Here is a 56556-nt window from a genome sequence, read left to right on the forward strand (position 1 = left end):
GGGCCGAGGGACTCCACCAGCGCCTTGGTCCTCGCGGTGAGGTCGATCAGCGGGACGTGTTCGGCGGCGGCGACGGAGCGCACCACCGCCGGGAGGTCGACGCCGAGGCCGTTGACCAGCAGGGCGGTGTTGTTGTCCAGAGTGCCGTCGGCGTTGAACCAGCGGCGGACGACCGGGGGGACGAGCACCGGCTCGCCGCCCTTGTCCCGGATACCCGCGACCAGGGTCTCCAGGTTGGCCCGGTAGGTGGCCTCGTCGGTGGTCTTGTCGTTGTGGGCGAGCTGGACCAGCACGAGGTCCCCGGGGTGGATCAGCGGCCGCACGGCGGCCCACAGCCGCGGATCCGCCAGGTAGGTCACCGTACTCTCGCCGGCGTCCGCGCAGTTGGCGACGGACAGGCCTCTGCGCAGGTACTGCGGCAGCTGCTGGCCCCACCCGGAGTAGGGGTGGGCGGGCTGGTCGCACACGGTGGAGTCGCCGATCAGGATGATCTGGCGGGCGTGCCCGGCCGGGGTGATCCGGATGCCGGCGAGGGCGGGGGCGGAGCCGCCGAGCGTCAGGTCCAGGCCGGGGCTTCCCTCGGGGCCGGTCGGCTCGCCCTCGGGCGTGCGGACGTTCACGGTGAAGCTGCGGGTGAGGTGTTCGCCGGCCGGGACGGCGGTCTCCGGGAGCAGCGAGCGTCGGGGCTCCCCCGAGACGCCGGCGCTGGACGCCGTCTCGCCGCCGAGCCGGACCGTCACGTCGTAGGTGCCCGGAGGGACGTCGAAGTGGCAGGCGGTCGCGGTGCAGTTCTCGATGCCGGGGGGCCGGGCGCCGTGGGCCTGGGCGGGGGTCGCGGTCAGCGTGGCGCCGAGGGCCGCCGCCACCAGCACGGCGGTTCCGACAGGTCTCATGGGCGGCTCCTCCGTCGATCGACATCGGCCGACCCGAGACCGCACCTGTTCGAGCAGGCGCTTTCTAGACCTAGGCCTGAATTCGCTGGACTGCCAAGTACCCACATACACAAGCCCTTTCGCGAATTCCCTTCAACTGTCACCCTGCCAACACCCGCACCCCCACACTTGCGAAGGAGCCCCCATGTACGGGTCCGGAAGCAGAACGGTCCGCCGCCGCGCCTTCGTCCTCGGCTCCGCCGCCGCCACCGCCTCGGCGGCCCTCGCCGGCCCGCTCGCCGGCTCCGCGGCGGCGGCCGGGTTCGGCTGGAGCGACGACGGCTCGAACTACGTCGTCGACACCGGCGCCGACCTCGTCTTCAAGGTCAGCAAGACCGACGGCGACCTGACCTCGCTGGTGTACAAGGGCACCGAGTACCAGGGCTACGGCGGCAAGAACTCGCACGTCGAATCCGGCCTCGGCACCTCCACGGTGACCCTGGAGCAGTCCGGGTCGACCATCCTGGTATCCGTCGCGTACGGCACCCTGCGGCACTACTACGCGGCCCGCAGCGGCGAGAACAACATCTACCTGTGGACGAACAAGGCGGACTCCTCGGTCACCGCCACCCGGTACATCGTGCGCGTGAAGGCGGGCCTGTTCCTCAACGACGAACCGGACTCCTACGCGTACACCACCAGCACCGTCGAGGCCTCGGACGTGTTCGCCAAGTCCGACGGCCAGACCCGCTCCAAGCACTACGCGAAGCACCGGGTCATCGACTACGACTACATCGGCTGGACCACCGGCAGCGTCGGACTGTGGATCGTCCGCAGCAACCACGAGAAGGCCTCCGGCGGCCCCTTCTACCGCTCCCTGCTGCGCCACCAGAGCGCCGACGGCGGCGGCCTGTACGAGATCCTCTACTACGGCGAGAACCAGACCGAGCCCGAGCGGTACGGCCTGCAGGGGCCGTACGTCATCGCCTTCACCGACGGTGGCGCGCCCTCGTCCGCGCTGCACCACGGGACCCTCACCACGTCGTGGGCGGACTCACTGGGCATCACGGGGTACGTCCCCGACAGCGGCCGGGGCCGGGTCGCCGGGGTCGGCGTCGCGGGGCGGGACACGGCGTACGCGTACACGGTCGGGCTGGCGAACTCGGCGGCGCAGTACTGGGGCGCGGCCCGGTCCTCGGACGGCTACTTCTCGGTCTCCCGCGTGCTGCCGGGTGCCTACACGCTGACGGTCTACAAGGGCGAGTTGGCTGTATACAGTACGCAGCTGACCGTGACCGCGGGCACCACGACCACGCTCGACACGATCACCGTCCCGTCCTCCAACGACCCGGCCAAGGCGAGCGCGATCTGGCGGATCGGCGCCTGGGACGGCACGCCGAGCGGCTTCAAGAACGCCGAGCTGATGACGTACGCGCATCCCTCGGACGTGCGCGCCGCCTCCTGGACCGGCAACGTGGTGATCGGCAGCGGTTCCGAGACCTCCGCCTTCCCCTGCTACCTGTGGAAGGACGTCAACAGCGGCCTGCTCGTCCACTTCAGGCTCACCGCCGCGCAGGCCGCCGCCGCGCACACCCTGAGGATCGGCGTGACGACCGCGTACGCGAACGGCCGGCCGCAGATCACCGTCAACGACACCTGGACCTCGGCGATCCCCTCCCCGCCCACCCAGCCGAGCACCCGGTCCCTCACGGTGGGCTCCTACCGGGGCAACAACTACACGTTCAGCTACAGCGTCCCGGCCAGTGCCTGGCTCACCGACACCAGCAAGTACAACGTGCTGAAGATCGACATAGTGAGCGGTTCGGGGACGACGGGCTATCTCAGCGCGGGCACCGCGATCGACGCCGTCGACCTGCTCGCCTGAGGTCGGTTCATGTTCCGCGTGTCCACCGCTGGTTCGTCCCTCCGTTGCAGGCGTACGTGATGTGAACAATGCTTCAGGTCAACACGCCTGGCGCGCCACGCGGTAGCGGAGGTGGACGACCTTCGAGCTGAAGGTGCGGGTCTCGACGAGTTCGAGATCCACCCGGCGCTCGTGCCGGGGGAAGAACGGAATGCCGCCGCCGACCAGCACCGGGTGGACCCTGGCCCGGTACTCGTCGATCAGGTCCGACGCGGCCGCCTCGGCGGCGAGGGTCGCTCCGCCGATCGCGATGTCGCCCTCCCCCGGCTCGGCGCGCAACCGCTCGATCTCCTCCGCCAGGCCGCCGGAGGCCAGGCGGGCATGGCCCTGCACCGCCGACAGCGTGGTGGAGAACACCACCTTCGGAAGCGGCTTCCAGAGCGCGGCCCACTCGAGCATGGAGGCGTCGAGCGACGGATCCTGGTCGGCGGTCTCCCAGTACAGCATCGTCTCGTACAGCCGTCGTCCCAACAGGTGGACGCCGACCTGCCGGATCTCGTCGATCCAGGAGCGAAAGACCTCCTCGTCGGGCGCCGTCCAGTCGAAGTTGCCGTCCGGTCCGACGATGTAGCCGTCCAGTGAGACGTTCATCGAATAGGTCACGCTGCGCATGAGAAGTCCTCCTCAGTGACGGAATCGACCGTACGACCTACGACCGTCGGACGCCCGAGGACTCATCGCGGGGCGCCGTCCGCGTCGACTAGCGTCGTGGCATGACCAGCAACACCTCCCCCAGCCTCGCCGACGCCCTCGCCGCCGGGACGGTCGTGCTCGACGGCGGCATGTCCAACCAGCTGGAGTCGGACGGGCACGACCTCGGCGACGAGCTGTGGTCGGCGCGGCTGCTCGCCGAGCGGCCGGAAGCGGTGACACAGGCGCATCTCTCCTACTTCCGGGCGGGCGCGGACGTGGCCATCACCGCCAGCTACCAGGCCACCTTCGAGGGTTTCGCACGGCGCGGCATCGGCCACGACGACGCCGCGCGGCTGCTCGCGCTGAGCGTGGACCTCGCCCGTGAGGCCGCCCGGCAGGCCGAGGGCGCGGGCGTCGAGCGGCCGTTGTGGGTAGCGGCCTCGGTCGGGCCGTACGGCGCGATGCTCGCGGACGGCTCCGAGTACCGGGGCCGGTACGGGCTGAGCGTGGACGAGCTGGAGCGCTTCCACCGGCCGCGGACGGAGGTGCTGGCCGCCGCCGCGCCGGACGTCCTCGCACTGGAGACGGTGCCGGACGCCGACGAGGGCGCCGCGCTGCTCAGGGCGGTGCGCGGGCTGGGGGTGCCGGCGTGGCTGTCGTACACGGTCGACGGTCGGCACACGCGGGCCGGACAGCCGCTGGAGGAAGCCTTCGCCCTGGCCGCCGACATGGACGAGGTGATCGCCGTCGGGGTGAACTGCTGTGCTCCGCAGGACGTGGAACCCGCGGTGGAGATCGCGGCGCGGGTCACCGGCAAGCCGGTCGTGGTCTATCCCAACAGCGGCGAGTCCTGGGACGCCGAGGCGCGCGCCTGGAGGGGGCGGACGAGCTTCGGCGCCGCCCAGGTGAAGACGTGGCGGGACGCGGGGGCGAAGCTGATCGGGGGGTGCTGCCGGGTGGGGCCCGAGGCGATCGCGTCGATCAGGCAGGCGTTGGGCACGGACTGAGCGGCCCCCCTGTCGCCCCCGAGCCCGCCGCGGCGCGGCCGGCCCATGTCCGGGCACGCGAGGCACGCACGGCATGCGGGGCATGCGCGGGAGCCGTGCATCGGCACTGGTCGTGCCGGGGGACGTGTCGCTGGCCGGGTACGACGACATACCGTTCGCCCGTGACCTGCGTCCGGCGCTGACGACGGTGCACGTCCCCTACGAGGAGCTGGGCCGGCTCGCGGTGCGCACCGCCCTGGGCCACTCCGCGGACTCCCCCGGCGAGCATCTGCTGCTGGGCACGCATGTGGTGGTGCGGGATTCGGTGGCGGCCGTCAGGGGGTGAGGCGGGGCGGACCGGCGACCGGCGACCGGCGACCGGCGACCGGCGACGGTATGCAATTACCGGAGCCGGGCTTCCACCGAGCGCCGCAAGCGCCGTACCGCCGCCGCCCACTCCGCTCCCGGCGCCCGGATGTCCGAGGCGGGGGCGGGTTCGGGGACGGTGGTGGCGGCCGACCAGAGAGCGATTTCCGCATCCCGTGGGCCGTATGCGACATGCGGTTCGCCTTCGCCGAAGATGCGCACCGGATGGGACGCGTCCCAGCCCTGCCAGCCGGGATCCCCCGTCGTCGCGAAGCGCACCCAGGCCGTGTGCATCGCGTCGGCCAGCTCCTGCGGGGCGCCCTCACCCGCCAGCTTCTTCGACTCGGGCAGGTCACCGGAGTCGAAGACGAACCCGAGTTCCAGGGCGTGGCAGGCGCCGAGGTCCGGAAGGCGGGACGGCCAGGCGAACTCGTACAGGTAGGACGTGCCGGGGCGGGCGTCGGCGAGGCGGTGCAGCGGGAGGCGCAGCAGGTGGTCGGTGACCATCTGGCCGACGATCTCGGCGGTGCCGGCGCCGGGGTGCAGGGCGCGGTAGCCGCGGGGCACCTCGTGGCCGGCGCGGCAGCGGGCCATGGCTCCGGCGAGGGCGACGGGGCCGAGCCGGTCGACGCGTTCCAGCAGTCCGCCGGGTACCAGCCACAGCCGGTACTCGTCGCGGGTCCAGCCCATCAGGAGGTCGACGCCCGGGGCGGCATCGCCGTCGATCAGGGCCTGGAGCGGGTCGCGGGGGACGAGGTCGCCGTCCACGACGACGCCGAACGCGGGTCCGCCCAGGACCGGGCTGCTGAGCCGGCCGACCTCGGCCTGGGTGCGCAGCAGCAGGTCGCGGTCGACGGCGGCGAAGGCCTCGGCGGTGGCGGGGATCTTCAGCCGGGTGGCCATGCGGCGCACCATCCGCCGTACCTTGTCCCGTTCGGACGCCTCCGGTGGGCCGCTCTGCAGCACCGCGCGCCGGATCAGGCCCCGGGCCGCGGGTGCGGCGAGCAGGGCGCCGGCGCTGATGGCGCCGGCCGACTGGCCGCACAGGGTGACCTGGTCCGGGTCGCCGCCGAAGGCGCCGATCGCCTCGTGCACCCAGCGCAGGGCGGCGAGCTGGTCGCGCAGGCCGGGGTTGGGGACCGCGTCGGGGAACAGCCCGTAGCCCTCGACGCCCAGCCGGTAGTTGACGGAGACGAAGACGACGCCGTCCCGGGCGAAGGCGGCGCCGTCGTACACGGGCACGGCGGAGGATCCTCTGGTCAGGGCGCCGCCGTGGAGCCAGACGAGGACCGGGAGGCGGGTGCCCGGGCCCGGCTCGGGGGTCCATACGTTGAGGTTGAGGCAGTCGTCTCCGGGGATCTCCGGGTCGGACAGGTACTGGGCGAACGCCTCGGAGTACGGCGGTTTCGGCGCGGTGGGCCCGAAGGCACCTGCGTCGCGCACCCCGTCCCAGGGCTCGGGCGGCTCGGGCGGACGGAACCGCCGGGGGCCGAAGGGCGGGGCGGCGTAGGGGATGCCCCGGAACACCGCGACGCCCTGCTCGTACCGGCCGCGTACGGCCCCGTACGGCGTCCTGACCTCGGGTCTGACCTCGGGGTTCGCCTGGTCTGCCGTCATCGCCCACCAGCCCTTCGCCGCGCACTCGTGCACCGTGCAACATCAGAGCACCACAAGAGCGTCCGGTATTCCGGCGCACGGGCGCGCGGGAGGGCCGTTCGGGCTACTCCGGTACGGACGGTGACGAACCCGCCACCTTGCGTAAGGCGGCCACTTGGCGTACATCAGGGTGCCGAAGCCGAGCTGGTCGTAGCCGCCGCTGGTGGAGCCGTAGTCACCGCCGCCGCCCTCGGGGGCGACGAGGTTGTAGTACATGGCCGAGATGTACTTGTCGTCCAGGTACAGACGGCGGTTGTAGTGGAAGTGGAGCATCGCCCACACGGGGCGGACCTGTCCGCGGGAGCCGGAGCCGATCACCATCTGCGACTGCTGGGTGCAGGTCTGGCCGCTGCCCCAGGTGTAGGTGATGTAGGGGACGTCCTGGCCGATGTTGTACTTCGCGACGTGAAGTACGTGACGGCCTGGTCGTACTTGGCGGTGTCGTCGGTGAGGATCCCGATGGCCATGGCCGAGGCCATGTTGCACAGGTCCCAGCTGGCCCAGTAGTTGGTGATGCAGGCGTCGTTGTGGTTGGTCAGGAAGCTGTTGCGGCTCATCCGGTGCATCTCCGATCGTGGAGTGTCTACATGGGGGTGATGCTCACCTCGTCGAACTCGGTGGTGCTGCGGGCCAGGGGGTCGCGGGAACAGACCACAGCCTGTCCGTCCACCGGTCCGCCGACCCGACGAACTGGGCGCGGGAGCCGGACCAGTTGCCGGCCGAGGAGCCCGGGGGGCACCACGCATGGCCCTCGAGCAGGGCGCGTCGGAAGCGGTGCCGTGGTACCTCACGGCGGACGGGGACGATCCGTCCGGCCACGGTCGGTCGTCCGCGCGGCGCGCCTGGAGGTGCGCGACGGCCGGCCGACCTGCGGACCGGACGCAGCCGTCGCACCGCCGGCCGCCGGACGGACCCCCGGCCTGCGCGGCGGAACGGCCGGCTGAGCCGTATCGCGGGCGCACAGGCCCCGCGCCTCGACCCCGCCCCCCCGAGCCGACCGGTCCACCGTCCCGAAAACGCAGAAACCGATTTCGGCACTGGGGGCGGAGCCGAGTCGACAACCCCGCCTGAGCGGGAACCACTCCTCCGCGATCCACGATCCCGTCCTCCGTCACCACGTCGGCGTACACGCCGGAAGCGCGAGAGGGACGCCGTGACTCCCGCTTCCCGCCCGTACCGATTGACCTCCACTTCCCGGCAGACATACGGTAGAAGGCGCTTTCTGAAACGGTTTCCGCCCCAGCATTCAGGTACCAGCTCCACCCCCTTGCCTCCTCTTCCCTCCCAGGAGAGCCATGCCCAGCCCTCAACCGCCGCGGGCCGTGTTCGCGATGGATCCGGTACACCTGCCGCTGCTCCTCCCCCCGCCGCTCATGGCCCGGCTGCGGCGGACGGCCGACATCGACACGGAGCTCGTCGTACGGGACTTCGCCGATCCCGCGGTGGCCGGCGCCCTGGCCACGGCCGAGGTGCTGATCACCGGCTGGGGCTGTCCGCACCTGGACGCCGGCGTCCTGACCACCGTGCCGAAGCTGCGTGCCGTCCTGCACGCCGCGGGCTCGGTCCGCTCCCTGGTCGGCGAGGCCCTGTGGAAACACGGGGTCACCGTGTCCAGCGCGGTCACCGGCAACGCCGTGCCGGTGGCGGAGTACACGCTCGCGATGATCCTGCTGGTCGGCAAGGACGCCTTCGACCACCGCGAGCGCTACCGCCGCACCCATGCCCAGCCGAACCCCGCCGAGACCGCGGGCACCGGAAACCTCGGCCGCCGCGTCGGGGTCGTCGGCGCCTCCCGCGTGGGCCGCCGGCTCATGGAGCTGCTGCGACCGTTCGACCTGACGGTCCTGCTGCACGACCCCTACGTGAGCCCCGCCGACGCCGCCGCGCTGGGTGCCGAACTACTGTCGCTGGAGGAGCTGTTGCGGCGCAGCGACATCGTCAGCCTGCACGCCCCCGACATCCCCGAGACCCATCACATGCTCGACAGGTCCCGGCTCGCCCTCCTCCGCGACGGGGGTGTGCTGATCAACACCGCGCGCGGTGCACTGGTCGACCACGAGGCGCTGACCGAGGAACTGGTCTCGGGACGTCTGCGCGCCGTCCTCGACGTCACCGAGCCCGAGCCGCTGCCCGCCGGTTCCCCCCTGTACCGGCTGCCCAACGTCTTCCTCACCCCGCACATCGCGGGCTCGCTCGGCAACGAGCTGGAACGCCTCGGCACGATCGTCGTGGCGGAGCTGGAGCGGCTGGCCGCGGGCCTTGCTCCGCTGCACGAGGTGCGGCACGCGGATCTGACCCGGGTCGCCTGATGCCCCCGGCAGGACGGCTGTCCACAGGCCCGCCGACCCGGAGCGAGGACGGTTGTCCACAGGCCGGCCGGCCCGGAGTAACCCTGGGATACGGTTTCCGCGCCGGCACGGGCGGGACCCGGGCAGGTGGGAGACGCACCCCGACGTCGAAGGAGCCGCAACGGTGAGTCAGCGCAAGGCGCCCAGCGAGGCCGGCCGGGCGACCATCCGCGACGTGGCGGAGCGCGCCGGTGTCTCCGTGGCGAGCGTCTCGCGGGTGCTGTCGGGCAACTACCCGGTCTCGGACGAGCTGCGCCGACGGGTGATGAGGGTCGTCCGGGACCTGGACTACGTCACCAACGCCCACGCCCGTTCGCTGGCGGGCGGCGGCACCCCGACGGTGGCTATCCTCATCAACAACATCACCGGCGCCGCGTTCGCCCACGTCGCCAGGGGAGTTGAGGGCGCCGCCGCGCTGCGCGGCTGGCTGTCACTGGTCGGCACGACCGGCGACGACCCGGAGCGGGAGCTCGCGCTGGTCAACCTCATGCGGCAGCAGGGCGTGGCCGCCGTGGTGCTGCTCGGCGGCGCGTACGACTACGACGAGTACCAGCTGCGCATGGCCCGCTTCGCCCGTTCCCTGGACGCGGCCGGATCCCATCTCGTCCTGGTGGGCAGGCCGCCCCTGGAGGGCGACGTCCCGGCCACGACGGTCGACTACGACAACGAGGGCGGCGCCTACGCCATGGCCAGCCATCTGCTGTCGGCCGGCCACCGGCGCGTCCTCATGCTGCCCGGACCGGCCGGACTCACCACAGCCCAGGGCCGGTTGAGGGGGGCGCAGCGGGCGTTCGAGGCGTACGGCGTGCCGTTCGACCCGGGTCTGGTGCGGCACGGCCCGTACGACGACGCGCACGGCTACGACGCGGTCGAGGCCGCCCTGCACGAGACGCCGGACTTCACCGCGGTGCTCGCCGGGACCGATGTGGTGGCCGCCGGTGCCATGCAGGCCCTGCGCGCGGCCGGTCTGCGGGTGCCGGAGGACGTCTCGATCGTGGGCTACGACGACATCCCCCTCGCCTCGCAGCTGACTCCCCAACTGACCACCGTGCACGTGCCGTACGAGGAGATGGGCCGCGTGGCGCTGCGCGCGGTGGCGGACCGGCGCGAGGGCGGCGCGGGCCGCCGGAAGGGCGCCGACGGCGAGCACCTGGTGCTGGGCACCCATGTCGTCGTACGCAACTCGGTGCGGCCGCCGAGGGTGCGGGGCTAGCCGACCCCGCCGACGCCGGCCGAGCGTTACGTAAACGGTTTCCCGTGCTTCACCGCGCACGGGCCCCGCTGCCCGCTCGGCCGGAAGACCGCGATCCAGGCGGTGACCTGGGACGAGGAGGGCCGACCCCGGCTCCGCCACGGAGACCACCGGCCGGCGCTCAGGGTGGCCGTACCGCAGCGGGACGACGGTGAGCAGGAGCCGACCGGGACGGGTCCGTGGCGCGCGGTGTCCGACCACCCGGAGCCCCCGGCGCACACCCACGAACCGAACTGTACGAAACGGGCGCCGAGGAGCTCGCCGTGGTACAGCCGGCCGTACCCGCTGCAGGCCGCCGCGTGCGCCTCGGCGAAGCCCGTCGCCCGACCCGACGTACCGTGCGAGCCGCTCCCCGCCGGCGGCCGTTCGAGGTTCGCGGGGTCCTCGGTGTGCTCGACGGCGAACCGGCCGAGCGAGCGCACGGCGGCGGCTGCGTCCGGGATGGAGTCGTGGCGGTAGCCCGTGGTGCGGGTGCAGAGCGGCATGCGCACGGCCATGCGACCGGCCCTGGGCCGCAGCCGCCCCCGTCCGCGCCAACTCCCTTGAAGCGCGGGGCCGGTGACCGTAGCCTCGCCGGGCATGAACGCCGTTCCCCCGCTCCTGGACCATCTCGTCCTCGCCACGCCGGATCTGGCGGCGACGGTCGCCGACTTCGCACGGCGGACCGGGGTGACGCCCGTGCCCGGCGGTGCGCATCCCGGCCTGGGCACGCGCAACCATCTGGTGGGGCTGGGCGGCCGCAGCTATCTGGAGATCCTCGGCCCCGACCCCGAGCAGCCCGAGCCCTTCGGTCCGCGGCCGTTCGGGGTCGACCGGCTGACCCGGCCGCGCACGCTGACCTGGGCGATCAGCCCGCCCGACCTGGACGCGGCGATCACGACGGCGCGTGAACGGGGTTACGATCCCGGACCTGCGCAGCCGATGAGCCGGCGGACCCCGGACGGCACCGTGCTGCGGTGGCGGCTGACCGACGGCGGCCATGCGCATCCCTCCGGTCTGGTCCCCTTTCTGATCGACTGGGGCGATTCCCGCCACCCCGCGGCCTCCGGCCTGCCGGTCACCCCGCTGCTGGAGGTCTCCGCCACGGTGCCCGACCCGGAGGAGCTGCGCGGCCCGCTCGCGGCTCTGGACACGGGCCTGGCCCTCACCGCGGGACCGGCCACGCTGTCCTTCACCGTGGACACGCCGAACGGCCCAGTGACCTTCGGCTGAGGGGGAACGCGGGGACGCGGGAGAGCGCGAGGCCCTCTGGACAGGGTGTCCGATTCCTTCAAGACCGGCATGTGACCGCCCGCCTACGGTGACGGCATGACTCCACGATTCGCTCTGATCGGCGTGGTGACGTCCGACATGGCCGCCGCGCTCGCCTTCTACCGTCGCCTCGGACTCGTCTTCCCCGAGGGCTCCGAGGGGCAGCCGCACGTCGATGCCGAGCTGCCCGGCGGGCTGGTCTTCGCTCTGGACACCGAGGAGACCGTCCGCTCCTTCCACTCCGGCTGGCAGCCGCCCGAGGGCGGCGGTGGCCGCGTCGGACTGGCCTTCCGGTGCGAGTCCCCGGCCGAGGTCGACGTCCTGTACGAGGACCTGGTGAACGCCGGCTACCACGGGGAGCTGAAGCCGTGGGACGCGTTCTGGGGCCAGCGGTACGCCACCGTGCACGATCCCGACGGCAACGGCGTCGACCTGTTCGCCCCGCTACCCGCCGCCGAGTAGCCGCCCGAGCGGCATGCCCGTCAACTCCCGTACCTCGCGCGAGAGGTGGGGCTGGTCCGCGTACCCGGAGCGTACGGCCGTCTCCGCGTACGGCGTGCCGGAGCGGGCCAGCGCCAGGGCCCGTTGCAGGCGCAGGATGCGGGCCAGGGTCTTGGGACCGTAGCCGAACGCGTCGAGGCAGCGGCGGTGCAACGTACGGGTGCCGACGCCCAGTTCGGCGGCCGTGGCGGACACCGGGCGGCCCTCGTCCAGCCGCTCCACCAGCCGGTGCAGCAGCGGGTCGGGTGCCGTGGTCCATGCCGCCCGGTCCAGGGCGATGCCCTCCAGTGCCGTCGCCGGGTCGGGCGCCGCCTCGACACTCTCCCGCAGCCGCCTGACCCGGGCCGCGGGCCAGAGGTCGGCCAACTCGACACGCAGATCGCGCAGTTCGTGCGCGGGCACGCCGAGCAGGGCGGGAGCGGTGCCGGGGAAGAAGCGGACGCCGGCCCAGGAGCGCGGCCGGCCCCCGGGGACGTACGGGCGGGTGTCGGGGCCCGCGACCAGCAGCCGGCCCTCGCTCCACAGCAGGTCCATGCAGCCGTCGGGCAGCACCGGTCGCCCGTCCCCGGCCCCGTCCGGGATGTTCGTCCACACGACCGCGCCGGTCAGCCGGGACGCACGCTCCCTGTACACGGGAGCCAGCCTACGTCGCCGACGACGCCGGGCCCCACTCCCCCGATCAGCCCGACCGCGTTCAGCTCCGGCTCCGGCCCGGCCCGTTCCGGGGTGAGGCCGGCGCAGGCTCCGGGGCCGCCGGCGTGCGTATGCGGTCGTTCCTCGTCGGCTGCCGCGCCTGTGTGCGGTCGCCGACACCGGCTCCCCTGTCAGGAGCGCCGAACAGCGGGAGGCCGTGGCGGGTGCGGAAGCGGCGGGCACAGGCGGCGGTGGCCACGCCCGTCAGGACGAGCAGAAGGAGCGAGAGGACCCGGGCGAGCAGCGGCACGACGTCCGTGGGCAGGGTGGCGGCGGCCAGTGTGCCGAGGGCGCCGTCGAGCAGCTGCTCGGCGCCCCAGAGCACGGTCAGGGCTCGCAGTGCCCGGCGGAACTCGGCGGAGTCCCGCCATATGCCGGCCCGTGCCCCGACCGCAGGGCCTCGGTGCAGCCGCTGGCCCAGCTGGAAGGCCAGCGGCCTGCCGGTGAAGCCGGTTCCGAGTATCCAGCCGCCGACCACGAGGGACAGTGCGGCGTCCTTGAACAGCAGAAGGCGGGTGCTGCCGCCGAGCAGCGTGGCGAACGCGGCGGCGGCCAGCAGCACCGTGAAGAACAGGTCCACGCCGTCGATCCGGCGCCGCCGCAACGCACCGGACACCAGTCGCAGGGCGGGTGGCGCGCCGCCGAGCAGCAGCGCCGGGCCCTGGCCGGCGCCGAGTCCGCGGGCGGCGTAGTAGACGAGGAGCGGCAGGAGGACGTCGACGGCGATCGTCAGCAGCGGACCGTAGGCCGTGCCGGCTGTCCTTTTCCGTCCGTCCGCCCTGTGTGCGTCTGCCGTATCCACCATGTCCTCCGCCTCCGCGCCCGGCGTGCTGCCTCCGCGGCCGGACGGCGCCGGCCTACGCGAAAACGCTAGGTCCGAGGCGGTGCCGGGCGGATCGGAGCACGGGTGGAGCGCCGGGTGGAAAGGGGGTGGAAAGCAGCGTCACCCACTGGGTGGAGACCACGCGGCGGACACGTGGCGGCGGGGCGGGAGCGGAGGTACCGGACGGTTTCCGGCCGAGTCCGGTCCAAGCCCACCAGGTCCCTCCTACGGCCGCCCCGTGCCCCCGTCCCCGTTGGCCTCGTGCGGATGGCGCTCGTCGGTCTCGTGCGGCGGCCGGCCGTTGTGCTCGTTCGGGTCCCTGCCGTTGGTCTTGTGGGTGTGGTGGGTGTGGTGGGTGTGCTTGGCGTGGGTGCGCAGGCGGGCCGTGACGTCCTCCGGGGGCAGGAAGCGGGACCAGCGCTCGGGGAACTCGGAGGGCATGTCGGGGTCGTCGGGGTCGGCTTCGCGGGCCACCGCGGCCCGGGCGACGTACTCGGCGACCTGGGCCTCGCGCATCCGTTCGTTCGCGGCGCGGGCGGCGGCCGTGGCCGCGGCGGGCCAGACCCGGTCGATGGCGGCGTTCACGGCCGCCCCGACGAGCACGGCGAAGGCCGACACGCCGATCCACAGGAGCACGGCGACGGAGGCGGCGAGGGAGCCGTAGATCGTGGCGCCCTCGATGGTGTGCACGAGGTAGATGCGCAGCAGGAAGCTGCCGAGGACCCACATGGCCAGGGCGACGAGGGCGCCGGGGACGTCCTCGATCCACGGGGAGCGGACCGGCACGGACACGTGGTAGAGGGTCGTCAGGAAGGCGATGGACAGGACGATGACGACCGGCCAGTACAGGACCTGCACGCCCGTCTCCGACCAGGGCAGCACCCGCACCACCGCGTCGGGGCCCGCGACCATCAGCGGCAGGGCCACCGAGCCGATCAGCAGCGCCACGATGAACAGCAGGAACGACATCATCCGCGTCTTCACGATGCCCCGGACGCCGTCGAGGCCGTACATGACGGTGATGGTGTCGATGAAGACGTTCACCGCGCGCGATCCCGACCAGAGGGCGAAGACGAAGCCGAGCGAGATGACGTCGGGCCGGCCCTTCATCACGTCGTGCAGGATCGGCTCGGTGATCTCCTTCACACCCTTGTCGGACAGAACCGTCCGGGAGGCGTCGAGGATGTTGGTCTCGAGGCTGCTGATGGTGTGGGCGCCGGTCCAGGTGTCGACGTAGGCGAGCAGCCCGATGAGGCAGAGCAGCAGCGGCGGCACCGACAGCAGCGTGAAGAACGCCGCCTCGGCCGCCAGGCCCAGGATGCGGTACTCCATGCAGGAGTTGACGGTGTCCTTGAGCAGCAGCCAGGCCGTCCTGCGCTTGGAGACGTTCCGGTAGAGGGCTCGGGCCCGGTGGAGGCGACCGGCGGGTTGCTCGGGGGGTTCACTTGCTGGCTGCACGGCTCAAAGGTATCCGCAGCACGGGACCGCCCTCACCTTCCGGGGCGGTGGGCGCATCGGGATTCCGGGGCAGGTGGGCGCATCCGGAGCGCCCGGCGGGGCCGCTGTGCCACTCTGGAGGCCATCAGCGCCGCCGTCCCGGGTAGGTTCGCATCATGGCAGGCACCTCCACCCACACCGTGACGAACCAGCCGCCGCCCCTGGTCGGCTACGACGTCTTCGCCGCCGACCGGGCCCTCGTGGCGGCCGTCGAGCGGTACACCGGTCCGGACGTGCTCGACGAGGTGCGGTCGGAGCTGTCCGCGCTGGGCCGCGCCGCGGGCTCGGCGCAGCTGCAGGAGTGGGCGGTGCAGGCGAACGAGCACCCGCCCCGGCTGCGCACCCACGACCGGTACGGCCACCGGATCGACGAGGTCGACTTCCACCCGGCCTGGCACCGGCTGCTCGGCAAGGGTGTCTCGGCGGGTCTGACCGGGGCCTGGACCCGGCCGTCCGGGCATGTCCGCCGGGCCGCCGGCTTCATGGTCTGGACGCAGGTGGAGGCGGGCACCTGCTGCCCGCTGTCGATGACCCACGCGGCGGTGCCGGCGCTGCGGACCGACCCCGCGCTCGCCGCCGAGTGGGAGCCGCGGCTGACGTCCACGGTCTACGACCGTCAGCTGCGGCCCGCCGAACAGAAGCCCGGGGCGCTCTTCGGTATGGGCATGACCGAGAAGCAGGGCGGCAGCGACGTCCGCGCGAACACCACGCAGGCCAGGCCGCTCGCGGAGGCGGGCACGTACGAGCTGACCGGGCACAAGTGGTTCTGCTCGGCGCCGATGTCCGACGCCTTCCTGGTGCTGGCCCAGGCCCCGGAGGGCCTGACCTGTTTCCTGGTGCCGCGTGTGCTGCCCGACGGCTCCCGCAACGTCTTCCTCGTCCAGCGGCTGAAGGACAAGCTCGGCAACCGGTCCAACGCCTCCGCCGAGGTGGAGTTCGCCGGCACCTGGGCGCGCCGGGTCGGCGAGGCGGGGCGCGGGGTGCGGACGATCATCGAGATGGTCGCGGCGACCCGGCTGGACTGCGCGCTGGGCTCGGCGGGCCTGATGCGGCAGGCGGTGGCGCAGGCCGTGCACCACTGCGCCCACCGGGAGGCGTTCGGCGGGAAGCTGATCGACAAGCCGCTGATGCGGAACGTCCTCGCGGACCTCGCGCTCGAGTCGGAGGCGGCGACCGCGCTCACGCTCAGGCTGGCGGCGTCCTGCGACGACGGCGGCGAACAGGAGCGCGCCTTTCTGCGGCTGGCGGTGCCGGCCGCCAAGTTCTGGATCACCAAGCGCTGTGCGCCCGTTGCGGTCGAGGCCGCGGAGTGCCTGGGCGGAAACGGTTACGTCGAGGAGTCGGGCCTGCCCCGGCTGGTCCGGGAGTCGCCGCTGAACTCGATCTGGGAGGGCGCCGGAAACGTTCAGGCACTGGACGTGCTCCGGGCGCTGCAGCGCGAGCCGGGCGCACTCGACGCCTGCCTGACCGAGATCGGCCGGGCCCACGGAGCCGACCACCGCCTCGACCGCGCCGTGAAGGACCTCTTCACCGAACTCGCCGACCTGGACGCCGTCGAGGGCCGCGCACGACGGATCGTGGAGCGCCTCGCACTGGTGCTCCAGGGCTCCCTCCTGGTCCGGCACGCCCCGCCGGAGGTGGCCGACGCCTTCTGCGCGTCCCGCCTGGGCGGCGACCACGGAGCGTCGTTCGGGACCCTGCCGACGGGCCTGAACCTGACGTCGATCGTCGAACGAGCACACCCGGGTTCCTGAAAGCGCATACCACCCCGAGCACACGGCGAACCCGGCCGAACGCCCGGCAGGGGTGGTGCTGCGCCGACACGGCACCACCCCCACCACCTGGGCCAGTTGAAGCCCGCGGACGCGAAAGCCGCGTCAGGGTCAAGTCTCGGCCACCCTCCGGCCGTCCACCAGGGTTGCAAGGGGTTGCAACTTGTTGGCGCATGTGCGCGGAGTGTGTGCCTCCGGCCTGCCCGAGCGGCAGTATGAGAGGTGCAGCCGGGCCGGAAACCGCCGCCCGGACGGCTTGACAAGTCTGTTCGACGCCCTTCCGGGAGGCCCCCGTGGTGAACCCGCCGATCAACGTGGCACGTCTGGCCGCCGTGGACGCGCCGCAGGCGGCGCGGCTGCTGAGCGAGGTGCGCGACGCCACCCTTGCCGGTCAGCGTACGAGGATCGCACCCCGGCCGGTGATCGAGCAGTCCTGGGGACGGATGCTGCGCAGCGGTGTCGACCCCGACCACGACTTCAGATCCGGGCTGCTGTCCTCGGACGAAGTGCGGCGCCGGCGCGAGGAGTCACCGCTCAGGCACGTCCTGCCGGTGCTGCGCCAGGGGCTGCTTTCGGTCGCCGACGTCGCCCAGCACATCATGGTCGTCGCGGACGCCGACGGGCGGGTGCTGTGGCGGGAGGGGGCCGCGCCGGTGCTGCGCAAGGCGGACGGCCTGGGCTTCGAACTCGGCGCGGACTGGCGGGAAGACGTCGTCGGCACCAACGGGGTGGGCACCCCGGCGGTCGTACGGCGGCCCGTACAGGTCTTCGCCGCCGAGCACTTCGTCCGCTCCCACGCCTCCTGGACCTGTACCGGCGCGCCGATCACCGATCCCCGGGACGGCCGGCTGATCGGTGTGGTGGACGTCAGCGGCCCGCTGGAGACCATGCATCCGGCGACACTCGCCTGGGTGGACTCGGTGGCCAAGCTGGCCGAGGCGCGGCTGCGGGAGCTGCACCTGGACTCGCTGGAGCGGCTGCGGTCGGTCGCGGCGCCGGTGCTGGCCCGGATGGCGGGGCGGGCGCTGGTGGTGGACCGGGACGGCTGGTCGGCGGCGGTGTCCGGGATGCCGTACGTGCGGCGCATCGCGCTGCCCAAGTCGCTGGCGCCGGGCCGCCGGTGGCTGCCGTCGCTGGGTTCGTGCGCGGTGGAGCCGCTGGCCGGGGGCTGGCTGCTGCGGGCGGCCGAGGAACCGGTCGGCACGGACACGCGGATCGTGCTGGATCTGGCCAGGCCGGGCCGCAGTACGCTGGCGGTGTCCGGTGCGGCGGGTTCCTGGTCGCGTGAACTGAGTCTGCGGCATGCCGAGTTGCTGTACCTGCTCACCGCGCACCGGGCCGGCCGCGGGGCGGCGGCCCTGGCCGAGGATCTGTTCGGGGATCCCTCACGCACGGTGACGGTGCGGGCGGAGATGTCCCGGATCCGGCGGTACTGTGGGGAACTCCTGCAGCACCGGCCGTATCGTTTTCGCGAGGACGCGCAGATCGAGGCGCTCCTCCCCGACGACCCCCGTGACCTGCTGCCTTCCTCTACGGCGCCGGCGATCGCGCGGAGACGGACGGCCGCGCGGTGCGGCGGAGGCGCGGACCGGTGAGCGTGTCTTCCGCATATTTGCGGGGTCTTCGCCCTGCGCGGGCCGTTGCTGCCGTAGCATCCCCTGAGGGCCTCCCCAGCCGCTTCTCGCGTCAACGTACGGATCATCAGGCACAGTTGGACCGGCACCGGCCGGCGCGCCACGGCGGCGAAGGAGCCCTGGAGAAGGGGACGAGATGAAGCATCGCGGCAGACACCGCCGGCGCAGGCGGGGCGCTGCACTGCGCGCGGTCCTGACCGGGACCGCGCTGGCGCTCACCGCGGCCGCCACCCTGATCAGCGTCTCCCAGGCGGAGGTCACCGACGGTCCCGGTGCGCTCAAGCCGCTCTCCTCCCCCGCGGACACCGGCCGGCTGCGGCTCCAGGAGCAGCTGACGCCCGCCGGCACGCTGGACCGGCTCTCCGCCTCGATGGGCCGCCCGGTCGGCGTGGACGCCGTGCTGGCGAGCGCCGACCGCGCGATGCGCACGTCCGCCGACTGCTCCTCCGCCGACCGCGCGTCCCTGCCCGTCACCCCCGCCGTCACCCGCGCCTACTGCTGGGACCCCGCCGACTCCGCCGGCACCGACTGGCGGCCGGCGTCGCTGACCACCTCCGGGGACGCCGACGACGACGGTGTCTGGGGCACCCACCGGGTGGTGCTCGCCGGCTGGACCCACAGCGCCTCCGGCGGCCGGTCCGACGAGCGGGGGCTGGCCAGGGTCGCCTTCGTGAACGCCGACGACCCCGCGCGCCTCGCCTACCGCTGGGTGCTGCTGGTGGTGCCGGTCGACGGCGGCCGTGACTACCGGGGGCTGGCCTCCGGGATCTCCGGGATGGTCTGGTACCAGGACAAGCTGCTGGTCACCGCCAGGACCGGCGGCGCCGACGCCCTGTATGTGTACGACCTCGACCGGATCCTGCGCGTCGGCGTCGACGGGCCCGCGATCGGCCGGGTGCCCGGCGGCTGGTCCGCCGACGGCTACCGCTATGTGATGCCCGCGATCGGCTCGTACCGCTTCACCGGGGGCCGCTGCGGTCGTTCCGGTCCGCCCTGCCCCGGTGCGCTCGCCCTCGACCGGAGCACCGTGCCGGACAGCCTGGTCGCCGCGGAGTGGACCGCGCCGGACGGTGACCGGAGCGCCCGGCTGTGGCGGTACGCGTTCAGCACGTCTGCGGCGCACGAGGGGCTGCTCGGCACGGACGCCGCGGGGCAGGTGACGGCGGTGGAGGCGTACCGGACCCGGGCGGCCGGGATCCGGGGGGTGCTGTCGTACCGGCAGCCGGGGGCGGACGACGCGTCCTGGTATGTGGGACGCCTGCCCGGCTCACGGGACGGACACGGCGGGCTGTGGCGGCAGGACGCCGAGGGCGCGAAGGCGGCGCACTGCGGCGCGGACGGCTCCCACCGCTGCTGGGCCGAGGCGGCGGGCTCCTTGTCCTACTGGCAGGAGACGGGCGAGGTCTGGTCCCTGTCGGACCGGATGCTCTTCGCCCTGCCCCTGGCACAACTGGACCACTCCCTGGGCTGACGGCACCGCCGAACCGCACCCTGGGACGACCCACGCGCCAAACGTCCCTGGACTGGGCCTGTCACCCCACCGGCCCCCGGGCCGGCCCCACCGCCGAACCGGCCCACGACGTGACCCGCCCGCCGGACCGACGCGTCCCTCCCCCTGGCGAACCACTCCCCGAGCGCCCGTCGCGGCGACCCGCTCGCCGTGCCACTCCCCATACCGGCCCCTGCGATGACCCACCCGTCCCTCAGGTGACCCGGTCGATCGACAGACCCGGTGGTGGGATGGTTCCCTGGCCCGCATGAGCAGCGTTCCTGTCACCACCTGGTCCCTGGAGCAGACCTCGCCGGCCGACCTCCTGCCGTCCGGCGCGCCCGAGGGCGATGTACGGATCGTCCGCGCCGAGGTTCACTCCCCCGAGTTCAGCCGGTTCCTGTACGCCTCGGTCGGCGGCGACATCCGCTGGACCGACCGGCTGGGCTGGACGTACGCGCGGTGGCAGGAGCAGCTGGACCGGCCCGGCGTGGAGACCTGGGTGGCCTACGACCGCGGCACCCCGGCCGGCTATGTGGAGCTGGACCCGCAGGACGAGGGTGTGGTCGAGATCGTCTACTTCGGGCTGCTTCCGGCGTTCCGGGGCCGGCGCATCGGCGGTCATCTGCTGTCGTACGGTACGGCCCGCGCCTGGGACCTCGCCGAGCGGTGGCCGGGGCGGACGCCGACGAAGCGGGTGTGGCTGCACACCTGCAGCCTGGACGGCGAGTTCGCCATGGACAACTACACGCGGCGCGGCTTCAAGCTGTTCGACACGAAGGTCGAGCTGGAGCCCGACGTGGCGGCGCCGGGGCCGTGGCCCGGCGCATACCCGGCCTGACCTGCCGGGACAAGCCTTCCCGCGCGGCATGTGAGCGACAACACCCCTGTCCCACATTCCGGGACAAGGGTGTCCGCATGATGGATAAAGCTGGACTGTGTCCAGATCGCCGTGACACGCTTCCGACATGCCTGGAACTGGAATTGCCTTGGTGAGTCGGCGGCACGTCGACCTCGGCCGCATGTCCAGCGCCATCTGTCCGGCGAGCTGACCGCCCCAGCACCGCCGCGAACCCCCTACCTGTTTTTCCTTGCGCAACGCCGCGCACGCCTGCCCGCGTGCGCGCATCTGTGCAGGTCAGAGCCGATTCCCACCGGTCCCGAAGGACGTAGAACCATGGCCGCCACTCCGCCGAACCCCGCCGCCTCCGCGCCCCGCCGCAAGGTGAGCCGTCACCGTGGTGAGGGTCAGTGGGCGGTGGGTCACTTCACCCCGCTCAACGGCAACGAGCAGGTCAAGAAGGACGACGACGGTCTCAATGTGCGGACACGCATTGAGACGATCTACTCCAAGCGCGGCTTCGACTCGATCGACCCCAGCGACCTGCGGGGCCGGATGCGCTGGTGGGGGCTGTACACCCAGCGCAAGCCCGGGATCGACGGCGGCAAGACCGCGGTGCTGGAGCCGGAGGAGCTGGACGACCGCTACTTCATGATGCGGGTACGCATCGACGGCGGCGCGCTGACCACCCGGCAGCTGCGGGTGATCGGTGAGATCTCCCAGGAGTTCGCGCGCGGCACCGCGGACATCACCGACCGGCAGAACGTGCAGTACCACTGGATCCGGATCGAGGACGTGCCCGAGATCTGGGAACGACTGGAGGGCGTGGGCCTGTCCACCGTCACCGCCTGCGGTGACACCCCGCGTGTGATGATCGGTTCGCCGGTCGCCGGTATCGCCGAGGACGAGATCATCGACGCCACCCCCGCGCTGGAGGAGATGAAGCGCCGCGTCCTGAACAACAAGGCGTACTCGAACCTCCCGCGCAAGTTCAAGACGGCCATCTCGGGCTCGCCGCTGCTGGACGTCGTGCACGAGATCAACGACGTGGCGTTCGTCGGCGTACGGCACCCCGAGCACGGTCCCGGCTTCGACCTGTGGGTCGGCGGCGGTCTGTCCACCAACCCCAAGCTGGGCGTGCGGCTCGGCGCCTGGGTGCCGCTGGAGGAGGTCGCGGACGTCTACGAGGGCGTCATCTCGATCTTCCGTGACTACGGCTACCGCCGGCTGCGCAACCGGGCCCGGCTGAAGTTCCTCGTCGCCGACTGGGGCGCGGAGAAGTTCCGTCAGGTGCTGGAGGACGAGTACCTGAAGCGCAGGCTGACCGACGGGCCCGCCCCGGAGCAGCCCGCGCAGCAGTGGCGCGACCACATCGGTGTGCACCGGCAGAAGGACGGCCGTTACTACGTCGGTTTCGCCCCGCGTGTCGGCCGCGTCGACGGCGCCACGCTGACGAAGATCGCCGACCTCGCGGAGGCGCACGGCTCGGGCCGGGTGCGTACCACCGTCGAGCAGAAGATGATCGTCCTCGACGTCGAGCAGGACAGGGTGGACTCGCTGGTCGAGGGCCTGCAGGCGCTGGACCTCACCGCCCGGCCGTCCTCCTTCCGGCGCGGCACCATGGCCTGCACCGGCATCGAGTTCTGCAAGCTCGCCATCGTCGAGACCAAGCAGCGCGGCTCCACGCTGATCGACGAACTGGAGCGCCGCCTGCCGGACTTCGACGAGCCGATCACGATCAACCTCAACGGCTGCCCGAACGCCTGTGCCCGTATCCAGGTCGCGGACATCGGTCTCAAGGGCCAGCTGGTGCTGAACGACAAGGGCGAACAGGTCGAGGGCTACCAGGTGCACCTCGGCGGCGCGCTCGGCCTGGAGGCGGGCTTCGGCCGCAAGGTGCGCGGTCTGAAGGTCACCGCGGAGGAGCTCCCCGACTACATCGAGCGGGTCCTCAAGCGCTTCCAGGCGGAGCGCGAGGACGGCGAGCGGTTCGCGACCTGGGCTTCCCGCGCTTCTGAGGAGGCCCTGTCGTGAGCGAGCGTGCCGCGCCCTTCTACTGCCCCTACTGCGGCGACGAGGACCTTCGGCCGAGCGAAGCTCTCGAAGGCAGCCATGGCGCCTGGGAATGCGGGGCGTGCAACCGCGCATTCCAGCTGAAGTTCCTCGGGCTGCTGGCCCGGGGCCTTCGGCGAGCCGACAACGGAGGGGACGACGGGATATGACGACGGCTCAGGAACAGCAGCGTACGGCCGAGGAGTTGAAGGCGCTCGCCGAGCAGGCGGGCCGTGACCTGGAGGACGCCTCCGCCCTGGAGATCCTCCAGTGGGCGGTCGACACCTTCGGGGCGAAGTTCTGCGTCACCTCGTCCATGGAGGACGCCGTGGTCGCCCATCTCGCCTCCCGCGTGCTCAAGGGCGTCGACGTGGTCTTCCTCGACACCGGCTACCACTTCCCGGAGACCATCGGCACCCGTGACGCCGTCGAGGCGGTGATGGACGTCAACGTCATCACCCTCACGCCGAAGCAGACGGTCGCCGAGCAGGACGCGGAGTACGGCCCCAGGCTGCACGACCGCGACCCCGACCTGTGCTGCGCACTGCGCAAGGTCGAGCCGCTCGAAGAGGGGCTGAAGGGCTACCAGGCGTGGGCGACCGGCCTGCGCCGCGACGAGTCCCCGACCCGGGCGAACACCCCGGTCGTCGGCTGGGACGAGAAGCGGCAGAAGGTCAAGATCTCCCCGATCGCCCGCTGGACGCAGGACGACGTGGACGCCTACGTCACCGAGCACGGCGTGCTCACCAACCCGTTGCTGATGGACGGCTACGCCTCCATCGGCTGCGCCCCGTGCACCCGCCGGGTCCTCGAGGGCGAGGACGCGCGCGCCGGCCGCTGGGCGGGCCGCGCCAAGACCGAGTGCGGACTGCACGGATGACGACCCATCAGAGTCTTCAGGATCTTCAGGAGAACGACGTGACGACCGGAGCCACCGTCTGGCTCACGGGTCTGCCGAGCGCCGGCAAGACCACCATCGCCCATGAGCTGGCCGGCCGGCTGCGTGCCGAGGGCCACCGGGTCGAGGTGCTCGACGGCGACGAGATCCGCGAGTTCATCTCGGCGGGCCTCGGCTTTTCCCGCGAGGACCGGCACACCAACGTGCAGCGCATCGGTTTCGTCGCTGAGCTGCTCGCCCGCAACGGCGTCAAGGCACTGGTCCCGGTGATCGCGCCGTACGCGGACAGCCGGGACGCGGTACGCAAGCGGCACGCGGAGAACGGGACGTCGTACCTGGAGATCCATGTGGCGACGCCGGTCGACGTGTGCAGCGTGCGCGATGTGAAGGGGCTGTACGCCAAGCAGGCCGCGGGCGAACTGACCGGGCTCACCGGGGTCGACGACCCCTACGAGGAGCCCGAGACCCCGGATCTGCGGATCGAGTCGCAGCACCAGACCGTGCAGGAGTCCGCGGCGTCGGTGTACGCCCTGCTGAGCGAGAGGGGACTGGCATGACGACCGTGGCCAAGGTCGAGGGCGGTACGGACAGCCCGTACGCCCTGTCGCACCTGGACGCCCTGGAGTCCGAGGCGGTGCACATCTTCCGCGAGGTGGCGGGCGAGTTCGAGAACCCGGTGATCCTCTTCTCGGGCGGCAAGGACTCGATCGTCATGCTGCACCTGGCGCTGAAGGCGTTCGCCCCGGCGGCGGTCCCCTTCTCGCTGCTGCATGTGGACACAGGACACAACTTCCCGGAGGTCCTTGAGTACCGGGACCGTGTGGTCGCCGCACATGGGCTGCGCCTCCATGTGGCCTCCGTCCAGGACTACATCGACCGGGGTGTGCTCAAGGAGCGTGCCGACGGCACCCGCAACCCGCTGCAGACGCTTCCGCTGACGGAGAAGATCCAGAGCGAGAAGTTCGACGCGGTCTTCGGCGGCGGCCGCCGGGACGAGGAGAAGGCCCGCGCCAAGGAGCGGGTGTTCTCCCTGCGCGACGAGTTCTCCCAGTGGGACCCGCGCCGCCAGCGCCCCGAGCTGTGGAACCTGTACAACGGCCGGCACGCCCCCGGCGAGCACGTCCGGGTCTTCCCGCTGTCCAACTGGACCGAGCTGGACGTGTGGCAGTACATCGACCGTGAGGGCATCGAGCTGCCGCAGATCTACTTCGCGCACGAGCGTGAGGTGTTCGCCCGCAACGGCATGTGGCTGACGGCCGGCGAGTGGGGCGGCCCGAAGGACGGCGAGACCGTGGAGAAGCGCCAGGTCCGCTACCGCACCGTCGGCGACATGTCCTGCACCGGCGCCGTCGACTCCGACGCCACCACGCTGGACGCCGTGATCGCCGAGATCGCCGCCTCCCGGCTCACCGAGCGGGGCGCGACCCGTGCCGACGACAAGCTGTCCGAGGCCGCGATGGAAGACCGCAAGCGCGAGGGGTACTTCTAGCCATGAGCACGACCACGACCGAGGCGCTCTCGGCCACCACGCTGCTGCGGTTCGCCACCGCCGGCTCCGTCGACGACGGCAAGTCCACGCTCGTCGGACGCCTCCTGCACGACTCCAAGTCGGTCCTCGCCGACCAGCTGGAGGCCGTGGAGCGGGCCTCCGCGAGCCGTGGCCAGGACGGCCCGGACCTCGCTCTGCTCACCGACGGCCTGCGCGCCGAGCGCGAGCAGGGCATCACGATCGACGTGGCCTACCGCTACTTCGCCACGCCCCGGCGCCGGTTCATCCTGGCCGACACGCCGGGCCATGTGCAGTACACCCGCAACATGGTCACCGGTGCCTCCACCGCCGAGCTGACCGTGATCCTGGTCGACGCCCGCAACGGCGTGGTCGAGCAGACCCGCCGGCACGCGGCGATCGCGGCCCTGCTGCGGGTCCCGCACGTCGTCCTCGCGGTCAACAAGATGGATCTCGTCGGCTACGAGGAGTCCGTGTTCGCCGCGATCGCCGAGGAGTTCACGGGGTACGCGACCGAACTGGGCGTACCCGAGGTCACCGCGATCCCGATCTCGGCGCTCGCCGGTGACAACGTGGTGGAGCCGAGCGCGAACATGGACTGGTACGGCGGCCCGACCGTGCTGGAACACCTGGAGACCGTGCCGGTCAGCCACGACCTGGCGCACTGCCACGCCCGGCTGCCCGTGCAGTACGTGATCCGGCCGCAGACCGCCGAGCACCCGGACTACCGGGGCTACGCGGGCCAGATCGCGGCGGGCACCTTCCGGGTCGGCGAGGAGGTCACGGTCCTGCCGTCCGGGCGGACGACGCGGATCTCCGGCATCGACCTGCTGGGCGAGCCGGTGGACGTGGCGTGGACGACGCAGTCGGTGACGATCCTGCTCCAGGACGACATCGACGTCTCGCGCGGTGACCTGATCGTGCCGACGAAGGACGCGCCGGCCACCACGCAGGACGTGGAGGCGACCGTCTGCCACGTGGCCGACGCTCCGCTGACCGTCGGCCACCGGGTGCTGCTCAAGCACGGCACCCGCACGGTCAAGGCGATCGTGAAGGACATCCCCTCCCGGCTCACGCTGGACGACCTGTCCCTGCACCCGCACCCGGGACAGCTCGTCGCCAACGACATCGGCCGGGTGAAGATCCGTACCGCCGAGCCACTGCCGGTGGACTCCTACGCCGACTCGCGGCGCACGGGCTCCTTCATCCTGATCGACCCGAGCGACGGAACCACGCTCACCGCGGGCATGGTCGGCGAGTCGTTCGCCACCCCCGAGCCGGTCAAGGACGAGTCCGAAGACGACGGCTGGGACTTCTGATCATGAGGACGACCGACGTCTACTCGACGTTCGCCAAGGAGGGCGGCCGCGTCGGCAGCGGCGCCCTCGGCAGCGGGCAGGGCGGAGTGGCGCGATGTGTGTGCTGACGTACGCGCACTGCCTGCGCGCCCTCACCCCCCACCCGGCGTCGTCCCGGACACGACGAAGACCCTTTGCCGAACTCCCGGCCACGACCTGAGACCGTGACCGCCGGGCCAACGAGAGGAACCCCTCCCGTGCCTGCCAACCGCTCGAAGCTGTTCCGTCGCGGCATAGCCGCGCTCGCCGCCCTTCCCCTGCTCTCGCTCGCCGCCTGCGGTTACGGCTCCGAGTCCAAGAGCGACGACACCGCGAAGGTCGCCGCCGGCGCCAAGAAGATCGACGGACTCGACTCCGTCAAGATCGGGTACTTCGGCAACCTGACGCACGCCACCGCGCTGGTCGCCAACCAGAAGGGCTTCTTCCAGAAGGAGCTGGGCGCCACCAAGGCGGACTACGCCACCTTCAACGCCGGGCCGTCCGAGATCGAGGCCCTCAACTCCGGTTCCATCGACATCGGCTGGATCGGCCCCTCCCCCGCGATCAACGGCTACACCAAGTCGAAGGGCAAGAGCCTGAAGATCATCGGCGGTTCGGCGTCCGGCGGTGTGAAGCTGGTCGTCAACCCGAAGAAGATCTCGTCCCTCAAGGACGTCAAGGGCAAGAGGATCGCCACCCCCCAGCTGGGCAACACGCAGGACGTGGCGTTCCTCAACTGGGCCGCGGAGCAGGGCTGGAAGGTCGACGCGCAGAGCGGCAAGGGTGACGTCACCGTCGTCCGCAGCGACAACAAGGTGACCCCGGACGCCTTCAAGGCCGGGTCGGTCGACGGCGCCTGGGTGCCGGAGCCGACCGCGTCCAAGCTGGTCGCCGAGGGCGGCAAGGTGCTGCTGGACGAGTCGTCGCTGTGGCCGGACAAGAAGTTCGTGATCACGAACATCATCGTGCGGCAGGCCTTCCTGAAGGAGCACCCGAAGGCGGTCGAGGCGGTGCTGAAAGCCTCGGTCGAGGCCAACAAGTGGATCAACGCCAATCCGGAGGCGGCGAAGGCGGCGGCGAACAAGCAGCTGGAGGCGGACTCCGGCAAGGCGCTGCCGGCGAAGGTCCTCGACCCGGCGTGGAAGTCCATCCAGTTCACCGACGACCCGCTGGCCTCCACCCTCGGCACCGAGGCGGCGCACGCGGTCAAGGCCGGCCTGCTGGACAAGCCGGACCTGAAGGGGATCTACGACCTGACGATCCTCAACAAGGTCCTCAAGGCTTCCGGTGACAAGCCGGTCGACGCGGCCGGTCTCGGCACCAGCTGACGCCCCTTCCCGATGAGTTTCCCAGGAGGTGACGACCATGGCCACGACCCTCGCCAAGGCCGCTGAGTCGGTCGAGTACGCCGCACGCCTCGAGCATGTCTCGAAGTCCTTCGCGACACCCGGCGGGCAGCAGCTCGTCCTGGACGACATCAGCCTCGATGTCGCGCCGGGCGAGTTCGTCACCCTCCTGGGAGCCTCGGGCTGCGGCAAGTCCACCCTGCTGAACCTGGTGGCGGGCCTGGACCGGCCCACCGCCGGGTCCATCACCACGGACGGCCGCCCGGCCCTGATGTTCCAGGAGCACGCCCTGTTCCCGTGGCTGACCGCGGGCAAGAACATCGAACTCGCCCTGAAGCTCAGGGGGGTTCCCAAGTCCGAGCGGCGCGACAAGGCCGAGGAGCTGCTCGAACTCGTCCGGCTGAAGGGCGCGCACGGCAAGCGTGTGCACGAACTGTCGGGCGGCATGCGACAGCGGGTGGCGATGGCCCGCGCGCTGGCGCAGGAGAGCAACCTGCTGCTGATGGACGAGCCGTTCGCGGCGCTGGACGCCATCACCCGGGACGTGCTCCACGACGAGCTGACCCGGATCTGGTCGGAGACGGGGCTGTCCGTGCTGTTCGTGACGCACAACGTGCGCGAGGCGGTGCGGCTCGCGCAGCGTGTCGTGCTGCTGTCCTCCCGTCCGGGCCGGGTGGCCCGCCAGTGGGAGGTCGACATTCCGCAGCCGCGCCGCATCGAGGACGCGCCCGTGGCGGAACTGTCCCTGGAGATCACCGAAGTCCTGCGTGGGGAGATCCGCCGCCATGGCCAGCACTGACACGACGACCGCTCCCGAGACCGGGAGCGTGGAAGCGGGCCTCGACGCGCTGGAGACCGCGCAGCCGGGCCGCCCGCCGCTGCGCAAGACCCTGGTCGACAAGGTCCTGCCGCCGATCACCGCGATCGTCGTGGTGCTGGTGGTCTGGCAGGGTCTGATCACCCTGAAGATCGTCGACGATCCGACCAAGCTGCCCACGCCGGGCGCGGTCTGGCACGCCTTCCGCAACGACTGGCTGCAGGGCAAACTGCTCGGCTACATCTGGACATCCGTCTCGCGCGGTCTGCTCGGCTTCTGCTTCGCGCTGGTGATCGGCACCCCGCTGGGTCTGCTGGTGGCGCGGGTGAGGTTCGTGCGCGCGGCCATCGGCCCGATCCTGTCCGGTCTGCAGTCGCTGCCGTCGGTGGCGTGGGTGCCGCCCGCGGTGATCTGGCTGGGCCTGAACAACTCGATGATGTACGCGGTGATCCTGCTCGGTGCCGTGCCGTCCATCGCCAACGGCCTGGTGTCCGGCGTGGACCAGGTGCCGCCGCTGTTCCTGCGGGCGGGCCGCACGATGGGCGCCACGGGCCTGAAGGGCACCTGGCACGTCACCCTGCCGGCCGCACTGCCGGGGTATGTGGCGGGCATGAAGCAGGGCTGGGCCTTCTCCTGGCGCTCCCTGATGGCCGCGGAGATCATCGCCAACTTCCCCGACCTCGGCACGGGCCTCGGCCAGCTGCTGGAGAACGCCCGCACCGCCAGCGACATGGCCATGGTGTTCGAGGCCATCCTGCTCATCCTGTTCGTCGGCATCGCCATCGACCTGCTGATCTTCAGCCCGCTGGAGCGGTGGGTGCTGCGCAGCCGCGGCCTGCTGGTGAGGGGCTGACATGAGTGGGCCGGTTCTCCTCGTCATCGCCCACGGCAGCCGTGATCCGCGGCACGCCGCGACCGTGCACGCCCTCGTGGAGCGGGTAGGGTCGCTGCGGCCGGGGCTGCGTGTGGAGACCGGCTTCCTGGACTTCAACGTGCCGTCCGTGCACGGGGTGCTGGAGTCCCTGGCGGCGGAGGGGGTGCGGGACGTCGTGGCCCTGCCGCTGCTGCTGACCCGCGCCTTCCACGCCAAGGCCGACATCCCCGCCGTGCTGCGGGAGGCGCCGGCCCGGCTGCGGATCCGGCAGGCGGACGTGCTGGGCCCGTCGCCGCTGCTGCTGTCGGCCCTGGAACGGCGGCTGTACGAGGCGGGGCTGACGCCCGCCGACAAGTCCTCGACCGGGGTCGTGCTGGCCTCGGCGGGATCCACCGACCCGGAGGCGATCGCAGTGATCGCTGACATCGCGCGGGAGTGGTGGCACACCGGTTGGTGCGCCGTGCGGCCTGCGTTCGCCTCCGCATCCCTTCCGCGCACCGAGGACGCCGTGCAGGAGCTGCGCGCCCTCGGCTGCGAGCGGGTCGCCGTCGCGCCGTACGTCCTGGCCCCCGGCTTTCTGCCGGACCGCATCGCGCGGGGCGCGGCCGGGGCGGACGTACTGGCGGACGTGCTGGGTCCGGCGCCGGAGGTGGCGCGGGTGCTGCTGGAACGCTACGACGGGGCGCGCCGGCCGGCCCTGACGGCCCTGGGCGCCTGACCGTTCCCCGGCTCCGCCGGACTCACAGGCCGAGCGCCTGCAGCAGGTGCTGGGTGTAGGTGAGGCTGGCGGTGCCCGCGCCCGCCGTGATGGCGACGTTCTCCAGTGCGGTGCGGATCCGGCCCCGGTTGGGCGGCAGGCCGTCCTCCGCGGACAGCGCCAGTTCCGCCTGGATGACCTCTCCGTTCCCGGCGATCCCCGGGTACTCGGCCCGCAGGGCCCCGGTCAGCCGGTCGGCGACGTCCATGAGGGTTTCGAGGTCGGGTGTGCCGTTCCTGGGGTCGATACGGGCGAAATAGGCGGGTGTGTGCCCGAAGTCATAGGTGCTCATGTCCTGTCCTCGCTTGTCGTCCGAAGGAGCCTTCGGGGGTGGGGGGTGGCTACGGCTTCGGCGCGGGCGACCAGGCTGTGGTTGCCGAAGATGAAGGTGCTGAGGCGGCTGACGTTACCGATGGTGCGGGGAGGAACACCGCGCGTGCGGTGCGGTGGACCAGGGTCCGGCCAGCCGCGATACCGCCGATTGGGCTGAAAATCGCCACCCGTCCGGGTGACCGGGGTCCGTTGACCGGGCTGTGGAGGGCACGGGGGGCGTTCCGCCTCCGGGCCGCCTCCGTCACCGTCGTACCGCGGACGTGCCCGTGCTGGTCCGCCCGTCACGCTCATCCGTCCCCTCGCCCCTTCCGGTCGTCCCTCCGGCCGTCTGCGCGCCCCACCCTAGGGACAACGGGACGGGTTTGTCGCGGCGTTCGGCGAGGGCTGGCCTTCGGGTACGGGCCCGTGGTAAGGGGCAGCCGCCGTGGTCCGGCGCTCCCCTGCGACGTCGGACCACGGCGGCTCCTGGACTTCTGCGTCGGCCACGGTCCGTGTGTCACACGAGCGGGCAAGCCGACGCGATCGAGGGACCGTTATCGGCCAACCCGGTTCCTGGTCAGTCGAAGCGGAGGGCGCCGGTGCGGGTGCGCTTGAGTTCGAAGAGGTCGGGGTGTCGGGCCAGCACCCGGAAGCTGTCGAAGAGTTCGGCGGCCTCCTCGCCGCGTGGAACGGCGCGCAGTACGGGGCCGAACCACACCGTGCCGTCGACGTGCAGGGTCGGCGTGCCGACGTAGCCGCCCGTCTCCGGCTCGACGCCGGCCTCGTGACGGCGGCGCACCGCGTCGTCGTACGACGGATCGTGGGCGGCGGCCGACAGGTCGGCGGGCAGCCCGAGTTCGGCCAGGGACTCGGCGACCACCCGGTCGAAGTCCTCGATCCGGCCTTCGTGGATCCGGGTGCCGAACGCGGTGTACAGGTCGCGCAGCACCTTGTCGCCGTGCCGTTCGGCGGCGGCCACGGCGACCCGCACCGGGCCGATCGAGCGGTCCACCAGGTCCCGGTACCAGTCGGGGAGTTCGTTGCCCGTGTTGTGCAGGTACAGGCTCATCACCCGGAACCGGAGGTCGAGCGGGCGCAGGCGCTCGACCTCCAGCAGCCAGCGGGAGGTGATCCAGGCGAAGGGGCAGGCCGGGTCGAAGAAGAAGTCGACCCGGGTCGGGGCGGGCTCGGTGGCGGTGTCGCGGTAGGTCATGGCAGCGACGCTAGTGCCCCATTGGTTCAGTGTCCCGGCCCAATCCGCTCTCGATTCATTGGTCCAGTTCTTCGATGCCACCCCCGGTGCCGGTCCGCGCCGGGTCCACCACCGCGATCTCGGTGGCGTGCAGGCGTTCCGGTTCCGCCACGACGTCGATCCGGGTGATCCGGGCGTCCGCTCCGAAGGCGAAGGCCAGCACCAGGCGGGGCCGCCCCCGCTCCGCCATGACCAGGCCGAACTCGCCGTCCAGCAGAGCGAGTCCGGTGAGCCGAGCGCGGGCCATCGCGGCCATCGCGCCGTGGGCGACGGGCTCGGCGCCCCGCACGGTGATCGGCTCGGGTGTGGGTACGACCAGCGCGTCGGCGTGCAGCACCACGTCAGGGTGGAGCAGCGCGACCAGGGCCGTGAAGTCTCCGCCGCGGGTGGCGGCCAGGAACGCCTCGACGGCCCGGCGACGGCGTACGGCGTCGGCGGCGGGCGCGGCCGGCCGGCCCTGGACCCGGCGGCGGGCCCTGCTGGCGAGCTGCCGGGTGGCGGCGGGGGTCTTCTCGATCAGCGGGGCGATGTCCTCGAAGGGCACGGCGAACATGTCGTGCAGCACGAAGGCGACCCGCTCGGCCGGGCCGAGGGTGTCGAGGACGACCAGCAGCGCGACCCCGACCTGGTCGGCGAGCAGCGCCTCCCGGGCGGGGTCGCCGGCCACGGCGGAGAGCGCCGGGGTGTCGTGGGCGCCGTCGCGGGCATCGAGGAAGTCCTCACGCCGGTTGCGGCGGGCCCGCAGCAGGTTGAGGCAGACCCGGGTGACCACGGTGGTCAGCCAGCCGGTGAGGTTCTGCACCGCGTCCAGATCGGCCTGCCGGGCCCGCAGCCAGGCCTCCTGCAGCGCGTCATCGGCCTCGGCGGCCGAGCCGAGCAGCCGCTGCGCCACGGCCGTGAGATGCGCCCGGTCCGCCTCGAACCGCTCCGCGAGCCGCCGCCCGGCGTCCCGCGTGATGTCGTCCACCGTTTCCCCGCCCCCTCGATACGTACGGTCCGCGCCCTGCGCAACGCCGAACCGGTCGGAACGTCAACTGCCCCGCGGCCCAAAGACATCGGCCGGCACCGACCGCCCGGCCGCATCGGCCAACCGCACCAGTTCCGCAAGCGGCATCGACCCGGCGCCCCGCCGCTCCCGCGCGAACCGGCCCGCGAGCCACTGGAGGAGTTCGTTGAGCGGGGTCGGTACGCCGTGCAGCCGGCCGAGGAGCGCGATCTCCCCGTTGAGGTAGTCGGCCTCGATGGTGCCGGTGCCCCGGGCGAGGGACTGCCAGGAGGAACCGCCGCCGCGCGTGACCCCGTCCAGCGGCACCAGGGTGACCTTGTCGCCGCGGGCCGCGACCTGCTCGTCCTGGCTCGTGCGAGCGATCCCGGCGGCGTCGAGGACGGCCTCCCCCTCGGCCCGCACCCGCGCGTACAGCGCCAGGGCGGCCTCGGTGTCGCGGGTCCCGGTCAGCGCCTCGATGGCGTTGCTGAGGTTCGCGAGCAGCTTGGCGTACTGCCAGCGGGCCACGTCGGGCACGACCGGCGCCTCGAAGTGCGCGTCCGCCAGGTCGGCGGCGATCCGGTGGGCGGTGTCGTCGGTGCCGTGCGGCAGCCGGCCGAGGTGCAGGATGCCGCTGAGCGGGCGGCCGGGCGCGGATACGACGCCGGGCTCCACGAAGGTCGAGGGCAGCCAGACGCAGACGCCGTACACGTGCCGGAAGCGGCGCAGGGCCAGCCGGCCGCTCTCCACGCCGTTCTGCAGACACACGAGCGGCAGTCGCTCGGCGGCCGTTCCGCCGCCCGCGACGGGCGCCCCGGCCCAGGTCTCCAGGGCGGCCACCACGTCCTGCGTCTTCACGGCGAGCACGAGGACGTCGTCGGCGCGCAGTTCGCCGAGCGGTCCGGGTCCGTCGACGGCGGGCAGCCGGTGTGTCGACTCCCCTTCCGGCACCCGCAGTCGCAGCCCGTGCTCCGCCAGCGCCGCGAGATGCTTCCCCCCGTGCGACGAGGACGACCTCACGCCCGGCCTGGGCCAGCCGCCCGCCCACGGTCCCGCCGACCGCTCCGGCCCCGATGATGATGTAGCGCATGGACAGAGCCTCGCACACGCGTACGTGCCATCCGCCGCCAACGTCCACTAGGCCCTGTCGTCAAACTCCCGTCGTCCGCCCGAAGGGCGGGCCCTGCGGCGTCAGGTGCGTGCTCTGGGGGTCCCCCCGGCCGAAGGCTGGGGGAGTGCCGGGCCCTGGCCCTCGTACTGGACGTACTCGGGCCCGGGCCCGGTGCGGCGAGAGTGCGTGCATGGCGTCGCGGGGCTGGGGGCACCTCCCGGCCGAAGGCTGGGGGAGGGAGTTTGACGACAGGGCCTAGGTGCGCGTGCTTGACCTTGCCCCTGGGGCAGGGCGAAGCGTGCGGGGCATGGACGACTTCTACCTGCGGCAGACGCCGTACAGCGATCCGGGCGACCTGGACGTCGCCGGCCTGCCCCGGGATCCGCGCCGGCTCACCGCGCTGGTGCGCGGGCTGCTCCTGCACCGGCTGGAGGGCGAGCGCTTCGGGTGTGCCATCCCCGAGGAGCGGCTGCACCACGACGCCGAGTCCCGGTACGTCACGGAGATCCTGCACCTCCTGCGCGAGCGCGGCAGCGGCCCGCTCACCGGGGAACGGCCGTACGACCAGCGATTCGTCGGCACCTGCCGGGACTTCGCGCTCCTGCTGTGCTCCCTGCTGCGCGCGACGGGCACCCCGGCCCGCGTCCGGGGCGGGTACGCCACCTACTTCGTCACCGGCTTCCACGACGAGCACTGGGTGACCGAATACCAACTCCCCGACGGATCATGGTTGTTGGCCGATCCGCAGGTCCACGACGACCGCTACGGCGTGCCGTTCGACCCGCTGGACGTACCTCGGGACCGGTTCGTCGTCGCCGGGCAGGCGTGGCGGGCCTGCCGGGCCGGGGAGGCGGACCCGGACACCTTCGGGGTCTGGGTCGAGCCGGGTCTGCGCGGCCTGGAACCGGTGGCCCACAGCATCGTACTGGACCTGGCCGCGCTGACCGGCACCGAGCCGCTGCCCTGGGACGACTGGGGTCCGTGGGACGGGCGCCTCACCGAGGCCGACCTCGCGCTGCTCGACACGGTGGCCGCGGCCGGCACCACCGAGGAGCTGGGCCGCCTGAGCGCCGACCCGCGGCTGGCCGTACCCCGCGAGATCCTGTCGCACGCGCCGTTCCTCGGTCCGCGGTCCGTCACGCTCCCGGAGCCGTCAACTCGACCAGCTTGAGCACGGTGTTCCAGTTCCGGCTCGTGGCGATCAGTCCCTTGGTCAGGCGCGGGCGGGACAGGGCCTCGGCCAGCTTGGAGCGGCCGAGGCCCTCGGGGGCGTACAGGTACAGGCAGCGGTCGCCGAGGCGGAACTCCTCGGGGAGGTACGCGGCGGCGTCGATGCCGGCGTAGCGGTCCGGGGCGGCCGGTGCGGAGAAGTACGTGACGTGCAGCTGCTTGGGCTGCAGCTCGGCGGCCGGGAACGGGCAGGCCTCGGCGACCGCCGCCAGATACGCGTGGTCGCGCACGATCACGTCGACCGCGAAGCCGAACCGCTCCTCGATCGCCCGGCTCAACTCCGCCGCCAGCGACTCCTCGTCGCCCTGGTCGGCGGTGAACACGGCCTGGCCGCTCTGCAGATGGGTCCGTACGCCGGTGTGGCCGAGGCCGCTCAGCAGCGTACGGAGGTCGGCCATCGGCAACTTCCTGCTGCCGCCGACGTTGATTCCGCGCAACAGCGCCGCGTAGGTCGTCATCCGGCCAGCGTAGAGCGGCCGTCGTGCCCCGTGGGGGTGGGCACGACGGCCGGGCCCGCGCAGGGCGGGGCTGCGCGAAACTCTCGCCGATCGGCGGGTGGTGGATCAACCTCTACACGCAGCTGTGACTTGTTCAACAAGGTTTCGTAATCACAAACCGCCGCGCCGACGGCAGAACGGACAACCCATGTCCGACCGCCGGCGGCCTACGGCCTACAACCTGCGCGACAGGCCGCGGAACAGGTTGCGGAACAGGCTGTCGAACCCCGAGACATGCCCCCGAGATGCGCGGATAGGTGTAAGGGGCCGCTGTCCTCCCCAGTGCTGACCGGTGGGTCACCGAGTTCACCGGGCAGCACGACGAGACGCGTTGATCCGGCTCATACGGTCATACCGGAGCAAGCGCAGAGGTGGCGGCAGGGGGCCGCCACCGCACACGAGGGGGTAAGACCCGCGATGGGGAAAAGGGACGTGCCGGTGCGGGGGCTGGCCGCCCGCGCCGGCGGCTGGAGCGCCCGGCACCGCTGGGCGGCCGTGGGCATATGGGTGCTGTTCGTCGTGCTGGCCATGGGGCTGGGCTCGGCGGCGGGCCGGGTCGACGTCGACGAGAACAACCAGCTCAAGGGCGAGACGCACACCGCCGCCCGGATCATCGACGACGCGGGGATCAAGGAGCCGGCCGGCGAGACGGTCCTGATCCAGTCCAAGGACGCTTCGGTCACGGCGACCGGCGCCGGGTTCCGGGGCGCCGTCGCCGACGTGGTGAAGGCCGTCGAGGGCACCGGGAAGGTCACGGCCGTGACCTCGCCCTACGACACGCACACCATCTCCCGGGACGGCCGCAGCGCGCTGGTGCAGTTCGACATGCGCGGTGACGCCAAGACGGCCGTGGACCGGGTCGAGCCGGTGCTGAACGCGGTCGCCGGGGTGCAGAAGGCGCACGGCGGCCTGCGGATCGAGGAGATCGGCGGCGCCAGCATGCAGAAGCAGTACAAGGACGCCTTCGGGGACGACTTCAAGCAGGCCGAGTACTCCGCGGTGCCGGTGGCCCTCGGCATCCTGCTGATCGCCTTCGGGGCGCTGGTGGCGGCGCTGCTGCCGGTGGCCCTCGCGATCACCGCGATCATGGCGACGATGGGCCTGATGGGCCTCGTCAGCCATCTGCAGCCGATGAGCGACACCGCCAACTCCGTGATGCTGCTGGTCGGTATGGCCGTCGGTGTCGACTACTGCCTGTTCTATCTCCGCCGTGAGCGCGAGGAGCGGGAGGCCGGGCGGGACCCGGGAGCCGCTCTGCGGACCGCGGCCGCCACCAGTGGCCGGGCGGTCATCGTCTCCGGCGTCACGGTGTGCGTCGCGATGGCGGGCATGCTCTTCACCGGGCTCGCCCAGTTCGAGGCGATGGGTCTGGCCTCGCTGATGGTGGTCGCGGTGGCCATGGTCGGTTCGGTGACGGTGCTGCCGGCGCTGTTGTCGCTGCTCGGGGAGCGGGTGGAGAGGGGGAAGATCCCGTTCCTGGGCCGCCGCGACCGGAGCCGGAAGCGGGCCGCGGGCGAGGGCAGCCGGGTGTGGACCGTCGTCCTGCGCGCGGTGCTGGCCAGGCCGCTGGTCTCCGTCGTCCTGGCCGCCGGTGCGCTGCTGGCGGTGGCCGCGCCCGCGCTCGGCATGAAGACCCAACAGCTCACCCTGGACCAGGAGTTCGGCAAGTCGCTGCCGATCGTGCAGACGTACGACCGGATCAACGACGCCTTCCCGGGCGGCAGTGAGCCGGCTCAGGTCGTCGTCAAGGCCAAGGACATCAACGCGCCCGAGGTACGGCAGGCGCTGGCCGACTTCAAGCGGCAGGCGATCGCCTCGGGCGCCTCGCGCGGCCCGGTCGACATCCGGCTGCACGAGGCGCAGAACGTCGCCCTGGTCTCCGTACCGCTGGTCGGTGGCTCGGACATGGACCGGGCGGTCAAGAGCCTGGACAAGCTGCGCGACGAGGTGCGGCCCGCCACGCTCGGCAGGGTGGACGGCGTGCAGGCCCCGATCACCGGACAGGTGGCCGGCAACCACGACTTCAACGACCAGCTGCTCGGTTCCGTCGTCCCGGTCTTCGCGTTCGTGATCGTGTTCGCCTTCCTGCTGATGCTGCTGTCGTTCCGCTCGCTGACCGTCGCGATCACCTCGATCGTGCTCAACCTGCTGTCGGTCGGCGCCGCGTACGGGGTCCTCGTCGCGGTCTTCCAGCACGGCTGGGGTGCCTCGCTGGTGGGCGCCGAGGGCGTCGGCGCGATCGTGACGTGGCTGCCGCTGTTCCTGTTCGTGATCCTGTTCGGGCTGTCGATGGACTACCACGTGTTCGTGGTGTCCCGGATCCGCGAGGCCCATGTGAACGGCCGTACGACGAAGGACGCGATCCGGCACGGCGTGGTGACCACGGCCGGTGTCGTCACCAGCGCCGCGGTCATCATGGTCGCCGTGTTCGCCATCTTCGGCACGCTGTCGATGCAGTCCATGAAGCAGATGGGCGTGGGGCTGGCCGCGGCGGTCCTCATCGACGCGACGGTCATCCGCGGAGTGCTGCTGCCGGCGGTGATGGCCCTGCTCGGCGAGCGCAACTGGTACCTGCCGAAGTGGCTGCACCGCTTGCCCGACCTCACCCATGACGAGGCACCGGTCGCCTCGCACCCGGCGCGCGAGGAGGAACGGCTGCCGGTGTGATCCGGCGCCCACCCGGCAGCGGCCGGCACCCGCACAGCTGCCGGCAGTCGTGCCTTCCCCACCGCCCGAGGCCGAGGGTGGGGGAGGCACGCACCTGTACCCGAGCAGCGCTCGGGCCGGCCGGCACCAGCACACGGCGCCGTGAAACGCGGGGCAGGTGACCTACTCGCCCGCGCAGCACCGCAGTTCCGCCTCGATCAGGTCCGCCGCCCGTCGCGTGCCGCCCTCCTCGGCCATCTCCGCCTGGATCTCCTTCAGGCGTCGGGCCACCTCCGGATCGGCCACCAGGGTGAGCGCGGTCTCACGGAGGCGGTCGGCGGTGGCCTCCTCGGTGGCCAGGCGGTGGGCGACCCCGAGGGCCTGGAGCACGTCGGCGTTGCCGAACTGGTCGACGGCCTGCGGTACGGCGATCATCGGCGTGGCGGTGGCGAGCCCCTCCTGGCTGCCGCCCGCACCCGCGTGTGTGACGAACAGGTCGGCCTGCTTGAGGATCGCCAACTGCGGTACCCAGCTGTGCACTTCGACGTTGCCCGGTACGTCGCCCAGGTCGGCCGGGCTCACATGCCGGCCGACCTGGAGGACCAGGTGCCACCCGGGCAGGTTGCCGAAGGCGCGCACGCACTCCCGGTAGAACCCGGGTTGCTTGGTGAAGGCCGAGCCGAGGGACACCAGCACGACCTTCTCGGCGCCGGCCGGCCGCCGCCAGTGGCCCTGGTCGGCGCGGTCGCCCTGGCAGGCGCCGACGAAGGTGTACACACGTTCGTCGACCCGGTCGGCGTGCGGCTGCAGCGCCTTCGGGATGAGGACGAGCGAGCGGGCGGGGCGGCCGGCGAAGGGATCCGGGTGCCGGGCGATCCCGTTCTCCGCCAGCCACCCCTGGAACTTGGCGTAGTACGCCTGCCCGCGCGGGGTCTTCCTCGGCTCCGCCCACATCGGCTCGGCCACCTCCGCCTCGTAGCCCTCCCAGGCGACGAGGTTCGGGGAGAGGGAGATCGCCGGGACGCCCCAGCGGTGGGCGAGGACGCGGGCCGGGTAGGAGGCGATGTCGTGCAGCACGAGGTCGGGCTCGTCGCCCGCGTAGGCCTCGATGAGCTGCGGAAGCGCCTGGATCGCGTCGTCCAGGAACGGTTCCACGTTGTCCAGCAGCGTGCTCCCCCAGGCCTCCGGGTCGGCGTCGGGTCCGGGCAGCGTGGAGGTGTACGGCACGGGGCGGGCCCCGGTGGCGGCCACCTTCTCGGCGAACACCGGCGGAATGGCGTACGTGACCCGGTGGCCCCGGGCCACGAGTTCGCGGATCACCTCCAGGCTGGGGTTCACATGGCCGTGCAAGGCGACGGAGAACATGGCGATATGGGCGGGCGTGGGCATGGTGTCGAGGATAGGCGAGACGATACGTCTCGTTCCAAGCGATTTTCCGCTCCCCCGATGGCGGGAAGGAACCGCGCACACCACCCGACCTGTGCCAATGCGAGACTGGCCGGAGAGACGGCACGGGACGACGCGGACGACGCGGCACGGAGGCACGATGGACGAGGCACGGGCACGGGACGTACTGGCCGCGGCGGGAGTGCTGCCCGGCCCGGCCCGGGACGCGGCCCTCCTCGCCCTCGGCGAGAACGCCGTGTTCGCCGCCGGTGACCTGGTGGTGAAGGTCGGCCGCGACGCCGAGCTGCTCGAACGGGCCCGGCGCGAGCTGGACATCGCCGGCTGGCTGGCCGAGGCGGGCGTGCTGGCGGTACGGGCGGCGGAGCCGAAGCCGCGGCTGGTCGAGGGCCACCCGGTGACCGTGTGGCACCGGCTGCCCGACCCGGTACGCCCCGCCGAACCCCGGGATCTGGCACGGTTGCTGCGGATGGTGCACGCACTTGCCTCTCCTCCCTTCGCTCTGCCGCCCCGTGAACTGCTGGGCGGGGTGGAGCGCTGGCTGCGGCTCGCGGGCGACGCGATCGACCCCGCGGACGCGGCCTATCTCCGGTCGCGCCGGGACGGGTTCGCGGCGGCCGCGGCCGCACTGACGCCCCATCTGCCGCCCGGCCCGATCCACGGGGACGCACTGCCCCGCAATGTGCACATCGGGCCGGACGGGCCGGTCCTGGTCGACCTGGAGACCTTCTCGGCCGACCTGCGCGAGCACGACCTGGTGGTCATGGCGCTCTCCCGGGACCGGTACGGGCTGCCGGCCGAGGGGTACGACTCCTTCACCGCGGCGTACGGGTGGGACGTACGGGAGTGGCAGGGCTGTGGTGTGCTCCGCGGGGCCCGGGAGACGGCCAGCTGTGCCTGGGTGGCCCAGCACGCGCCGAGCAACCCCAAGGCGCTGGCCGAGTTCCGGCGGCGGGTCGCATCGCTGCGGGACGGGGACGAGACCGTCCGCTGGTACCCGTTCTGACGGCAGCTAGGCGGACTGTGTCGCCGCCAACTCCCGCAGCGGCCACGCCCCGTCCACCACCGCCCCCGCATCCCCCTTGCGGCGCAGGAACGCCTGGAAGTCCGCCGCCCACTCCGCATACCACTGGATCTGGCGCTGGTGGAGTTCGGCGGCGCCCAGGGCCGCGATCTTCGGGTGGCGGTCGGCTATCGCGGAGGCGAGTCGCGCTGCGGCGAGGGCGTCGGCCGGGGCCGTGTGGGCCGCGTCGAGGGGTATGCCGTACTCGGCGCAGACTGCTTCCAGGTTCCGTTTGCCGCGGCGGTGGCGGTCGACCCAGCGGTCGATGGTGTAGGGGTCGATGACCGGGGCCGGGGCCGGGCCGCCCAGGCGGTCGGCGAGGGACGGCAGGGCGTGGCGGCGCAGTTCGGCGGAGAGCAGGGTGAGGTCGAAGGCGGCGTTGTAGGCGACGACCGGGACGCCCGTCTTCCAGTACCCCACCAGGACGTCGGCGATGGAGTCGGCCACCCGGTCGGCCGGGTGGCCCTCGGCCGTCGCCCGCTCGTTGCTGATGCCGTGCACCGCCACCGCGTCCGCCGGGATCTCCACGCCCGGATCGGCCAGCCACTCCCTGCGTCCCATGGGCTCACCGGCCCTGACCTCGATCACCGCGCCGGTGACGATGCGCGCCTCGCGCGGATCGGTCCCGGTCGTCTCCAGGTCGAAGCCGATCAGCAGCTCCCGGTGCCAGCCCATGGGCGGCCCCCCTTCTTGGTGGTGCTTTCCCCCAGTGGCCTCCACCATCGCACGCGGCACTGACAATCCGAGGACCGCGTTCCGCCTGCACCGGCGGACGGTTCAGGGCACGGCTCAGGACACCGGGCGCGAATCCGCCCAAGCCTGCTCGAACTCCTCGCGGTATGTCGGAAAGAGTCCTGCTTCACCCACGTCACCCGACTTGACCAGCTTGCCGCCGTTGCGCAGCACCAGCACCGGGGACTCCATCCCGCGCGCCCCGCGCAGATAGGACTGCACCACGGCGATGCCGTCGGCGCCGTCGCCGTCCACCAGGTAGGCGGTGAAGCGCGGTGTCTCGTCGTAGACCTGGATCTCGAAGGCGCCCGGGTCGCGCAGCCGGGAGCGGACCCGGCGCATGTGCAGGATGTTCATCTCGACGGAGCGGCTCAGTTCGCCCCGTTTCATCCCGAGTTCGCGCTCGCGGCGCTTGACCGAGCTGGAGGCCGGGTTGAGGAAGAGCAGCCGTACCCGGCAGCCCGTCTCGGCGAGCCGGACCAGACGGCGGCCGGAGAAGTTCTGCACGAGCAGGTTGAGGCCGATGCCGATGGCGTCGAGGCGGCGGGCGCCGCCGAAGAGGTCCTCGGCGGGGAACTGGCGCATCAGCCGCACCCGGTCGGAGTGGACGGCGACGACGTCGGCGTACCGGTCACCGACCAGGTCCTCGACCGCGTCCACGGGCAGCCGGCGCGCGGAGGGCACGTCACCGCCGGCGCCGAGCGTCTCCAGCAGCCGGGCGGAGGCGCGCTCGGCCTGGTTCAGGACCGCCTCGGACAGCGCCCGGTTGCGGGAGACGACGTTGCGGGTCACCTCCAGCTCGTCCAGGGCGAGTTCGAGGTCGCGGCGCTCGTCGAAGTACGGCTCGAAGCACGGCCAGTGCTGCACCATCAGTTCGCGCAGCTGGGGCAGGGTGAGGAAGCTGAGCACGTTGTCGTCGGCCGGGTCGAGCAGGTAGCCCTTGCGGCGGCTGACCTCGCGGACGGCGACCGCGCGCTGCACCCACTCCTGTCCGGCCGGACCGGCCGCGGCGACCACCCAGTCGTCCCCGTGGACGGGTTCGTAGATCGGGCGCAGGACAGCAGCCACGACCGCGCGCAGCCGCTGCTCGACGAGGTTCAGCCAGATGTAGGCCCGGCCGGCCCGCTGGGCGCGGGTGCGCACCTCGCGCCAGGCGTCGGCGTCCCAGTCCAGCTCCGGCCCGATGGACCCCGCGTCCATCGGGCGGGCCAGGGACACCGCGCCGGGCGGGACGTCTGTGGAGTTCCCCTCGTGACCCTCGTCACCAGGGGGCAGCTCCAGGCCTCCCGAGCCCACCCGTGCACCGCCTTCCGATCCCCGGGCCTTTCCCGTCTCAACGATCAAGGAAGGGTACTCCGCGAGAGGTGGGCGGTGCAGCCGGATGGACAGGTCGGTTTCTCAACTGCTTTCCTCAACTACGCGGCTGCCCATGGCCGTTCTGTCGTGCCAGGTCACGCGGAGTGAGCGGATTCATAGCGGTCACCTCCCGGGGGACGAGGGCGAAGCCCTGCCAGTGCACCGGCATCGGCTGCTGGTCCTCGTCCCGCGCGATGCGGTGGAAACCGACGTTCACCCAGATCACCGGGTGGGTCAGGGTCTGTCCGCCCACCCACTGGTCGACGGATGCCAGGTGCCCGCGGCCGCACGTCGGGGTGTTGCCGGCGACCAGTTCGCAGGGGTGGTACTCGGTGACGTAGAGGTCGTCCTTGTTCCCGCCGGCCGCGCTGACCACCCGCCACGTGCGGTAGTCCGTCAGGTGGCCGTTGACCGTGGCCGCCCTGGCCGCCCGGTTCACGGGAGTACGTGTTGCCCCACTGGTTCGGCACACAGCGGGTACGAGAGCCACCGTGCGGCCTGGTCTGTGGGTAAGAGGGACGCAAGAGACTGGAGGTTCCGTCAATTCGCGGCGACTCGGGGCCCGACGCGGCCCCGCGGCGGTGGCACACCTGGGAGAGTCGTAGCCATGCAGGTCTGGCCTGGACAGGCGTATCCGCTCGGCGCCACCTACGACGGCGCCGGAACCAACTTCGCGCTCTTCACGGAGGCCGCGGACCGAGTAGAGCTGTGTCTGCTGCACGACGACGGCTCGGAGACGGCGGTGGAGCTGCGCGAGAGCGACGCTTTCGTGCGGCACGCGTACGTGCCGGGCGTGATGCCGGGACAACGCTACGGGTTCCGGGTGCACGGCCCGTACGACCCCGGGCGCGGGCTGCGCTGCAACTCCGCGAAGCTGCTGCTCGACCCGTACGCGAAGGCGATCAGCGGTGCGGTCCGGTGGGGCGAGGAGGTGTACGGCTACCACTTCGGCGCTCCGGACAGCCGCAACGACCTGGACTCCGCGCCGCACACCATGGCCTCGGTGGTGATCAACCCGTACTTCGACTGGGGCGACGACCGGCCGCCGCGCACCGAGTACCACCACACGGTGATCTACGAGGCCCACGTCAAGGGCCTGACCATGCGTCATCCGGGGCTGCCGGAGGAGCTGCGCGGCACCTACGCGGCGCTCGCGCATCCGGCGCTGATCGAACACCTGACCAAGCTCGGGGTGACGGCCCTGGAGCTGATGCCGGTCCACCAGTTCGTGCACGACCACCGGCTGGTCGACATGGGCCTGAGCAACTACTGGGGCTACAACACGATCGGCTTCTTCGCCCCGCACAACGCGTACGCCTCCTGGGGCGACCGCGGCCAGCAGGTGCTGGAGTTCAAGTCGGCGGTCCGGGCGCTGCACGAGGCCGGGATCGAGGTCGTCCTGGACGTCGTCTACAACCACACCGCCGAGGGCAACCACCTGGGACCGACGCTGTCCTTCAAGGGCATCGACAACCGGCAGTACTACCGCCTCACCGACAACCCGCGCTACTACATGGACACCACGGGCACCGGGAACTCCCTGCTCATGCGGTCCCCGCACGTGCTCCAGCTGATCATGGACTCGCTGCGGTACTGGGTCACCGAGATGCACGTCGACGGCTTCCGCTTCGACCTCGCGGCGACCCTGGCCCGGCAGTTCCACGAGGTGGACCGGCTGTCGTCGTTCTTCGACCTGGTGCAGCAGGACCCGGTGGTCTCCCAGGTGAAGCTGATCGCCGAGCCCTGGGACGTGGGCGAGGGCGGCTACCAGGTGGGCAACTTCCCGCCGCTGTGGACCGAGTGGAACGGCAAGTACCGGGACACGGTACGGGACCTGTGGCGGGGCGAGCCGCGCGCCCTCGCGGAGTTCGCCTCCCGGCTGACCGGCTCCTCGGACCTCTACCAGGACGACGGGCGCCGCCCGCTGGCCTCGATCAACTTCGTCACCTGTCACGACGGCTTCACCCTGCACGACCTCGTCTCGTACAACGACAAGCACAACGCGGCCAACGGCGAGGACAACCGGGACGGCGAGAGCCACAACCGGTCCTGGAACTGCGGGGCGGAGGGCGAGACCGACGATCCGGACGTGCTCGCGCTGCGCACCCGGCAGATGCGGAACTTCATCGCCACGCTGATGCTGTCCCAGGGCGTGCCGATGATCAGCCACGGCGACGAGTTCGCCCGCACCCAGCGCGGCAACAACAACGCCTACTGCCAGGACAACGAGCTGTCCTGGCTGAACTGGCCGGAGGCCCTGGAGGGCGACCTGCTGGAGTTCACTCGCGCGATGGTGTGGCTCCGCCGGGACCACCCGGTGTTCCGGCGGCGCCGTTTCTTCCACGGCCGCCCGGTGGAGGGCACCCACGACGAGCTGTCCGACATCGCGTGGTTCACCCCGGAGGGCAAGGAGATGACCCAGCGGGACTGGGACTCGGCGCGGGCGTCCGCGCTGACGGTGTTCCTGAACGGCAACGCGATCTCCGAGCCCGGCACGCGCGGGGAGCGCATCGGCGACGACTCCTTCCTGCTGATGTTCAACGCCTCCCCCGGTCCGCTGGACTTCCTGGTGCCGGTCAACCACGGCCGGCAGTGGCAGGTGGTCGTCGACACGGCCCGTCCGGACGGGGTGCCGGCGGCAGCCGGGACGAAGGTCGGGGCGGGCGACCGGATCACCCTGCCCGACCGCAGCCTGACGGTGCTGCAGCGGCCGACGTAGGGAGCGTGTCGCGGCAGCCCCCGGGCCGGGCCGCTCGCCCGTACGCGCGCGTGGCGGGCGTGGGATGACACGAAAGACGGCGGGCTGGGTACGTAGGCTCCATGACTTCTGCGCGCCCCGGACCGGAGGTGCCCACGGCCACCTACCGGCTGCAGCTCCAGCCCGCGTTCCCGTTCGCCGCCGCCGCGGCGGCCGTACCGTACCTGGCGTCGCTCGGTGTCTCGCACCTGCACCTGTCCCCCGTCCTCGAGGCCGTGCCCGGCTCCCTGCACGGGTACGACGTGGTGGACCACGCGCGCGTGCGCGGGGAACTGGGCGGTGAGGAGGGCATCAGGTCGCTGGCGCGGACCGCGCGGGAGCACGGTCTGGGCCTGGTGGCCGACATCGTGCCGAACCACATGGCCTTGGCGCCCCGGCACAACCACGCCCTGTGGGAGGTGCTGCGCGAGGGGCCCGGCTCGCCGTACGCGCGCTGGTTCGACATCGACTGGGAGGCGCAGGACGGGCGCGTGCTGCTGCCGGTGCTGGGCGGTCCGGTCGGCTCGCAGCTGGAGCACCTCGTGGTCGACGGCGACGTGCTGCGCTACCACGAGCACTCCTTCCCGCTCCGCGCGGGCACCCGGGACCTGCCGCTGCCTCGGCTGCTCGACGCCCAGTGGTACCGCCCGGTGTGGTGGCGGCTGGCCCGCACCGAGCTGAACTACCGGCGGTTCTTCAGCATCTCGGAGCTGATCGGGGTGCGCGTGGAGGATCCGGAGGTGTTCGACGCCACCCATGCCAAGATCCTCCAGCTGCTGAGCGAGGGCGTGCTCGACGGGCTGCGCGTCGACCACCCCGACGGGCTCGCCGACCCCGACGGCTACCTCGCGCGGCTGCACGAGGCGACCGGGGGGCGCTGGACGGTGGTGGAGAAGATCCTCGCCGACGGCGAACGGCTGCCGGCGTCCTGGCCCGTCGCGGGCACCACCGGATACGACGCCCTGCGCCAGGTGGACGGCCTGTTCACCGACCAGACGGGGGCGTACGAACTGCTGGGCCGCTACCGGGCGTTCGCGGCCCCGCAGACGGACCGGGGCGGCAACTGGGACGCGACGGCACGGCGGGCCGCCTACAAGGTGCTCACGCACGAGCTGGCCGCCGAGACCGACCGGCTCACCCGGGTGGCCACCCGGCTGTGCGCCACCTCGCCGGACCTGGACCTGCGCGACCGGGCGCCCTGGGCGCTGCGCACGGCCGTGGAGGAACTGCTGGTCCGGATGCGGGTGTACCGGCCGTACGCCTCCGGGGACGCGGCCGCCGTCGTCACCGAGGAGGCCGCCGAGGAGGCCCGGCTCGCGTTCGTGGTGCCGGAGGAGGCGGAGGCCGTCGGCATCGTGCGCCGGCTGCTCGTCGAGCCGCCCGGTGACCCGTCGGCGCCGGACCACGCCGACCGGGTGGAGTTCCGCACCCGGTTCGCGCAGACCGCCTCGGCGCTGCGTGCCAAGTCGGTGGAGGACACGGCGTTCTACCGCTATGTGCCGCTGCTGTCGGCGACCGAGGTGGGCGGCGACCCGGGCCGGCCGGGCGTGTCCCCGGAGGACTTCCACGCGTACTGCGCGCGCGTGCAGCACGAGTGGCCGGTCACCGGCACGGTGGTCTCCACGCACGACACCAAGCGCAGTGCCGACGTACGCGCCGCGCTGGCCGTGCTCACCGAGTGTCCCGACCGGTGGGCGGAGCTGCTGGCCGAGGTGAACCGGCCCGAGGAGGGCGTGGGCGTGCCGGACGGACAGCTGGCCTGGGCGGCCTGGCAGACGCTGTTCGGGCTGGGGCCGGCCGAGGAGGAGCGGGTCCAGCAGGCACTGCTGAAGCACGTGCGCGAGGCGGGCATGTACACCAGCTGGACGGAGCAGGAGCCGCCGTACGAGGAGGCGGTGGCCGCGTTCGTCGCGGCCGGGCCGTGCGGGGCGCCGGGCGAACGCGTGGCGGCCTTCCGCAAGGCGCTGGAGCCGCACATCCGGGCCAACGTTCTTGGCACCGCCCTGGTCCATCTGACGATGCCGGGCGTGCCCGACGTGTACCAGGGCACGGAGGGCGAGTACCGGGTGCTGGTGGACCCGGACAACCGGCGTCCGGTGGCGTTCCCGCCCGAGGTGCCGGGCGAGAAGGACGCGCTGACGGCGGCGGCCCTGCGGCTGCGCGCCCGGCGGCCCGACGCCTTCGGCGCCACCGCGTCGTACGCCCCGCTGACCGCCGAAGGCCCGGCGGCGGAGCATTGCGTCGCCTTCGCGCGCTCCGGCCAGGCGATCACGGCAGTGACCCGGCTGTCGCTGCGGCTCGCAGAGGCGGGCGGCTGGCGGGAGACGCGGCTGGAACTACCGCCGGGACGGTGGGCGGACGTGCTCACGCAGGAGCGGGAATTCACCGGGAACACGCGCGTGGCGGACCTGTTCGACCGGTTGCCGGTGGTGCTGCTGGAGCGGGTGGGGGAAGGGTGAGGGCGGCAGCGGTGCACGGAGGTCGCGGCGTGCCGGGCGCGCTGCGTGGCACGCGGGGCCGACGGGTGCCGGGCGTGCGAGCGGCCCGCGGAGAGCACCGCGACCGTCGACATCCGACACCGTACGGGTCCTGGGCCCGGAGGGCGGGCGCGCTGGGCCATGCGGAGGCCGCCGGGGACACTGAGGGCCCCTGGAGGACGCGCGTTCACCGAGAGCCGACACGGCACGGGGCCCGACGGCCGAGAGGCGCCGAGGCGGCTCAGCGGGCAGGCGTGGCGGGCGGCTCGTGCGGGCCGGACGCCTCGCCGGCCTCGTGCTCTTCGTGCCGCCGGACGCCCGTGACCCGCTGTGCCGGCGGCGGCGCGGGCGACGTCCCCGGGGCCGGCCAGGTGGCGCGGAGCAGGTCCACGAAGGCCTCGGCGGCGCCGGTGGGCGGCACGCGCGCGTAGACGGCCAGCGGGCGCCTCCAGGCCGGGTCGGGGGTGAGGATCACGCAGTCCTCGCCCACCGCGCCGCGCACGACGTCGGCGGACGCGGCGCACACGCCGACCCCGGCGGCGGCCATGCGTACGGCCGTCGAGGTGTGCTCGGTCCACACGGCGGTCCGCGGCCGGAACCCGGCCTTCCCGCAGGCCCGGTCGAGGAACCGCTCGCCGTCCACGACGGGTTCCAGCGCGCAGCGGATCCAGGCCCGGTCGGCGAGTTCGGGCAGCGTCACCGTCGTACGGCCCGCGAGCCGGTCGTCGAACGGGATCACCAGGACGAGCTCCTCCTCCCCCACCGGTACGACGGTGCCCGGCGGGTCGGCGGGCTCGGGGCCGAAGGCGAGGTCGGCGGTGCCGCGCTGGACGGCCTCCTCCAGCGCCTCGGCGGTGGCGTACTCGTGCAGCCGCAGCAGGACCCGGGGATGGGCCTTGCGCCAGCGGGCGAGGACATCGGGCAGGACGCCCACGGCGAGGGAGTGCAGGGTGGCGACGTGCAGTTCGCCGCCCTCGGCGCCGGCGGTGGCGCGGGCCGCGCGGCGGGCCTGCGCGGCGCTGCGGACGGCGAGTTCGGCGTGCGGCAGGAAGGCCCGCCCCATGGGGGTGAGGCGCACGCCGCGCGCCATGCGCTCGAGCAGCGCGCCGCCGACCGACTTCTCCAGGGCCTTGATCTGGTGCGAGAGCGCGGGCTGGGTGACGTGGAGGGCGTCCGCCGCGCGGGTGAAGGACGCCTCGTGCACGACCGCCACGAAGTACTCCATCTGCCGCAGGCTCAACTCCGCGTCCTCCTCGCACGAGTCACAGGCATCGCCCCATGAGCAACCTGCATGACTCCCAGAAGAACATTGCCTTGGACTCATGGCAAGGACCGGGCAGAGGGTGGGGGCATGAACACACGGGGTGTGAACACACAGGCCACCAACGCGGCGGACGTCATCGTCATCGGCGGCGGCACGGGCGGTTACAGCACCGCCCTGCGCGCCGCCGCCCTCGGGCTGGACGTCGTCCTCGTCGAACGCGACAGGATCGGAGGCACCTGTCTGCACCGGGGCTGCATACCGAGCAAGGCCATGCTGCACGCCGCCGAACTGGTCGACGGCATCGCCGAGGCGCGCGAGCGGTGGGGTGTGAAGGCCACGCTGGACTCCGTCGACTGGGCGGCGCTGGTGGCCACGCGGGACGACATCGTGGCGCGCAACCACAAGGGGGTCGAGGCCCATCTGGCGCACGCCGGCGTGCGGGTGGTGCGGGGCAGCGCACGGCTGACCGGGGCGCGCACGGTGCGCGTGGAGGGCGCGGGCTCCACACCCGCGGCGCGTGCCGACTCCACGCTCGGGGCACATGCCGGCTCCACGCCCGGCGCACAGTCGCCATCCGTGCCCGGCGTGTACGACTTCACCGCGCGCCGTGGGATCGTGCTCGCGACCGGCTCGCGACCGCGCGTGCTCCCGGGGCTCGAACCGGACGGGCGGCGCGTGGTCACCAGCGACGACGCGCTGTTCGCGCCGGGGCTGCCGGCGTCCGTCCTGGTGCTGGGCGGGGGCGCGATCGGCGTGGAGTACGCCTCCTTCCACCGGTCCATGGGCGCGGAGGTCACTCTGGTCGAGGCCGCGGACCGCATCGTTCCGCTGGAGGACGCCGATGTGAGCCGGCATCTGACGCGCGGGCTGAAGAAGCGCGGGATCGATGTGCAGGCGGGCGCCCGGCTGCTGGACGCGGAGGTCCTGGAGAACGGCGTACGCGCGTGCGTGCGCACCGTGCGGGGCGAGACCCGCACGGTGGAGGCGGAGCGGCTGCTGGTGGCCGTCGGCCGGGTGCCGGTCACCGAGGGCCTGGACCTGGCGGCGGCCGGACTGACGACGGACGAGCGGGGGTTCGTCGTACCGGCGGACTGGAACCGGCTTCGGACGGCTGTGCCGGGCATCCATGTCGTCGGGGACCTGCTCCCGCCGCCCGCGCTGGGCCTCGCCCACGCCTCGTTCGCGGAGGGGCTGCTGGTCGCCGAGGCACTGGCCGGGCTGCGGCCGGCCCCGGTGGACTACGCGGCGGTGCCCCGGGTGACGTACTCCTCGCCGCAGACCGCCTCGGTGGGGCTGAGCGAGACCGAGGCACGCGCGCGTGGACGCGAGGTCGAGGTGAACACGATGCCGCTGACCGCCGTGGCCAAGGGCATGGTGCACGGCGGGGGCGGCATGGTGAAGGTCGTCGCCGAGGCCGGCGGCGGGCAGGTGCTCGGCGTCCACCTGGTCGGCCCGAACGTGTCGGAGATGATCGCCGAGAGCCAGCTGATCGTCGGCTGGGACGCCGAGCCCTCGGACGTGGCCCGGCATGTGCACGCCCACCCCACGCTGTCGGAGGCGGTGGGCGAGGTGTTCCTGACCCTCGCGGGACGCGGCCTGCACCAGCAGTGAACGCACGGCACGCACCGCACCCGCCGCACCCCCTGGATTCCGTCCGGGCGCCCCCGGTAGCCTCCCCCGCCGCATGCTTGACAGTTCACCTTTCACATGCGGGACTTGGAGGGCGAAGCCGGGCGGGAACAAGTCGGGGGTGAGTCTTCTGCCGGAGCTGCGCTATCCCAGCGTTCCCGAACTGATCGCCTCCGCTCAGGCGTTGGCCGCTCAGGAACCCGGGCTGTGCTCGCTCAGGCAGGTGGGTTTCTCACGCGCGGGAAGACCCCTGCACCTGCTGTCGGTGGGGCATGCCCGGCGGGCTGTGCTGGTGGTCGCAGGCGCCCACGCCAACGAGCCGACCGGGGGCTCCACCCTGCGGGAGCTGGCCGAACGCGTACTGGCCGAGCGTGAGTTGCGGGCGGACACGTCCTGGCACTTCCTGCTGTGCGCCGATCCGGACGGCGCGAGCCTGCATGTGACGCCCGCGCCGCGCAGCCTGCTCGACTACCACCTCGGCTTCTACCGGCCGACGGGCGCCGAGCAGCCGGAGTGGTCGCCGTCCGTGCTGCCGCCGGACCGGCTGCCGCCCGAGACCCGGACGCTGACCGGGGTGATCGACGAGCTGCGGCCCTATCTCCAGGTGACCCTGCACGGCACCGATCTGGGCGGCAGCTGGGTGCAGTTGACCAGGGACGTGCCGGGGCTCGCGGAGCCGTTCGCCAAGTCCGCGGCGCAGCTGCACATCCCGGTGGAGACGGGCGCCTCGGACGCCGCCGGCTGGCCGGCCTCCGGCCCCGGGGTGCACGTCATGCCCGGACCGGAGACGGGGGTCGCCTATCCCAGCATGCCGGACGACGCGCGGCACAGCACCTGGTACCACGCGCACCGCTACGGCGGTCTGACGGCCGTCGTGGAGGTGCCGATGTGGGCGAGCGACCTGGTGGACGACCCGGCGCCGCACCCGGCACCGGCGGCGGCGATGCGGCGCCTGGCGCGGCGGCTGCTGCGGGACTCGCTGGAGGTGGAGCGGATCCTCGCCGAGGCGCTGCCCCGCCTGGACGGCGCGGACGGTCCGCTGCTGCGGGCGTCGCGCTGGGCGCTGGAGCTGATCCCGGGCCTGGCTGAGGACTGGATCCACACCCCGCCGGCCGCTACGACGATGGCGTACGTCGGCAGTGTGGACGCCTTCGGGCGGCGGCTGCCGCTGCGTGCGGCGGCGATGCTGCTGCGGGTGCTGCGGGAGACGGACGACCGGGCGGCGCCGCAGCTGGAACAGCTTGTCGCCGACTGGTGCGATGCCTTCGCGGCGCGGTTCCGGGCCCGCTGGGTGCCGTTGGAGCATCAGGTGGAGCACCAGTCCCGGACCGTGCTGGTGGCGGCACAGCAGGCCCGGGAACGGGCGGTGTGAAACCGCCGCACCGCCCGTGTCGCTCCAGCGAGTCCCGCAGCAGCCGCCGCGCCAGGCGGGAATGCGACGACAGGGCCTAGTGGTCCACGGCGAACACGGCTCCCGTCCGGGCTTCCATGGCGCACTTGCTCGTGTAGGTCTCCTGGTAGTCGACCGGCTGCCCGTTCCACTGCCCGTGCGCGTGGACGGTCACGGGGGCGTAGATCATCGGGCAGAAGACCTTCTTCTGCGGGATGCGGGCGATGTCGCCGTCGACCTTGGAGAGTTCGTCACAGGCCTCGGCCGCGCGCGCGTACCCCAGGGGCAGCGGGTCGCACATCAGCAGCGTGCCGTGCTTGTCACCGGTCTGGGCGTTCTCACCGCGGGCGACGGTGAGGTAGAGCCAGTTGTCGGTGAGGGGGAACGTCGTGCGCGCGGCGCGGGGTGCCGCCTGGGCCGGGGCCGCGGCGAGGAGACCGGCGCAGGCCAGCAGGGCGCCGGCGGCCGTGGTCACTCGGGTGAGGTACGTCATGCCCGATGCATCGGCACACGGGGCCGCGTTCCACAGCCCGGATCACCCGATCGGGAGGCACGCGCGCGTGCGGGAGCGCCGGTTCGTACACGCCGGCCGGGGTCGGTCAGCCGGCGGCGAGCCGGAACGCCATCCTGCCGAAGGCGACCTGGTCGCCCTCGCGGACGACGACCGAGCCGATCACCCGGCGGCCGTTGACGGTGGTGCCGTTGGTGGAGCCGAGGTCCCTGAGGATCCACGTGCCGCCGTGGCGGCTGAGCTCGGCGTGCACTCGGGAGACGGTCTCGTGGTTCAGTCGCAGCCCGTTGGCCGGGTCGCGGCCGATGCGCAGCGGATGGGTGTGCGCCGGGTGCGGCAGCAGCAGCTTGGGCAGCCGCTCGGCCTGCCAGGCCCGGCGCAGCCGTACGGTGAACCCGGAGACGGCCTCGACGGTGCCGAGGACCGCGCGGGAGAGACGGTTCTCCCGGGGCAGGTCGGCGACGAGGGCGGCCAGTTCGTCGGCGCGGCGGGCGGCCAGCGCCAGCTCCATGCGGCGCACGAACGTGTCGTGCGAGAGCCTGCCCATGGCGACGCCGTCACGCAGCACCTGCAGCGCCTTGTCGCGCTCCGCGTCGGACAGCCGCGCGGGGTACGTGGAGAACTCGAAGGACGACGTCACGCAGGTGATTGTCGGACAGTGAACCCCGGGTGTCCAGAAAACGGGGAATCGGCGCCGTTCTGCGGGTACTTCCGCGACACCCGCCGGGAAAGGGCGGATTCGCAGGTGGATCGATCGTCCGGGCGGGCACGATGGGAACGCGGGACATCACGGTGAGCAGGCAAGACATGGCAGACGAAGGGGAACCGTCCGTGCAGTTCGAGGTGTGGGCACCGCAGGCAGACCGAGTGACGCTCCATTGCGAGGGCGCCACGCGCGCGCTGACGCGCGATCCCGAGCGCGCGGGTTGGTGGACGGGGGAGGCGGAGGCCGAGGACGGCGCCCGGTACGGCTTCGCGCTGGACGACGGTCCCGTGCGGCCCGACCCGCGCTCGCGCCGCCAGCCGGACGGACCCGACGGGCTGAGCGCGGTCGTGGACCACGGGCGCCACGCCTGGCGCACCCGGTGGGCGGGCCGGGGACTGCCGGGTGCCGTGCTCTACGAGCTGCACGTGGGCACGTATACCCCCGAGGGCACCCTGGACGCGGCGGCGGCCCGGCTGGAGCACCTGGTGGAACTGGGCGTCACGCACGTGCAGTTGATGCCGGTGTGTCCGTTCCCAGGGCGGCACGGCTGGGGCTACGAGGGGGTGTCGCTGTGGGCGGTGCACGAGCCGTACGGCGGCCCGGAGGCGCTGAAACGGTTCGTTGACCGGGCGCACGAACTGGGTCTGGGGGTCGTCCTGGACGTCGTACACAACCACTTGGGTCCTTCCGGGAACTATCTGCCGGTCTTCGGGCCGTACTTCACCGACGCGCACCACACGCCGTGGGGTTCTGCGGTGAACCTGGACGGGCCCGGCTCGGACGAGGTGCGGGCGTTCCTCGTCGGCAGCGCGCTGGCGTGGCTGCGGGACTTCCGGATCGACGGGCTGCGGCTGGACGCGGTGCACACGCTGTACGACACGCGCGCGTGCCACTTCCTGGAGGAGCTGTCGGCGGCCGTGGACGCGCTCGCCGGGGAACTGGGCCGGCCGCTGTTCCTGATCGCCGAGTCCGACCTGAACGACCCGCGGTTCATCACCCCGCGCGGGGAGCACGGCCTCGGGCTGCACGCGCAGTGGAACGACGACTTCCACCACGCGCTGCACACCGCGCTCACGGGTGAGTCGCAGGGGTACTACGCGGACTTCGCGCGCGCCCCGTTCGCCGCGCTCGCCAAGACGCTCACCGGTGGCTACTTCCACGACGGCACGTACTCCAGCTTCCGCGGCCGGCACCACGGCCGCCCGCTGGACCGCGCGCGGGTGTCCGGGCACCGGCTGCTGGGCTACAGCCAGAACCACGACCAGGTCGGCAACCGCGCCCAGGGCGACCGGCTCTCCGCCCGCCTCTCCCCCGGTCTGCTGGCCTGCGCGGCGACGCTGACGCTGACCTCGCCGTTCACTCCGATGCTGTTCATGGGCGAGGAGTGGGCGGCGGGCACGCCCTGGCAGTTCTTCACCGACCACACCGATCCGGAGCTGGCCGAGGCGGTACGGCGGGGCCGGCGGCGGGAGTTCGCGGCGCACGGCTGGGCCGAGGAGGACGTACCGGACCCGCAGGACCCGGCGACCCGCGAGCGGTCCTGCCTCAACTGGTCGGAACCGGAACGCGAGCCCCACGCGCGTGTGCTCGCCTGGTACCGCCGACTGATCGCGCTCAGGCACGGACAGCCGGACCTCACCGACCCCGACCTGGCCGACACCAAGGTGGCGTACGACGAGGACGCCCGCTGGCTGGCCTTCCGGCGCGGTGACGTACGGGTGGCGGTGAACCTGGGGAAGGCACCGGCGGCGATCCCGCTGGGCACGCGTCCGGCGGTGGTCCTGGCGGCGTGGGAGCCGGTGGAGACGCCGGGCCGGGACGGGCTGCTGCAGGTGCCCGGGGAGTCGTGCGTGGTGCTGGCCCAGCCCTGAGACGGTGTGCGACGCGTGTCCCGGGCCGGTCTCCTACGGCTCCGCCTCGTCCTCCTTGAAGTCCGACAGCCGTTCCAGCAGGATCGGCTCCCAGGCGCGGCGCAGCTGGGTGCGCAGCAGGGGGAGGGAAGCGGGGGCGCGGCCTTCGAGGTGGTCGGCGAGGTGGATGACGGCGTCGCAGCGGGCGAGCCACAGGCCGCGCAGGCAGGGGCGGACGCCGTAGCCGGCGAGGGTGGCGGCGCGGACGGCCGCCGGTGAGCCGACGGCGAGGGCCAGGCCGGCGATGTCCTCGGCGGGGTCGCCCAGGGCCGCCCGGGTCCACTCCAGGATGCCGCGCACCCGGCCGTCGGCGCTGACCACCACGTGCTCGCCGGTCAGGCCGTGGTGGGTGAGGACGGAGGTGCCGGGCTGCGCGGCGAGCTGGGCCGCGCCGGGCGGGGTCAGCTGGTGCAGCCGGGCGGCGTCGAACTCGTCGGCGGCGGCGAGCCGTTCGGCCGCGTGCACGGCCATGCGGCGCAGCGCCTCCAGGGAGCGCGGGGCGGTGCGCGGCACGCCGAGCGACTCCGCCTGCCGTGCGGGCACCGCGCGCAGACCGGTGAGCAGCCCGGCGAGGTCGGCCTCGCCGACGGCGGAGACGTCGTGCTCGTCGGCCGTGCCGCCGGGCATCTTCATGTCCAGCGTGTAGGCGAGGCCGGGCGCCCAGTCGCCGTGCGCGACGCTGGCGGGGACGGTCACGGGCAGGTGCGGCCGGACCAGGTCGCGCAGGCGCAGCTCCCGGCGGCGCAGTACCGAGGCCTCGCGGTCGGGGGCGAGGCGCAGCACATGGCGGGCCCCGACCCACCAGGTGTACTCACGGCCCTCCGTCACGGGCCGCACGTCGGGGCCCGCGGTGCCGTCGCCGCCCTCCTTGAGCAGCGAACGGACCAGTCGGCGGACGGTGTCCGCGGTGGGTGTCGGTGCCTGGGTCATGGATCGCGCGTCGCCGTTCCGGGATGTCGTCGGAAATGTGTCTCCTGGGTCCGGGTGGGGGCTCTCAGTCCACTATGACCATGTCACGCGTGGTGTTGTTGAGACGGCGGCCGCCGTCCTCGGTCACCGTGACGATGTCCTCGATGCGCACCCCGAAACGGCCGGGCAGGTAGATGCCGGGCTCGACGGAGAAGCACATGCCGGGTACGAGGGGCTGATCCTCGCCCTCGATCATGTACGGCGGCTCGTGGGTGGTGACGCCGATGCCGTGCCCGGTGCGGTGGATGA

At 72.5% G+C, this 56556-nt stretch carries 47 protein-coding genes and 5 pseudogenes (2 of these 52 running past the window's edge); 30 read left to right on the plus strand and 22 right to left on the minus strand.

Going from position 1 to position 56556, the window contains the following annotated elements:
* Positions 1–893, minus strand: partial view of a rhamnogalacturonan acetylesterase gene (locus tag ACFYZB_RS22185; RefSeq protein ID WP_388761190.1) — the 5' portion only. 148 nt of this gene lie to the left of the window's left edge; 893 of the gene's 1041 nt are visible here — the first part of the coding sequence; it begins with the start codon at positions 891–893; its stop codon lies beyond the left edge, outside the window.
* Positions 894–1077: 184 nt separating this feature from the next.
* Here ACFYZB_RS22185 and ACFYZB_RS22190 point away from each other — a divergent pair, with 184 nt between their 5' ends.
* The gene (locus ACFYZB_RS22190; protein ID WP_388761193.1) at positions 1078–2757 is read left to right on the plus strand and encodes a rhamnogalacturonan lyase B N-terminal domain-containing protein; all 1680 of its coding nucleotides are present in this window, start codon (positions 1078–1080) and stop codon (positions 2755–2757) included.
* A 78-nt stretch (positions 2758–2835) separates the two neighbouring features.
* Here ACFYZB_RS22190 and ACFYZB_RS22195 read toward each other — a convergent pair whose 3' ends face one another.
* Positions 2836–3408, minus strand: coding sequence for a dihydrofolate reductase family protein (locus tag ACFYZB_RS22195; protein ID WP_388761195.1), 573 nt, complete (start codon positions 3406–3408; stop codon positions 2836–2838).
* A 101-nt stretch (positions 3409–3509) separates the two neighbouring features.
* Here ACFYZB_RS22195 and mmuM point away from each other — a divergent pair, with 101 nt between their 5' ends.
* Together mmuM and ACFYZB_RS22205 are read left to right on the plus strand one after the other, a co-directional pair.
* Positions 3510–4436, plus strand: coding sequence for a homocysteine S-methyltransferase (gene mmuM / locus ACFYZB_RS22200; protein WP_388761198.1), 927 nt, complete (start codon positions 3510–3512; stop codon positions 4434–4436).
* 100 nt (positions 4437–4536) lie between these two features.
* Positions 4537–4761, plus strand: a pseudogene (locus tag ACFYZB_RS22205) (substrate-binding domain-containing protein); the annotation flags it as partial.
* Between the two features lie 56 nt (positions 4762–4817).
* On the opposite strand, the gene ACFYZB_RS22210 reads toward ACFYZB_RS22205, so the two are convergent.
* Positions 4818–6398 carry a carboxylesterase/lipase family protein gene (locus tag ACFYZB_RS22210; RefSeq protein WP_388761201.1) on the minus strand — a complete coding sequence of 527 codons (1581 nt, stop codon included), beginning with the start codon at positions 6396–6398 and terminating at the stop codon, positions 4818–4820.
* Positions 6399–6551: 153 nt separating this feature from the next.
* Positions 6552–6985: pseudogene (locus ACFYZB_RS22215) on the minus strand (hypothetical protein); the annotation flags it as partial.
* Between the two features lie 747 nt (positions 6986–7732).
* On the opposite strand from ACFYZB_RS22215, the gene ACFYZB_RS22220 reads away from it, so the two are divergent.
* Both ACFYZB_RS22220 and ACFYZB_RS22225 read left to right on the plus strand, forming a co-directional pair.
* A complete protein-coding gene (locus ACFYZB_RS22220) occupies positions 7733–8746 on the plus strand; it encodes a hydroxyacid dehydrogenase (RefSeq protein WP_388761204.1) in 1014 nt (337 codons plus the stop codon).
* Positions 8747–8909: 163 nt separating this feature from the next.
* Positions 8910–9998, plus strand: a complete 1089-nt coding sequence (locus tag ACFYZB_RS22225) for a LacI family DNA-binding transcriptional regulator (protein WP_388761207.1) — start codon at positions 8910–8912, stop codon at positions 9996–9998.
* Between the two features lie 26 nt (positions 9999–10024).
* On the opposite strand, the gene ACFYZB_RS22230 is transcribed toward ACFYZB_RS22225, so the two are convergent.
* Entirely contained in the window at positions 10025–10534 is a 510-nt protein-coding gene (locus tag ACFYZB_RS22230; RefSeq protein WP_388761210.1) for a hypothetical protein, read from the minus strand.
* 82 nt (positions 10535–10616) lie between these two features.
* On the opposite strand from ACFYZB_RS22230, the gene ACFYZB_RS22235 reads away from it, so the two are divergent.
* Positions 10617–11249 carry a VOC family protein gene (locus ACFYZB_RS22235; protein ID WP_388761213.1) on the plus strand — a complete coding sequence of 211 codons (633 nt, stop codon included), beginning with the start codon at positions 10617–10619 and terminating at the stop codon, positions 11247–11249.
* Positions 11250–11345: 96 nt separating this feature from the next.
* The gene (locus ACFYZB_RS22240; RefSeq protein ID WP_388761216.1) at positions 11346–11750 is read left to right on the plus strand and encodes a VOC family protein; all 405 of its coding nucleotides are present in this window, start codon (positions 11346–11348) and stop codon (positions 11748–11750) included.
* On the opposite strand, the gene ACFYZB_RS22245 is transcribed toward ACFYZB_RS22240, so the two are convergent.
* The 3 genes from ACFYZB_RS22245 to ACFYZB_RS22255 form a co-directional block, all read right to left on the minus strand.
* The gene (locus ACFYZB_RS22245) at positions 11733–12422 is read right to left on the minus strand and encodes a helix-turn-helix domain-containing protein (protein ID WP_388761219.1); all 690 of its coding nucleotides are present in this window, start codon (positions 12420–12422) and stop codon (positions 11733–11735) included. The genes ACFYZB_RS22240 and ACFYZB_RS22245 overlap by 18 nt on opposite strands.
* 61 nt (positions 12423–12483) lie before the next feature.
* The gene (locus ACFYZB_RS22250) at positions 12484–13287 is read right to left on the minus strand and encodes a VC0807 family protein (protein WP_388761222.1); all 804 of its coding nucleotides are present in this window, start codon (positions 13285–13287) and stop codon (positions 12484–12486) included.
* A 243-nt stretch (positions 13288–13530) separates the two neighbouring features.
* Positions 13531–14763: a YihY/virulence factor BrkB family protein gene (locus tag ACFYZB_RS22255; protein ID WP_388761225.1), complete on the minus strand. Its 1233-nt coding sequence runs from the start codon at positions 14761–14763 to the stop codon at positions 13531–13533.
* A gap of 155 nt (positions 14764–14918) precedes the next feature.
* Here ACFYZB_RS22255 and ACFYZB_RS22260 point away from each other — a divergent pair, with 155 nt between their 5' ends.
* From ACFYZB_RS22260 to ACFYZB_RS22330, 15 genes are all read left to right on the plus strand, one after another.
* Positions 14919–16556 carry an acyl-CoA dehydrogenase family protein gene (locus ACFYZB_RS22260; RefSeq protein WP_388761228.1) on the plus strand — a complete coding sequence of 546 codons (1638 nt, stop codon included), beginning with the start codon at positions 14919–14921 and terminating at the stop codon, positions 16554–16556.
* Between the two features lie 311 nt (positions 16557–16867).
* Entirely contained in the window at positions 16868–18169 is a 1302-nt protein-coding gene (locus tag ACFYZB_RS22265; RefSeq protein ID WP_388761231.1) for a GAF domain-containing protein, read from the plus strand.
* Between the two features lie 175 nt (positions 18170–18344).
* Entirely contained in the window at positions 18345–19679 is a 1335-nt protein-coding gene (locus ACFYZB_RS22270; RefSeq protein ID WP_388761234.1) for a hypothetical protein, read from the plus strand.
* A gap of 286 nt (positions 19680–19965) precedes the next feature.
* Positions 19966–20538 carry a GNAT family N-acetyltransferase gene (locus tag ACFYZB_RS22275; RefSeq protein ID WP_388761237.1) on the plus strand — a complete coding sequence of 191 codons (573 nt, stop codon included), beginning with the start codon at positions 19966–19968 and terminating at the stop codon, positions 20536–20538.
* Positions 20539–20665: 127 nt separating this feature from the next.
* Positions 20666–20749, plus strand: a complete 84-nt coding sequence (locus ACFYZB_RS22280; protein ID WP_310739661.1) for a putative leader peptide — start codon at positions 20666–20668, stop codon at positions 20747–20749.
* Positions 20750–20874: 125 nt separating this feature from the next.
* On the plus strand, positions 20875–22572 hold the full coding sequence (locus tag ACFYZB_RS22285; RefSeq protein WP_388761240.1) for a nitrite/sulfite reductase: 1698 nt from the start codon (positions 20875–20877) through the stop codon (positions 22570–22572).
* Entirely contained in the window at positions 22569–22760 is a 192-nt protein-coding gene (locus ACFYZB_RS22290) for a hypothetical protein (RefSeq protein WP_351204040.1), read from the plus strand. Before ACFYZB_RS22285 ends, ACFYZB_RS22290 begins: the two co-directional genes overlap by 4 nt.
* Positions 22757–23470, plus strand: coding sequence for a phosphoadenylyl-sulfate reductase (locus tag ACFYZB_RS22295; RefSeq protein ID WP_388761243.1), 714 nt, complete (start codon positions 22757–22759; stop codon positions 23468–23470). The genes ACFYZB_RS22290 and ACFYZB_RS22295 overlap by 4 nt, the downstream gene beginning before the upstream one ends.
* Before the next feature lie 38 nt (positions 23471–23508).
* Positions 23509–24045, plus strand: a complete 537-nt coding sequence (gene cysC, locus ACFYZB_RS22300; protein ID WP_351204036.1) for an adenylyl-sulfate kinase — start codon at positions 23509–23511, stop codon at positions 24043–24045.
* The gene (gene cysD, locus ACFYZB_RS22305) at positions 24042–24977 is read left to right on the plus strand and encodes a sulfate adenylyltransferase subunit CysD (protein ID WP_351204034.1); all 936 of its coding nucleotides are present in this window, start codon (positions 24042–24044) and stop codon (positions 24975–24977) included. The genes cysC and cysD overlap by 4 nt, the downstream gene beginning before the upstream one ends.
* Before the next feature lie 2 nt (positions 24978–24979).
* Complete coding sequence (locus ACFYZB_RS22310; protein ID WP_388761248.1) at positions 24980–26314, plus strand: sulfate adenylyltransferase subunit 1; 1335 nt, start codon at positions 24980–24982, stop codon at positions 26312–26314.
* Between the two features lie 236 nt (positions 26315–26550).
* The gene (locus ACFYZB_RS22315) at positions 26551–27660 is read left to right on the plus strand and encodes an ABC transporter substrate-binding protein (RefSeq protein ID WP_351204030.1); all 1110 of its coding nucleotides are present in this window, start codon (positions 26551–26553) and stop codon (positions 27658–27660) included.
* A gap of 37 nt (positions 27661–27697) precedes the next feature.
* Positions 27698–28477, plus strand: coding sequence for an ABC transporter ATP-binding protein (locus ACFYZB_RS22320; protein ID WP_351204028.1), 780 nt, complete (start codon positions 27698–27700; stop codon positions 28475–28477).
* Entirely contained in the window at positions 28464–29348 is an 885-nt protein-coding gene (locus ACFYZB_RS22325; RefSeq protein ID WP_351204026.1) for an ABC transporter permease, read from the plus strand. Before ACFYZB_RS22320 ends, ACFYZB_RS22325 begins: the two co-directional genes overlap by 14 nt.
* 1 nt (position 29349) lies before the next feature.
* Entirely contained in the window at positions 29350–30087 is a 738-nt protein-coding gene (locus ACFYZB_RS22330; RefSeq protein WP_388761252.1) for a sirohydrochlorin chelatase, read from the plus strand.
* A 22-nt stretch (positions 30088–30109) separates the two neighbouring features.
* On the opposite strand, the gene ACFYZB_RS22335 is transcribed toward ACFYZB_RS22330, so the two are convergent.
* From ACFYZB_RS22335 to ACFYZB_RS22350, 4 genes and pseudogenes are all read right to left on the minus strand, one after another.
* A complete protein-coding gene (locus ACFYZB_RS22335) occupies positions 30110–30418 on the minus strand; it encodes a hypothetical protein (RefSeq protein WP_208898074.1) in 309 nt (102 codons plus the stop codon).
* Positions 30419–31015: 597 nt separating this feature from the next.
* Complete coding sequence (locus ACFYZB_RS22340; protein WP_388761257.1) at positions 31016–31651, minus strand: DsbA family protein; 636 nt, start codon at positions 31649–31651, stop codon at positions 31016–31018.
* A 55-nt stretch (positions 31652–31706) separates the two neighbouring features.
* The gene (locus tag ACFYZB_RS22345; protein ID WP_388761260.1) at positions 31707–32657 is read right to left on the minus strand and encodes a sigma-70 family RNA polymerase sigma factor; all 951 of its coding nucleotides are present in this window, start codon (positions 32655–32657) and stop codon (positions 31707–31709) included.
* 63 nt (positions 32658–32720) lie between these two features.
* A pseudogene (locus ACFYZB_RS22350) lies at positions 32721–33765 on the minus strand (ketopantoate reductase family protein).
* A gap of 328 nt (positions 33766–34093) precedes the next feature.
* Here ACFYZB_RS22350 and ACFYZB_RS22355 point away from each other — a divergent pair.
* Positions 34094–34957, plus strand: coding sequence for a transglutaminase-like domain-containing protein (locus ACFYZB_RS22355; RefSeq protein WP_388761263.1), 864 nt, complete (start codon positions 34094–34096; stop codon positions 34955–34957).
* Here the strand turns inward: ACFYZB_RS22355 and ACFYZB_RS22360 are convergent.
* A complete protein-coding gene (locus ACFYZB_RS22360) occupies positions 34923–35474 on the minus strand; it encodes a DUF1697 domain-containing protein (protein WP_388761266.1) in 552 nt (183 codons plus the stop codon). The genes ACFYZB_RS22355 and ACFYZB_RS22360 overlap by 35 nt on opposite strands.
* Positions 35475–35930: 456 nt before the next feature.
* On the opposite strand from ACFYZB_RS22360, the gene ACFYZB_RS22365 reads away from it, so the two are divergent.
* A complete protein-coding gene (locus ACFYZB_RS22365) occupies positions 35931–38180 on the plus strand; it encodes an MMPL family transporter (RefSeq protein WP_388761269.1) in 2250 nt (749 codons plus the stop codon).
* 162 nt (positions 38181–38342) lie between these two features.
* Here ACFYZB_RS22365 and mgt read toward each other — a convergent pair.
* A pseudogene (gene mgt / locus ACFYZB_RS22370) lies at positions 38343–39591 on the minus strand (macrolide-inactivating glycosyltransferase).
* 114 nt (positions 39592–39705) lie between these two features.
* On the opposite strand from mgt, the gene ACFYZB_RS22375 reads away from it, so the two are divergent.
* Positions 39706–40569, plus strand: a complete 864-nt coding sequence (locus ACFYZB_RS22375; RefSeq protein ID WP_388761272.1) for a phosphotransferase enzyme family protein — start codon at positions 39706–39708, stop codon at positions 40567–40569.
* Positions 40570–40575: 6 nt separating this feature from the next.
* Here the strand turns inward: ACFYZB_RS22375 and ACFYZB_RS22380 are convergent, their stop codons facing one another.
* The 3 genes and pseudogenes from ACFYZB_RS22380 to ACFYZB_RS22390 form a co-directional block, all read right to left on the minus strand.
* The gene (locus tag ACFYZB_RS22380) at positions 40576–41301 is read right to left on the minus strand and encodes a 3'-5' exonuclease (protein WP_351204007.1); all 726 of its coding nucleotides are present in this window, start codon (positions 41299–41301) and stop codon (positions 40576–40578) included.
* A gap of 114 nt (positions 41302–41415) precedes the next feature.
* The gene (locus ACFYZB_RS22385) at positions 41416–42654 is read right to left on the minus strand and encodes an SAV2148 family HEPN domain-containing protein (protein ID WP_388761275.1); all 1239 of its coding nucleotides are present in this window, start codon (positions 42652–42654) and stop codon (positions 41416–41418) included.
* Positions 42655–42769: 115 nt separating this feature from the next.
* Positions 42770–43177 (minus strand): annotated as a pseudogene (locus ACFYZB_RS22390) (copper amine oxidase); the annotation flags it as partial.
* A 144-nt stretch (positions 43178–43321) separates the two neighbouring features.
* Here ACFYZB_RS22390 and glgX point away from each other — a divergent pair.
* Positions 43322–45433: a glycogen debranching protein GlgX gene (glgX, locus tag ACFYZB_RS22395; protein WP_388761278.1), complete on the plus strand. Its 2112-nt coding sequence runs from the start codon at positions 43322–43324 to the stop codon at positions 45431–45433.
* Between the two features lie 101 nt (positions 45434–45534).
* Positions 45535–47910, plus strand: a complete 2376-nt coding sequence (gene treY / locus ACFYZB_RS22400; RefSeq protein WP_388761281.1) for a malto-oligosyltrehalose synthase — start codon at positions 45535–45537, stop codon at positions 47908–47910.
* A 259-nt stretch (positions 47911–48169) separates the two neighbouring features.
* On the opposite strand, the gene ACFYZB_RS22405 is transcribed toward treY, so the two are convergent.
* A complete protein-coding gene (locus ACFYZB_RS22405) occupies positions 48170–49168 on the minus strand; it encodes a LysR substrate-binding domain-containing protein (protein WP_388761284.1) in 999 nt (332 codons plus the stop codon).
* A gap of 111 nt (positions 49169–49279) precedes the next feature.
* Between ACFYZB_RS22405 and lpdA the strand changes: the two genes are divergently transcribed.
* Positions 49280–50803, plus strand: coding sequence for a dihydrolipoyl dehydrogenase (lpdA, locus tag ACFYZB_RS22410; RefSeq protein ID WP_388761287.1), 1524 nt, complete (start codon positions 49280–49282; stop codon positions 50801–50803).
* 139 nt (positions 50804–50942) lie between these two features.
* Positions 50943–52193 (plus strand): M14 family zinc carboxypeptidase, encoded by a 1251-nt coding sequence (locus ACFYZB_RS22415; protein WP_388761290.1) that lies wholly within the window; start codon positions 50943–50945, stop codon positions 52191–52193.
* 76 nt (positions 52194–52269) lie between these two features.
* Here the strand turns inward: ACFYZB_RS22415 and ACFYZB_RS22420 are convergent, their stop codons facing one another.
* Positions 52270–52704 carry a subtilase-type protease inhibitor gene (locus tag ACFYZB_RS22420; protein WP_388761293.1) on the minus strand — a complete coding sequence of 145 codons (435 nt, stop codon included), beginning with the start codon at positions 52702–52704 and terminating at the stop codon, positions 52270–52272.
* 106 nt (positions 52705–52810) lie between these two features.
* A complete protein-coding gene (locus ACFYZB_RS22425; protein ID WP_388761295.1) occupies positions 52811–53362 on the minus strand; it encodes an FHA domain-containing protein in 552 nt (183 codons plus the stop codon).
* A gap of 191 nt (positions 53363–53553) precedes the next feature.
* On the opposite strand from ACFYZB_RS22425, the gene treZ reads away from it, so the two are divergent.
* Complete coding sequence (treZ, locus tag ACFYZB_RS22430; RefSeq protein WP_388761464.1) at positions 53554–55299, plus strand: malto-oligosyltrehalose trehalohydrolase; 1746 nt, start codon at positions 53554–53556, stop codon at positions 55297–55299.
* Between the two features lie 33 nt (positions 55300–55332).
* On the opposite strand, the gene ACFYZB_RS22435 is transcribed toward treZ, so the two are convergent.
* Together ACFYZB_RS22435 and ACFYZB_RS22440 are read right to left on the minus strand one after the other, a co-directional pair.
* On the minus strand, positions 55333–56268 hold the full coding sequence (locus ACFYZB_RS22435; protein ID WP_388761298.1) for an aminoglycoside phosphotransferase family protein: 936 nt from the start codon (positions 56266–56268) through the stop codon (positions 55333–55335).
* Positions 56269–56332: 64 nt separating this feature from the next.
* Positions 56333–56556, minus strand: the final stretch of a protein-coding gene (locus ACFYZB_RS22440) for an aminopeptidase P family protein (protein ID WP_388761301.1). The gene runs 904 nt beyond the window's last position; only the last 224 of its 1128 coding nucleotides appear in the window; the start codon falls outside the window, past its right edge; it ends in the stop codon at positions 56333–56335.

Source organism: Streptomyces sp. NPDC001852 (genome assembly GCF_042891825.1).
In the GTDB taxonomy this organism is placed as follows: Bacteria; Actinomycetota; Actinomycetes; order Streptomycetales; family Streptomycetaceae; genus Streptomyces.

What these genes read in the sequence shown, in the direction of transcription:
- ACFYZB_RS22190 (WP_388761193.1), top strand. Translation starts at nt 1,078, where the DNA reads ATGTACGGGTCCGGAAGCAGAACGGTCCGCCGCCGCGCCTTCGTCCTC.
- ACFYZB_RS22195 (WP_388761195.1), bottom strand. Translation starts at nt 3,408, where the DNA reads ATGCGCAGCGTGACCTATTCGATGAACGTCTCACTGGACGGCTACATC.
- mmuM (WP_388761198.1), top strand. Translation starts at nt 3,510, where the DNA reads ATGACCAGCAACACCTCCCCCAGCCTCGCCGACGCCCTCGCCGCCGGG.
- ACFYZB_RS22210 (WP_388761201.1), bottom strand. Translation starts at nt 6,398, where the DNA reads ATGACGGCAGACCAGGCGAACCCCGAGGTCAGACCCGAGGTCAGGACG.
- ACFYZB_RS22220 (WP_388761204.1), top strand. Translation starts at nt 7,733, where the DNA reads ATGCCCAGCCCTCAACCGCCGCGGGCCGTGTTCGCGATGGATCCGGTA.
- ACFYZB_RS22230 (WP_388761210.1), bottom strand. Translation starts at nt 10,534, where the DNA reads ATGGCCGTGCGCATGCCGCTCTGCACCCGCACCACGGGCTACCGCCAC.
- ACFYZB_RS22235 (WP_388761213.1), top strand. Translation starts at nt 10,617, where the DNA reads ATGAACGCCGTTCCCCCGCTCCTGGACCATCTCGTCCTCGCCACGCCG.
- ACFYZB_RS22240 (WP_388761216.1), top strand. Translation starts at nt 11,346, where the DNA reads ATGACTCCACGATTCGCTCTGATCGGCGTGGTGACGTCCGACATGGCC.
- ACFYZB_RS22250 (WP_388761222.1), bottom strand. Translation starts at nt 13,287, where the DNA reads ATGGTGGATACGGCAGACGCACACAGGGCGGACGGACGGAAAAGGACA.
- ACFYZB_RS22260 (WP_388761228.1), top strand. Translation starts at nt 14,919, where the DNA reads ATGGCAGGCACCTCCACCCACACCGTGACGAACCAGCCGCCGCCCCTG.
- ACFYZB_RS22270 (WP_388761234.1), top strand. Translation starts at nt 18,345, where the DNA reads ATGAAGCATCGCGGCAGACACCGCCGGCGCAGGCGGGGCGCTGCACTG.
- ACFYZB_RS22275 (WP_388761237.1), top strand. Translation starts at nt 19,966, where the DNA reads ATGAGCAGCGTTCCTGTCACCACCTGGTCCCTGGAGCAGACCTCGCCG.
- ACFYZB_RS22280 (WP_310739661.1), top strand. Translation starts at nt 20,666, where the DNA reads ATGCCTGGAACTGGAATTGCCTTGGTGAGTCGGCGGCACGTCGACCTC.
- ACFYZB_RS22285 (WP_388761240.1), top strand. Translation starts at nt 20,875, where the DNA reads ATGGCCGCCACTCCGCCGAACCCCGCCGCCTCCGCGCCCCGCCGCAAG.
- ACFYZB_RS22295 (WP_388761243.1), top strand. Translation starts at nt 22,757, where the DNA reads ATGACGACGGCTCAGGAACAGCAGCGTACGGCCGAGGAGTTGAAGGCG.
- cysD (WP_351204034.1), top strand. Translation starts at nt 24,042, where the DNA reads ATGACGACCGTGGCCAAGGTCGAGGGCGGTACGGACAGCCCGTACGCC.
- ACFYZB_RS22310 (WP_388761248.1), top strand. Translation starts at nt 24,980, where the DNA reads ATGAGCACGACCACGACCGAGGCGCTCTCGGCCACCACGCTGCTGCGG.
- ACFYZB_RS22320 (WP_351204028.1), top strand. Translation starts at nt 27,698, where the DNA reads ATGGCCACGACCCTCGCCAAGGCCGCTGAGTCGGTCGAGTACGCCGCA.
- ACFYZB_RS22325 (WP_351204026.1), top strand. Translation starts at nt 28,464, where the DNA reads ATGGCCAGCACTGACACGACGACCGCTCCCGAGACCGGGAGCGTGGAA.
- ACFYZB_RS22330 (WP_388761252.1), top strand. Translation starts at nt 29,350, where the DNA reads ATGAGTGGGCCGGTTCTCCTCGTCATCGCCCACGGCAGCCGTGATCCG.
- ACFYZB_RS22335 (WP_208898074.1), bottom strand. Translation starts at nt 30,418, where the DNA reads ATGAGCACCTATGACTTCGGGCACACACCCGCCTATTTCGCCCGTATC.
- ACFYZB_RS22340 (WP_388761257.1), bottom strand. Translation starts at nt 31,651, where the DNA reads ATGACCTACCGCGACACCGCCACCGAGCCCGCCCCGACCCGGGTCGAC.
- ACFYZB_RS22355 (WP_388761263.1), top strand. Translation starts at nt 34,094, where the DNA reads ATGGACGACTTCTACCTGCGGCAGACGCCGTACAGCGATCCGGGCGAC.
- ACFYZB_RS22360 (WP_388761266.1), bottom strand. Translation starts at nt 35,474, where the DNA reads ATGACGACCTACGCGGCGCTGTTGCGCGGAATCAACGTCGGCGGCAGC.
- ACFYZB_RS22365 (WP_388761269.1), top strand. Translation starts at nt 35,931, where the DNA reads ATGGGGAAAAGGGACGTGCCGGTGCGGGGGCTGGCCGCCCGCGCCGGC.
- ACFYZB_RS22375 (WP_388761272.1), top strand. Translation starts at nt 39,706, where the DNA reads ATGGACGAGGCACGGGCACGGGACGTACTGGCCGCGGCGGGAGTGCTG.
- ACFYZB_RS22380 (WP_351204007.1), bottom strand. Translation starts at nt 41,301, where the DNA reads ATGGGCTGGCACCGGGAGCTGCTGATCGGCTTCGACCTGGAGACGACC.
- glgX (WP_388761278.1), top strand. Translation starts at nt 43,322, where the DNA reads ATGCAGGTCTGGCCTGGACAGGCGTATCCGCTCGGCGCCACCTACGAC.
- treY (WP_388761281.1), top strand. Translation starts at nt 45,535, where the DNA reads ATGACTTCTGCGCGCCCCGGACCGGAGGTGCCCACGGCCACCTACCGG.
- lpdA (WP_388761287.1), top strand. Translation starts at nt 49,280, where the DNA reads ATGAACACACGGGGTGTGAACACACAGGCCACCAACGCGGCGGACGTC.
- ACFYZB_RS22420 (WP_388761293.1), bottom strand. Translation starts at nt 52,704, where the DNA reads ATGACGTACCTCACCCGAGTGACCACGGCCGCCGGCGCCCTGCTGGCC.
- ACFYZB_RS22435 (WP_388761298.1), bottom strand. Translation starts at nt 56,268, where the DNA reads ATGACCCAGGCACCGACACCCACCGCGGACACCGTCCGCCGACTGGTC.